The sequence below is a fragment of the Nostoc sp. CMAA1605 genome (assembly GCF_021596505.1).
Lineage (GTDB): Bacteria > Cyanobacteriota > Cyanobacteriia > Cyanobacteriales > Nostocaceae > Trichormus.
Window position 1 is genome coordinate 1 of record NZ_PJIZ01000004.1, and the last position, 57,671, is coordinate 57,671.

Below are 57,671 nucleotides of genomic sequence, written 5' to 3' on the forward strand. Positions count from 1 at the left end.
CTTGGATTATTAAAAATAAACGTTGCTGTACCAGTGTCACCACTGCGCGATCGCGTCAACCGTACCTCTGGAATTACGTCTTCGTCTAGTCCCCTGGAAAACTGGATTTTCGCCATGATGAATGAATTTAAAGTTTTGTAATCATTAGTTTAATATTCTCTCATCATTTGGTGGAAATTGGAGATTGGGGATTGGGTATTGGGGATTGGGGATTGGGGATTGGGGAAGGGGAGAAAAGGTAGACAAGGTAGACAAGGGAGGAGAAAAACTAATGACTAATGACTATTGACTATTGACTATTGACCATTGACTCTTTCTCCAATATCAAAGTTACTGGCCCATCATTTTCGATACTCACTTGCATCATTGCGCCGAATTTACCTGTTTCTACTAGCAAACCACTAGCTTTTAACTTCGCCACAAAACTGTTATATAATTCCTCGGCTTGGGAAGGGTTGGCTGAACGGTCGAAGGAGGGACGGCGACCTTTGCGACAGTCGCCGTAGAGGGTAAATTGGCTCACTACTAATAACTCACCAACAATTTCTTGTACAGATTTTTGCCACCTGTCACCGTCTTCTGTATCGGGAAATAGACGTAACTCTAGACATTTACGCGCCATCCAATCAAGTTCTACATCTGTGTCTGTGTCAGCAATACCTACGAGTAAATTCAAGCCTCGGCCAATTTTGCCAATGATTTCACCGTTAACACTAACTTGAGACGATTTCACTCGCTGGACAATTACACGCATAATAGTGATCTTTCTGAAACAGCCACTAGATGTTACTTGCTCACAAGCTTAAATCTTGACACAGCTTTAACACACCCTACTTGATATTGACTTGATAAATTAGCTTTAAGTGATAGTTTCTTGATTTTTCCAACTAAGTTGGTATTAGGTCTTTAGCTTTGTGCGTCTCAAAAATGCTTAATTTATAAACTTTTTGTCAGCCAATACAGTTCAGATGTATTACTGACTTAATCTTAAAATACCAACCAGCAGCGTAAATACAACCAACTTTTTTGGTATTGTTAGAGTTGAGTTCTCATTTACGAGAAATTACGTAACTCACACTGCTGAGTCCCATCTTGGTTTCGTCACCAATTAAATTCTTTAGGCTAATCCAACGCGAAAGTCTGGCGATCGCCAGGTAACAGTGCTTTCGATGTAGTCGAGTATACACACCAGTCATTGCAATCATGGTGTGTACATTCTCCTGTCTGCAATTGTCTTGACATTGGAAATCAGGAAATAAATCCTTATGAAATCAACAAAAATAAAGCATTTTGTAACTGGTGTAACTAGTGCTGCGATCGGTGCTGTGATAATCACTAGTATTGAAATCCCCCAAGCACAGGCGGTAAATCTTGTGTTTAATGGTGATTTTGAACTGGATTCTAGTTACAATCCCAGCTACAGTCCCGATGACACTGCTACCTGGACTAATAATCCCAACATTACAGGCTGGACTAAAACTAGTGATAACCCTACATCTCAATCGATTAGCGTCATTAAAGGAAACTACGACGCAATTGTAGGTTACTATGATACATACGGTACTGGTAAAAGCACTCTGAGGGGTGGAGGATATTTAGACTTTGGTTACTTATCACAAAATCTAGCTACAACACCTGGACAGGTATACAAATTAACATACAAACTGAAAACAGATGACTGGCCACAGTTTACAGATAACACCTTTCAAGCTTTTATCGGTGGTAGCAAGATTTATCAGCTCAATAATATTCCTTTTAAACCCTTTACTCCTGACTCATACAACCCCTATACAGAGTACACCTACAATTTTCTGGCTACAGACACAACTACAGAACTCAAATTTGGTTACAGAAATCCCAACGGTTTCTTTTTCTTAGATAACGTTAGTGTGGAAGTTGTAGAAGAAGCACCGACATCAGAGGGAACAATTACAATTACTGGTGTAAATCCTGGGGAAGTTCAACCATCAGTACCCGCAATTGGTGGAAATATCGACTATCCAGACACCGATACATACTATATTCCCGACCCTAACGACAGTCCCGACTATTTTGTAGATCCTGACAATATCGTCGTTAATAGTGGTTTTGAAGTAGACCCACTTGTCAGTCCAGTCGATCCCACATTGCCTAACCCCTATATTACGGGATGGGTAAATGATAGTGACCCTACTGGATATGGTTGGTATGGTTTTCGAGAGTCCAATTATCCCGACACAGGATATCGCAGTTTAGAATTGCGCGGAATCGGCTTCATTTCACAGGTTTTGAACACAGTAGCAGGTGAAGAGTATTTACTGAGTTACACTCTAGCATCGGCTGAAGAGTCCACACCAAACAACCCCTTACTCGGTAATATTTTGCGAACATATGTAGGTGGTAATGTCATTGATGAAAAAGTAGACACTACTTTCCAAGGCTTCACCAAATATCAATATAAATTTGTAGCTACATCATCTACTACAGAATTAAAATTCTTTGGTAGAGTTAACCATGATGGGCTAAATATAGATGATGTCAGCGTTACTTCTGTACCTGAACCATCTATCATCGGCGGAATCTTAGTTTTAGGAATGCTGGGAATCAACAGCCGCAGAAAACGGTTGCTGCAATAAGATTGAAGTCCACTTCAGACAAAATTAAAGACGCGATGAATCGCGTCTTTAATAATTATCTATTTCCCAAAACCTTTACCTCTGTTGGTAGAAGGAAGACAAAGACAGTTTTCTAATTGAGAAAGTAAGGTTTCCTTGTCTAGATTTTGACCAATCAACACTAACTGATTTTTGGGTTCGCCTTTCCAGTCATCATCATCTAAGGTGAAACGCTTACCGCACAGGTGAAAAATGTGACGTTTAGGACTCTCATCAAACCACATGATCCCTTTGGCGCGGAAGATATTTGTCGGTAACTGGTTATCTAGAAAATATTGGAATTTGCGAATAGATAAAGGCTGATCACTTTGGAAGGATATGGAAGTAAAACCATCATTTTCTAAGTGGTTGGAATGATGATGGTGGTCATGGTCGTGATGGTCGTGACCGCAGGTTGAATGGTCGTGGTCGTGATGGTCGTGACCGCAGGTTGAATGGTCGTGGTCATGGTGGTCGTGGTCGTGATGGTCGTGACCGCAGTTTGAATGGTCGTGGTCATGATCATGATGATCGTGATCATGCTCATCAACTGTGTCAAAATATTTGTCAGATTCAAACAGTCCCACGCTGAGGATTAAAGGTAAAGAAACTTGCGATCGCGTCGTTCTTAAAATCCTTGCACCTTCTTTGACTTCGTTGATTTTTCTTTCTAATTCCTCTAATGTAGCTTCATCAACTAAATCTGCTTTGTTCAAAATAATCACATCGCCGTAGGCAATTTGACTATAAGCAGCTTGAGAGTTAAATAAATCTAAACTGTAATTAGCTGCATCTACCACAGTAATAATTGAATCTAGCCGAGTTAAATCCCGTAATTCTGTACCCAAAAATGTTAAAGCTACTGGTAGAGGGTCAGCTAGTCCTGTAGTTTCGACAACTAAATAATCTAGCTTTTCTTCCCGTTCTAAAACTTTATATACGGCATCAACTAAGTCATTATTAATAGTGCAGCAAATACAACCGTTACTCAGTTCCACCATGTTCTCATCAGTGGAAACAATTAACTCGTTATCGATGCCGATTTCCCCAAATTCATTGACTAAAACGGCGGTTTTTAAACCCTGTTGATTGCTGAGGATATGGTTAAGTAAGGTGGTTTTACCACTACCAAGAAATCCAGTAATAATTGTTACTGGCATTCCTTGCTTGGGAGCGTCCATTGGTTGAGAATTGGTTGTAACTGCTGATTGCATAAGACTGTAATCAAAAAATTAGAAACTTCGAGAAAAGTTAAAAATGCTCGTAACGTCAAAAGCCTTAAGAGTTAAATTTCCGCCCTCTGCACTGTTTTTAAATGGTCGTTGTATTTCTGCCGTGATGTACTAGCATAGGGATGCTGGATAATTATTCTTGTTGTTTTATCCTATTATCGCGTATCTCTATTTCAAAGTTACTGTGTTATGACCCTAACTATTTACAATACTCTCACACGTCGTCAAGAACCGTTTGAAACCGTAGAACCAAGCAAAGTTAAGATGTATTGCTGCGGTGTCACAGTTTATGACTACTGCCATTTGGGTCATGCACGTTCTTATATTGTGTGGGATACAATTCGCCGTTATTTAATGTGGCGTGGCTTTGCAGTCACCTATATCCAAAATTTTACGGATATCGATGATAAAATTCTTAACCGAGCTAAAGAACAAGGTTCAACAATGGAGGCGGTATCTAACCGCTTTATTGATGCCTATTTTGAAGATATCCGGCGTTTAAATGTCATGGACGCGGATGCGTATCCCCGCGTGACTGAGCATATTCCCGAAATTCATCAACTGATTCAAATTCTAGAAGAAAAAGGTCTAGCCTACGCCGTTGGTGGTGATGTTTATTACCGTGTAGAAAGATTTCCTGCTTATGGCAAACTTTCCGGTAGAGAATTAGAGCAAATGCAAGCAGGTGCTAGCGGTCGGCTAGATGCAGAAGAATCAGAGGCGAAAAAGCAACACCCCTTTGATTTTGCCTTGTGGAAGGGGGCAAAACCAGGTGAACCGGCGTGGAGTTCACCGTGGGGTGAAGGTCGTCCAGGATGGCACATTGAATGCTCGGCAATGATTCGCTCTAGATTAGGAGAGACAATTGATATTCATGGCGGTGGTGGTGATTTGATTTTTCCCCACCATGAAAATGAAATTGCTCAGTCAGAAGCCGCTATTAATAAACCACTGGCGCGTTACTGGACACATAACGGGATGGTGATGGTGAATGGACAGAAAATGTCAAAGTCCTTGGGTAATTTCATCACCATTCGCGAATTATTGGATGGGACAGGAAATTGGCATGGTGAACCAGTCAACGCAATGGCGGTAAGATTATTTGTTTTACAGGCACACTACCGCAAACCCTTAGATTTTACTGAAGAAGCGATCGCCACTGCGGAAAATAGTTGGAAAACCCTCAAGGAAGGCTTACTTTTTGGTTCACAATACGGTGAGAAACTGGGATGGGGTCAAGAATCTACGATGATTCCCGAACTTGTTAGCCGTTTTCAAGAACTAGGGGATGATGACTTTAACTTCTCCGGTGGTTTAGCGGTGTTATTTGAACTAGCCAAAGAACTCCGCCGAGAAGGCAATATTTTAGTGCATGAAGGAAAAACCAAAACCCCCCCCGACGAACTTCACCGCCAATGGTATACCCTAATTACCTTGGCTAAAGTTTTGGGTTTAGAAGCCGCCCCAGATGATGAAACCATAACAAAAGATGGTTTAAGTGATGCCGACATTGAGGCTCTAATTCAGCAAAGACAAGACGCACGAAAAACCAAGAACTTTGCCGAAAGCGATCGCATCCGCAACGAATTACAAGCTCAAGGTATAACTTTAATTGATAGCCCGCAAGGTACACGTTGGCATAGAAATTAGGGAATGGGGACTGGGGACTGGGGACAAGGTAGAATTTATTTCTGCATTAGCACTCATTACTTATTACTTATTACTCATTACTCAGCACTCACTACTCAGCACTCATTACTCAGCACTCACTACTTACTCAAATCATTATGTGGTCTGAACTTACGAAAGCGATCGCTAGTTTTAAAATACCTGCTGATTGGATCGGTATCCGAGTTGTCAAGGAAACTGCTGCTAACCATTATGTCCGTGATGGTTTGCCGCAAGCTAACGGCAAAACTATGACAATGGGCGCAATGTTAGAGGTTTTAGTTAATGGCTGTCTGGGTTACGCCGCAACTAATTCTCTGGAATTACCATCTTTGCAAGCGGCGGCGGAAATAGCGTATAAACAAGCACTCGCTGCTAGTGAATGGTGGATTTATCCTTTCCGAGTTACGGAACGTCCCAAAGTTGTGGGTGAATATAACTCGCCATTTTTACAACCCCTGGATGCTTTATGTCCAGGAGAAATTAATGATTTGCTGGTGCGGATGTGTCACACTCTGAAAGTAAACGACAACATTGTCCAAACTTCAGCTAATGTCAATACCAATCAAAAAGAGAGTTGGTTTGTCAGCAGTAATGGTTCTGAAGTGTATCAGAAGTTTATCTCTTTAGGAACTAATTATGGGGCGATCGCTCAAGATGGGGCAATAGTCCAACAACGTAGCAATAACGGTTGGCAAGCACACTGTTATCAAGGTGGGATGGAACTGTTACACCGAGAGAATTTATGGCGACAGGTGCAGCAAATTGGCGAACAAGCGATAGAACTGTTAACCGCCGAAGAATGTCCCAGCACCCGCACTAATTTAGTATTAGCCCCCGACCAAATGATGTTACAAATTCATGAAAGTGTCGGACATCCCCTAGAACTCGACCGTATTTTAGGAGATGAGCGTAACTACGCCGGCGGTAGTTTTGTCAGAACCAGTGATTTCGGTACATTAGTCTACGGTTCACCCTTGATGAATATTACCTTTGATCCCACCGTCGAGGGTGAATACGCCAGCTACGGCTTTGATGATACGGGCGCAGTCGCTACACGGGAATATTTAATCAAAGATGGTGTATTACAACGGGGTTTAGGTAGTTTAGAAAGCCAAGCTAGGGCAGGTGTTCCAGGAGTAGCCTGTGCGCGCGCATCCTCCTGGAATCGCGCTCCTATCGACCGCATGGCTAACCTGAATTTAGAGCCAGGTAACGCCAGTTTTGACGAGATCATTAGTAACATCGAACACGGCGTTTACATGGAATCTAACCGTTCTTGGTCAATAGACGATCGCCGTTATAAATTTCAATTTGGCTGTGAGTATGCCAAATTAATTGAAAATGGTAAACTTACCAAAACTCTCCGTAATCCTAACTATAGAGCCACAACCCCAGAGTTTTGGCACAGCTTAATCCAAGTTGGTAATGATTCCAACTGGGAAATGTACGGTACACCTTTTTGTGGTAAAGGCGAACCCAACCAAGCAATTTGGGTAGGACACGGTTCACCAGTGTGTGTATTTGCTGATGTCGAAGTTTTTGGCGGAGGAAGTTAATAGGAGTGCTGAGTGCTGTTAGCGGAAGCGGGGCTTTTAGCCCGTGCTGAGTAATGAGTAATGAGTAATGAGTAATGAGTTTTGTTAGGGGCAGGGAGACAAGGTAGAAGTTTTTACCCCAATTGCCCATGCCCAATTCCCAATGCCCAATTCCCAATTCCCAATCCCCAATCCCCAATCCCCAGTCCCAATATGAAACAAGAAATATCCCATTTAGAAGCAAGTTTTAATCAAATATTAGAAACTCTGTTGGTAAAAAAAGCAGAAAATGAGGAATTTACGATCAAATTGAACTGTGAGCGCAGTCAATTTACTCGCTTAAATCATGCTAAAGTTCGGCAAACTGGCTATGTGGCTGATGGCTGGGTAGAATTAACTCTGATGACCAATAAACGCAGCAGTTTTCGTCAATTTCCTTTTACTGGTAACGGTGAAATTGACTGGCAAGTAGCATATCATGCGTTACTAGAACTCAGGGATGAATTACCTGTATTGCCTGTTGATCCCTACTTGGTTTTACCATCAGGAAATAATACCAGTCATGAGGTCAATATAGGTAATTTGCTGTCAGAAGATATATTAGTTTCTCATATTTTAGAAGAAGTTAAAGAATTAGATTTTACTGGTATATATTCTGGGGGAATTGTTATTAGAGCCTATGGGGATTCTAGTGGACAAAAACATTGGTTTGCTACTGACTCCTTTACATTAGACTATTCTTTATTTATTGAATCTGGACAAGCTGTTAAAGGTATATTTGCTGGTAGTAATTGGGATGCAACAGCCTATGCTGCTAAAATTAGTGAAGGTAAAAAACAACTCAAATTACTATCTAGTACACCCAAAGAATTACCAAGAGGACAATACAAAACTTACTTTGCACCTGCGGCTGTCGCTGACTTATTAAGTATGCTCTCTTGGGGTGCTGTCAGTGAAGCAGATATCCAACAAGGGAACAGTGCTTTAGCAGGTTTATCGCGTCAAGAGAAAGAATTATCTCCTTTATTTAATTTAAAAGAAAACTTTCAACGAGGATTGGTACCGCGATTTAATGAGTTGGGAGAAATTGCGGAAATTGAAACCCCAATCATTAGTAATGGTATTTTAATCAATACTTTGATTAATTCTCGCACCGCTAAGGAATATGAAAAAATTGCTAACGGTGCTAATAGTTCTGAAACTTTACGTGCGCCAGAAATTAGTCCAGGTAATTTAGAATATGAGCAAATCTTGTCTAGTTTAGATACAGGCTTGTATGTATCGAATTTACATTACTTAAACTGGAGCGATCGCCCCACAGGTAGAATTACAGGTATGACCCGTTATGCTTGTTTTTGGGTGGAAAACGGGGAAATTGTCGCGCCTATAGAAAACCTGCGCTTTGATGAAAGTCTCTATCGTTTTTGGGGAGAAAATTTAATTGACTTTACCAACTTTCAAGAACTCATTCCTGAAGTCGGTACATACGAAAGTCGTCAACTAGGCGGAAGTTTAGTCCCAGGAATGTTAGTTAATGATTTTACCTATACCTTGTAATTAAATATTGTCTTCAAAACCTATAAAATTAATGTTTAACGCCATATTAATTGTATTTCTGTCTACATTAGCAATATGGCAGAAACTAGCTAACTGTTTTAGATAAGTAGGGGCGGGTTTTGAGAAAAATTCACGCTGGCAAAGCAGACTTTTTTCAAACCCGCCTTTACTTTAGATTTCATCCAAAATCCACAATCTAAAATTCGCTGGAGTCAACAGTCCGTTTTTTAAGATGGGATACAGACAAAGCCAATAAACCCGCTAGTCCCAAAGCAATAGTTGTAGAAGGTTCTGGTACTTTTTCAACTCGAAAATCAAAGCTAAATGTCCCAGATTCTTGATAGTTATTACTTAAATCCACCAGCTTAAATGTTGCTGAATATTTACCTGGTGTTGCTGTTTTTTGTGTCCAGAATGTGGGAGTAAAGGAAAAATCATCACCACCACCAAGGGTATAAATATCACCTATCGACTGGAGAATATTTTCCCCAGATTCATTAGCAATATTCAAACCACTACTAATTTCTACCAACTGTAAACCAATTGTTGCACCAGTCAGAGGCGATCGCCAACGACCACCAGAACTATTAAACAAATATTGATCAACTGCTTCCGTCGCATCGGCTAAGGAGGTGATAGAGGCAACATTCAGATTGCTATATTCTTCATGGGTGTCAGCACTCACCAAGCGACCAGCATAAATTCCTGTCCCTGGTAATAATTGCAGTGGTAAAATTCCTGTGTAAGTTTCGGGAATTCTATTGTTCGCATTAGTTGAATTCACACTTGGGTTATCTACAGTACCCAAGTAACTATAAGCACCAATGCCATGAAAATGACTACTAGCTGCATTCTCTTCTCGGTGGGCAAATAAGAAGGTTAAGCGATTGTAGTTGGGGTTATTTAATCCTGTATACGTGCCACTTGCTAGCACTTGTAAACTATCTAAACCCACGTAAAATTCTGTGTCATCGCTATGAATACCATCAGCTTTTGCTGGTGAGATATCCATTGATAAAACTAATGGTGCAGCCAAAAATAAGCCCACAGCAAGATAAGCTTGCTTGCGCCAGCCGCTAGTGTATTTTGAAACCACTGGGTTTTTCCATTAAAGTATAATTTTTGCTAGTGATAACGATTATCATTTTATCGCCTTGCTTGTCAATGAAGAATTTGTTAAAAAGTAGAAGCCTGTACCAATTTTGGATTTTAGATTTTGGATTTTAGATTAAAAGCCTAGATTCTTAGGCTATTCCAAAACTCCGAAACAATACTACCTATCTCAATTTGGTATTATTGGCTAATTGTGAATATTTATGAATAGAGATAAATCTAGAAACAAAACATAGTAGTAATTAGCGTGAGCAATCATGGCAAATCCACGCAAAAATCTAAAAAGATTTATCATGGTGATAATGATTATCCATAAGGTGAGATAAGAGGTTTAAAAATATGGTGGCGGAAGTAATCACCAATTCAGTTCCTGTGACTGTTTTAACTGGCTATTTAGGAGCAGGAAAAACAACTTTACTTAATCACATCCTCACCTACGAACACGGTAAAAAAGTAGCTGTGATCGTCAATGAATTTGGGGAAGTAGGTATTGATAATCAATTAGTTATTAATGCCGATGAAGAAATATTTGAAATGAATAATGGCTGTATTTGTTGTACAGTCAGAGGTGATTTAATCCGCATTATTGGTAATTTAATGAAGCGGCGGGATAAATTTGACCATTTAGTGATAGAAACCACAGGACTAGCCGACCCTGCACCAGTAATTCAGACATTTTTTGTAGATGAAGATATGCAAGGTCAAATGTCATTAGATGCCGTAGTGACAGTAGTGGATGCTAAACATATTTGGCAACATTGGGATGCAGATGAAGCCCAAGAACAGATTGCATTTGCCGATGTCATTTTACTTAATAAAACAGATTTAGTTGCAGCAGCAGAATTAGATGAATTAGAAAAGCGGATTCGCGATATGAATGCGATCGCTAAAATTTATCGCACGCGCAACTCCGAATTATCAATGGATGCCTTATTAGGTGTCAAAGCCTTTGATTTAAGCCGCGCCTTAGAAATAGATCCCGATTTCTTAGGAGAAGATGCCCACGAACACGATGAGACTGTTTTTCCGTCGCCTTAGTGCAGGATGGGGAAATTGATGGGGAAAAATTAAACGCTTGGCTATCACAACTATTGCAGACCAAAGGGCCAGACATCTTCCGCATGAAAGGCATATTAAATATTGCTGGAGAAGATAATAGATTCGTTTTTCAAGGTGTACATATGCTATTTGATGGCAGACCTGATAGACCTTGGAAGTCCGACGAAAAACGCAAAAACGAACTAGTTTTCATCGGTCGCAACCTTGATGAAGCACAATTAAAACAAGATTTTCTAGCTTGCTTTATTTAATTTGGGAATAGGGAATGGGGCATGGGGCATGGGGCATTGGGCATTGGGCATTGGGCATGGGGCATTGGGCATAGAAGTAAAATCTCCCTTGTCTCCCTTGTCTTGCTTATTTCCCGATTCCCAATTCCCCATTCCCAATTCCCAATTCCCCATTCCCGATTCCCAATTCCCAATTCCCGATTCCCCAATTTATGAACACAACAACCAGCAAATCTAAAGAATTTGAAGAACATTACTCAGGGACATTAGCAGATTATGTCACTGCGATCGCTTGGTCGCCAAAGGGTGATAGTCTGGCTGCTACTTCGGCGGCTGGGGAAGTGGTAATTTGGCGAGATGGTGAATTGACAACTCTGCAACCTGGTAATGGTCAATCAGTCGATTGTGTGGCTTTCTCTAGGGATGGTCAATTTCTGGCTGTGGGTGGACAAGATGGACAGGTGAAGATTTGGCGCGGACAAGAATTAATCGCCACCCTGGAAAATGCGCCGGCTTGGGTAGATAAATTAGCTTGGAATCATGTTAATAACCAGTTGGCATTTAGTTTAGGGCGTTATGTGCAAGTTTGGGATGCTGATACTAGTGAAGTTGTCGCTACTGTAAATTTTGCTGACTCTTCGGCTTTGAGTATCGATTGGCGCGTTGATGGGGAATATCTCGCCATTGGGGGAAATCAAGGCGTTAAAATTTGGCACGCCCAAAACTGGGATGAAGAACCATATCTTCTGAGTATGCCGACTGTTAGCGTGGCGATGGGTTGGTCTACTGATGGTAAATTCGTTGCTTCCGGTAACATGGATCGCAGCGTCACTGTTTTAGAGTGGAATAACCCCGATCCTTGGGTAATGCGTGGCTTTCCTGGGAAAATTCGCCAAATTGCTTGGTCAGAAATTAAAACGAAAGTCGGCGCACCATTATTAGCGACTTCCAGCGTCGAAGGAATCGTGGTTTGGGAAAAGCTAGAGGATGAAAACTTAGGTTGGGAAGCGCGAGTGTTAACTAATCATGTGGGTGTGATTAATGCGATCGCTTTTGCACCCAATAGCTTACTGCTTGCATCTGCGGCTACAGATGGTTGGTTGTGCTTGTGGAACAAAGCCAAACAAGTCTCCCAAATTCTCACAGGCGTTACTGATGGCTTTTCCACCTTAGCTTGGCATCCCCAAGGCAAATTTTTAGCCGCAGGTGGCGACCAAGGCGACATCCTCATCTGGTCTAAAGTTATACGCGGTCAAGGGTTTGGTCGTAGTTAAGTGGTGAGTGGTGAGTGGTGAGTGCTGTTAGCGGTAGCGCGGCGTTTAGCCGGTGCTGAGTTAGTTGAAGCTAGCTAATAAAATTGGCTATGCTGTAGCAACAACCAACTGGAATATTAGTAACTATGAGACTACTGAAATTGATTTTATTAGCTTGTCCTGTATTTATCGCATCCATAATTATGGTAGCTAGTCCAGCCAATGCTAATCCAAAACCTACATTTGACCATCAAGGTATTGCGGTGGAATCTGTACAGTCTGTTGCAGATATAGTAGTTCCCCATTTAACTTCTACATCTAATCCGATTACGGAACAACTAGGTTGCAATTGTGCTAATTGCTTACAGTCTAAATTTCAACTTTTACAAGGTAAATTGCCATCTGTAGATTTTTAATTGTTAAAATCGAAAAGTAACAGATCCCTAATTTCTACAAGAAGTTGGGGATCTTATTTTTCATGAATTGAACGGGGAAACAAGAAATAGGGAATAGGTAATACCAATTCGCAATGGACTAACGTCCCGCTACGCTAACGCAATTCGCAATTCGCAATTCGCAATTCGCAATGGACTTCGTCCCGCTACGCTAACGCAATGGACTAACGTCCCGCTACGCTCTAAGCGCATCTATGCCGCAGGCTTTATGCAATTAAGAAATTCAGATACCATCTTGGGTTCAAGCTTTGCATCTGTTGCTTAATTTTGGAGAATTGGTGTAACAAACCTCTGTCAGTTCCCTTAGCCAAAGATTGGTGATAGTTTATGTTAAAAAAACTAATCAAAAATACTACTTCTCGACTGGGATTATTGTGCTTGACAATTGCCTGCTTTGGTTGCGGAAATCAAGCGGTAAATACATCCTTTACCCAAACTTCCACAACAGATAATGAAAATCTGCCTCAAGTGGTAGCGACTACTAATGTACTCTGTGATTTAGTGAGGCAAGTTGCTGAGAACACCATTAATCTCACTTGTATAATACCTCCTAATGCTAATGCTAAAAACTATCAACCAACACCAGAAGATCGGGCAGCGATCGCTCAAGCTCAATTAATTTTTTATAATGGCTACAATCTAGAACCACAATTAATTAAAACCATTAATAATAGTAATAATAAATCCCTAAAAGTTGCTGTTAGCCAAATTGCCGTTACTAAACCGCAAAGATTTATAATTAATGGTCGTTCAGTTGTCAATCCTTATATTTGGCATAATCCTAAAAATGCCGTGAGGATGGTAGATGTTATTAATAATAATTTAAAGAAAATTTCTCCTAATAACTCTGATATATATCAAGAAAATACTAAAAACCTTAAAAACCAAATTATTCAGTTAGATAAATGGGTTAAATCTAGAATTGCTAGTATTCCTAAAGATAAACTAAGAGTAATTACAACTAATAATGCTATAGATTATTACACCAAAAATTATGGTATTCCTGCTGCCAGTTTCGGGAATGAAACTCAAGCTACAGAGCAAAGAGTCAAGAATTTAGTGCGCTATATCCAAAAGTCAAAAGTACCTACTGTTTTTGTAGAAAATAATGTCCAAACTAGGCTAATAGAATCAGTAGCCGCAGCCGCAGATGTAAAACTATCAGAAAGGCAACTATATACTCAAGACTTAGGAGAAACGGGAAGTTATGCAGACACTTACCAAAATATGATCACCGCCAATACGCGCACTATTGTAGAAGGCTTAGGCGGAACATACTTAATTTTCCCCCCGAAAATACAGCAATCTCAAAAGTAGTGGTACGACTTATCATAATTTGTGTGGCGGACTACTAGCCATAAGTTAAGGTAATTTCCTAGTCTCAATACTAATCAAATACTCAACTTTCCTTATGCAAAAAACTCTGACTTCAGTATAGGGACAAAATTTTGTTGATTTTATAGAGTAAACCCATCTGGTAAGGATAATTATCACAGAGACCCCTATCTTATAACAATTTTGAATTTGGGATTAAAAGCTTAAATTCGAGGATCAGGGTTTCAGACTTCAGTGCATGAGTTCTAATTTTTACCAAACCCAGTTGGAGCGGGTGTAGGGGTGTAGGAGGGGTATATGGGTGTAGGGGAATAACTACCCAACTTAACTCTTGGGTTAAAAGCTCTACTCCTTAAACCGTGTTGAGTAGAATTTCAACCCATGCCCAACAGCTTAAACCCCTACACCCTTGTACCCTTACACCCCTATACCCCTAATGAATTGGTGTTTCGCGAATTCCAACCAACGTTAGTATCAGAGGGATGGATATGAAACTAGAAGGAAAAGTGGCGTTGGTTACAGGTAGTAGCCAAGGGATAGGACAGGCGATCGCAATTCGGTTGGCACAGGAAGGAGCAAGTATTGTAATTAATTACCGTTCTCACCCCGAAGGCGCGGAAGCAACCTTAGCACAGGTAAAAGAAGCTGGCGGTAAATGTCACATGGTGGACGGTTTGACAATTCAAGCTGATACAGGAATCGTTACCGACGTACAGCGCATGATTGCTGATAGTATTGCTCACTTTGGTAAGTTGGATATTTTAGTAAACAATGCTGGTATCGAAAAGAACGCTGATTTTTGGGATGTGACGGAAAAAGATTATGATGCCGTGATGAACGTGAATCTCAAAGGTGTATTTTTCGCGACACAAGCATTTGTGAAACATTTGCTAGACACCAAGCAACCAGGCAAAATCATTAATATCAGTTCCGTACACGAAGAATTACCCTTTCCTCACTTTGCGGCGTACTGTGTGAGTAAAGGCGGCTTAAAAATGCTCACCCGTAACCTAGCCGTTGAACTAGCTCCTCACGGGATTACCATTAACAATGTTGCACCAGGGGCAATTGAAACACCCATTAATACCAAACTTTTAAACGATCCTGAAAAGTTGGGCGCACTTTTGAAGAACATTCCCTTGGGACGATTAGGACAACCAAAGGATGTTGCATCTCTTGTGGCCTTTTTAGCTTCTGCCGATTCGGATTATGTCACAGGCACAACATTCTTCGTAGATGGTGGCTTGCTGTGGAATTATCAGGAACAGTGAGGGAGGGAAGAGGCAGGGGGCAGGGGGCAGGGGAGCAGGGGGACGAAAGAAGACAAGAGGGGGAAGTGATTCCAATGCCCAATGCCCAATTCCCTATGCCCAATGCCCAATTCCCTATGCCCATTTTGCAAGTCTATTAGCCAGTATTAATAACTGATTAATGGAGTTCTCAGACTGATCGGCGAGTATTAATCATTCTCCAAGACGAATTTTGAAGTGGTATGACTCCAGAAGAAATCAGATTACGGTTGGATCAAGAACGTGTCGCCTACTGGAAACGCTGGGGGCCTTATTTGAGCGATCGCCAGTGGGGTACGGTACGGGAAGATTATAGTGACAATGGGACGGCTTGGGATTATTTTCCCCATGATCAGGCGCGATCGCGTGTTTATCGTTGGGGTGAGGATGGAATTGCAGGCATTTCTGATAGTCGTCAGCGTTTGTGTTTTGCGATCGCCCTGTGGAACGGTAATGATGCAATTCTTAAGGAACGCCTGTTTGGACTGACGGGAACAGAAGGCAATCACGGTGAGGATGTTAAAGAATATTACTTCTATCTTGACAATACGCCTACCCATTCCTACATGAAATGCCTGTATAAATATCCCCAACAAGCATTTCCCTATACGCAATTGGTGCAGGAAAATCAACGCCGCAGCAAGTATGAGCCGGAATTTGAGTTACTAGACACGGGTATTTTTGCCGATAACCGTTATTTTGATGTGTTCGTTGAGTATGCCAAAGCCACACCGGATGATATTTTAATTCAAATAGCGATCGCTAATCGTAGTTCCCAATCTCACAACCTCCATCTTTTACCGACACTCTGGTTTCGTAATCTCTGGGCTTGGAATCCTGAAGTTGAAAAGCCTTTTATAAAGGTGGTGCAGTCAGACAGCAACTTCAGTTTAATTGAAGCCAACCATTCAACCTTGGGGACTCGCTGGTTGTATTGCCAAGGAGATGGCGAACTTTTATTTACTGATAATGAAACTAACTACGAACGCCTGTTTGGTTTTGAAAATGGTTCACCCTATGTCAAAGATGGCATAAATGAATATGTAGTTAATGGCAAAACCACAGCCGTCAATCCCAACCGCATCGGTACAAAATTTGCGGCTCATTATCAATTAGACATCGCACCAGGGGAAACTAAAATTGTACGTCTGCGCTTGAGTGATGTGCAGACATTGACTGATCCCTTCGGCGCATATTTTGACACCACTTTCCAAACACGCATTGCTGAAGCGGATGAGTTTTACCATCGCCTTTGTCCCTTCCCCATATCAGAGGATGAGCGCAACATTCAGCGACAGGCTTTTGCTGGATTACTCTGGAGTAAGCAGTATTATCACTATGTCGTCCATAATTGGTTAAATGGCGACCCTGGACAACCTCCACCACCAGCCGCACGAAAAAATGGACGTAACCATGAGTGGATTTCTTTATTTAGTGAAGATATTCTCTCTATGCCCGATAAATGGGAATATCCTTGGTTTGCTGCTTGGGATTTAGCCTTTCATCTGATTCCTTTAGCTGTCATCGATCCAGATTTTGCCAAACTGCAATTAGACCGATTGACACGGGAATGGTATATGCAGCCTAATGGACAGATGCCTGCTTATGAATGGGCTTTTAGTGATGTTAATCCACCTGTGCAAGCTTGGGCAGCCTTGCGGGTTTATGAAATTGAGCAGAAAATTTATCAAAGAAGCGATCGCGCTTTTTTACAAAAAGTCTTTCACAAGTTATTGTTGAACTTTACTTGGTGGGTAAATCGCAAAGATGTAGAGGGCAAAAACGTCTTTCAGGGCGGATTTTTGGGACTAGATAATATTGGAGTATTTGACAGGAGCAAAGAACTACCCACAGGCGGACATCTCAACCAAGCCGACGGCACAAGTTGGATGGGAATGTACTGTTTAAATATGTTAGCGATCGCCTTGGAACTTGCCAAGGAGGATGCTACCTATGAAGATATTGCCAGCAAATTCTTTGAACATTTCCTCTATATTGCCGATGCTATTGATGGTATTGGGAATGCAGATATTTCTCTATGGAATGAGGAAGACGGCTTTTATTATGATGCCTTACATTTACCCGATGGCAGACAATTACCTCTCAAAGTGCGCTCAATGGTGGGGTTAATTCCTCTCTATGCCGTTAACGTGTTGGAACTAGCCACATTAGAAAGGTTTCCCGGCTTTAAACGCCGTATGGCTTGGTTTATCCGCAACCGCCCCGACTTAAAAAATAACGTTGCCTGTATGGAAACACCAGGAGTAGGGGCAAGAAGACTATTAGCGATCGCCTATCGGAGTAAACTGCAACGTATCCTACAAAGAATGTTAGACGAGAGCGAATTCTTAAGTCCCTACGGAATTCGCGCAGTATCTAAGTATCATCTTGAACATCCATACGTCTTACACGAAGGACAGAACGATTACTGTGTCCGCTACGAACCTGCCGAATCGACTACCAGTTTATTTGGTGGCAATTCCAACTGGCGCGGGCCGATTTGGTTTCCTGTGAATTACTTAATTATAGAAGCCCTATGGAAATTTTATGACTACTTTGGGGATGAATTGCAAGTAGAATTTCCCACAGGCTCAGGGCAACAAATGACACTTAAACAAGTAGCGATCGCCCTATCTAATCGCCTCATCGCCATTTTCAAGCAGGATAAAGACGGTCGTCGTCCAGTGTATGGTGGTCAAGAAACCTTACAATCCGATCCCGATTGGCGCAACTATATCTTGTTCTACGAATACTTTCATGGCGATAACGGTGCAGGAATTGGGGCTAGTCATCAAACAGGTTGGACAGGATTAGTTGCAGCCATGATTCTCCAAAATGCTGAACACAAAGCATAGATTTAGACATCTATATTCTTACCTTACACCCCTACACCCTTACACCCCTAAACCCCTATCTTGAATCATGGAAACATTCAGAAAACACCTGCCGGAATACTTAATGGAAGCGGCAGAACTGGGGATATTTATGATTGCGGCTGGTGTGTTTACCTGCATATTTGAATATCCTGGTTCTCCCATTCATCAAGCAATTCCCAATGGTGATATGCGGCGGTTTTTAACTGGTGTAGTCATGGGTTTAACAGCAATTTCCCTGATTTATTCCCCTTGGGGTAAACAATCAGGCGCACATATGAATCCCGCCGTCACCCTCACTTTCTATCGTTTAGGGAAAGTCAAACGACAAGACGCTATTTTCTACATCCTGTTTCAATGCTTGGGTGGATTGTTGGGTATTTATCTAGTCGCAATTTTGTTCCGTCAAGTATTCACCAAACCGCCCATAAACTACATTGTCACCGTACCAGGGACACTAGGCTGGGTTGCAGCCCTATTCAGTGAAATCATCATTGCCTTTGTCATGATGATGACAGTCTTGATAGTTAGCAACAATCAAAAACTCAATCGCTTTACAGGATTATTTGCCGGGTTACTGGTGGTATTGTACGTTTTTTTTGCGGCTCCCATCTCTGGCTTTGGCATGAACCCAGCCCGCAGCCTAGCCTCAGCCTTACCCGCCCAAATTTGGACAGCATTTTGGCTATATGTCATCGTCCCACCTTTAGGGATGTTACTAGCATCAGAAGTATACAAATATCTATTTGGCAGCCGTGCCGTCAAATGTGCCAAATTACACCACGACAATCATAAACGCTGCATTTTTCGCTGTAACTACAACCGTAACGGCACAATCAACTTAAGCGACAGCCTACCCATGTCAAGAGAATAAGGGACTAGGAAATATCCTATCACTGTCTGGGCAGGGGGGCAGGCTTCCGCCGTGAGCGTCAGCCGAACGGGAGCAGGGGGCAGGGGGAAAACAAGAAAATTATTTCTTAAAACTTACCAATTTTGGATTAAAAACCCAAATTCATAGCTTATTCCAGAATCAAGAAACAACACTACCCATCCCAATAATCTTCTGCGCCTTTCTTTGCGTCTTTGCGCCTTTGCGTGAGCTTTCTCTTTCCCGCAACCCCAAAATATCCAAGAGGCCTAAACAACCATGACAACCAACACACATTATGACGTAATTATCATCGGAACTGGTGCAGGTGGCGGGACTTTAGCCTATCACCTCGCCCCCAGTGGCAAAAAGATTTTAATCCTAGAACGAGGAAAATTTCTACCCAGAGAAAAAGAAAACTGGAGTGCCTTAGAAGTTTATCAACTAGAACGATATCACACCCAAGAAAATTGGTACGATGTCAACGACAAACCCTTCCGTCCAGGAATGAATTATTGGGTGGGAGGTAACACCAAAGTTTATGGTGCAGCTTTACTGCGATTACGGGAACGCGATTTTGAGGAAGTAAAACACAAAGATGGTATTTCCCCAGCATGGCCTTTAAAATATCCAGATTTTGAAGCTTATTACACTCAAGCCGAGCAGCTTTACGATGTTCACGGTCAAGATGGTCTTGATCCTACCGAGCCACCCCGCAGCATACCTTATCCCCATCCCCCAGTAAACCATGAACCGCGAATGCAGGAATTAGTCAATAGTCTCAAGCATGAGGCGGGATTAAGTCCTTTTCATCTCCCCTTGGGCTTAAAACTCAACGAAGTAGATAAAACTTTGGGGAACTGTATTCGATGTAATACCTGCGATGGTTTCCCCTGCTTAACTCAAGGTAAAGCTGATGCTGAAGTTAATTGCATCCAAAATATCCGCTATCAGCCCAATATCACTTTACTCACCGACACTAAAGTCACGCGTTTACATACTAGCCCTTCTGGGCGAGAAGTGACCAAAGTTGAAGCTGAAGTTAATGGGGAAACCCAATTTTTTACAGGCGATATTGTCGTTGTAGCTTGTGGTGCAATTAACTCCGCAGCATTATTGCTGTATTCTGCTAATGACCAACATCCCCAAGGATTAGCCAACAGTTCTGATCAGGTGGGACGCAACTTGATGAAGCATATTTGCACCGCAATGGTGCAACTCAATACAAAACTTAACCTTTCGGTATATCAAAAAACCATCGCCATTAGTGATTTTTACTGGGGCGAACCTGATTTTCCCTACCCGATGGGTTTGGTACAGAATACCGGCAATGTGCTAGCAGATATGCTCCCGGCTGAAGTGCCTAGCCTACTAGCCCCACTATTAAGACTCAGACCAGAAGCAGAATTGAGAACCATCGCTGATCATACCGTAGGTTGGTGGTTGCAGACAGAAGATTTACCACAACCGCAAAATCGAGTGCGAGTCAAAGAGAATAAAGTTTATTTAGAGTATCAAATCAACAACCGCGAAGCAAGCGATCGCCTGACTCAACGCTGGGTAAATGTCCTCAAACAAGTTGATCGCGCAGAACATTGTATTCCCTTTAGTTTATACCCCCGCAATCTCATGCCTCTCCAGTCTGTAGGTCATCAATGCGGGACTTGTCGCTTTGGGGAAGATCCCGCAACATCGGTACTGGATTTAAATTGTCGCACCCATGATATTGATAATCTCTATGTTGTCGATAGCAGTTTCTTTCCTTCTAGTGCGGCTGTGAATCCCACACTGACTATTATTGCTAATTCATTGCGGGTAGGTGATCACTTGTTAGCTAGATTATAGGGGAGTGGTGAGTGGTGAGTGCTGAGTAATGAGTAATGAGTGAAGTTTTCTCCCCCTGCACCCCTGCACCCCTGCCTCCCCTACTCCCCTAACTCTGAGGCTCAAATTCTTGGACAAACTCTGTTAAGAATCTAAAGGCCTTGAGAATATAGGTAGTACAATCTCTGGGGGAAGTGTTGTAAAAATGTCGCCACGCACTGGCTTTATCTTCATCATAGCGATCGCCGCGTTCGGGATGTCCATCTAGCCAAGCTAAACGCACGGCATGACCAATTAATACATCCAATACAATATATTCTTCAATTTGCAGGGTGGGGTTTTTAGCGGCGATCGCAGCTAGTTCCATGAGTGCTTCAATGTTAACGTGGCGATATTCTGGGGCTTCAATTTTATTTAATAGATGTTCTACTAATAAAGCAAAATTCTTCTCCCCGGCTGTCATCTCAGATAACATGACATCGCTTTCTAAACGATTGCGACGCTCTAATTTATCGCCAACCACTAAACCTTTACAATGGTGCATTAATAGCCAAACTTGCTGAAAGAAGTTTTTGGGGACGCGACTGAGTGCGCCTTCAGCTTGGCGGAAGCGTCGCCAACCACCCACAGGAATTTCCTGTACTTCTGTTTCTTCGGTAATCACAGGTAACACTACCCAATCAATGTCACTTTCCTTTTGCTTAACGTGGAGTGATTCCTGCTGACGTAACAAACTACTCATCCCTGTGTATGCAGTCAATACTTGACGCAGACGGTTTTTCACTTCAAAGGGTGCAAGTTCCATTAACTTTTCATAGGCTTCATCTTGAGTGACGCGCAACTCTCGCGCTAGTTCGCTGGTAATTAATAAGATGAGATAACCCACTCTCAGGGTAAGTAATCCTTGAAATAATTCTGGCTCTGTTTTGATTAAGATGCCCAAGTAAATTAAAATTTCTTGAGTTAAGACGCGATCGCGGATATCCTCACGACAGAAGTTATTAATCTTATCGAAAATTTCATTATGAGGCATGGGAACTGTAATTAGTGAGGCTTCACTATAAGCCCTACCCACAGCAATTTGTTTACCCCTAACCAAAATACTTGTCACCGCATCCGATAAGCCAATATCCACCATTTGCAATAAACCAGCCGCCCGACGAACTACCGCCCAATGACCGTAATCCCCAGCTTTGGTGTACACTTCATTGAGTAAATAAGCCACCGTTACAGGGTGATCATTCCCCCCAAAGCCTGTATCAAATTCTAATCCTTGCAAACGAGTCAAAGTCTGCAATAATTCAATTTGCTCATAGAGGTTTTCTGATGAACGCACAGATGACAATAAGAAACTCAAGTTAGTTTCACATTCCATCTGGAATTCTTGAGTATGCCCTAAACGCCAGTTTTTACCAGGATGATATGCCAAATAATAGCAATGTGGTACAGCATTTTGCATAGCTAACTGCGTAAAATCACCTGCGGGGAGAAAGTCTATCCTTTGAATTCCCGCCGTTAGCATCAGTTGATTTAGCTTTCCTAGTTTAACTTTTACACCATTACAAACACCTTCTTTTAACTCCTGCATCAGTTCTAATAAAGCTTGAGAACCAGTTTCTAAAATGGTGTGTGTCAACATTAAAGTTAAAGTTGGACGACCTAAATCACTCCAATATTTTTGAATATATGCCAATTCGCTTCTAATTTGATCTACCAAAAAATGATAATCCAGCGTTAAATAAAACTGCTGTGAGTCTAGAAAGGATGGCAAAAATACCACTGTCTCGCCTTGAATCCGAAAAATTCGAGATGTAGTTAAACTCCGTAATCTTCTCGCTGGTCTCCCAGTTAACCCCAGTTTATCATTGCGCCCAATTTGAGTGTAAATATGGGAAAGTTCCCCTGCTTTTCTGACTTGAATTGGTTCTACTTGTTTGGGTGTTTGAGTTTCAATCCCATGTACTTCTAACTCTAATTGTAAATCTTCGTCTTCGGCTAATAGAGCAATCTGCACTAAAGCTTCCCGATTTTTCCCGACACACAAATGTCTTCCCAACGGGTCAATATCACCGATGGCTAATAACCCTTCACTCAACATTTGACCGAGAAAATATAGACTTTGCGCCCACACCAAGGGGATATTTTCATTCGGTAAGCGTGGCTGACTTTGAGGGACTAATTTTTCAGCCTCGACATTTTCCGCAGGCACATAATATAATTCTGGTAATAGCTGTAATCCGTCCCGTTCAACTAATAAATTGGCTAGACTTTCTTGGTAAAACTTCACGCGTTTTTTATCGCCACAAAATAACCCATCAAGGGCTAAATATGTGAAAAATAACGGCCATTCACATTCAATATGCTCAAATTGTTTCAATTCCCACGGTTCATAATGCAACCGTTGAGTATCTTCTAAAACCGTTTGATGTCCATCCCGCAAAAAGCGTTTGCAACCGTATTTTCCTTGGAGTTTATTAATAATATCGTTGAGTGTGCGTTCTCTTAACTGCACATCTTCGACAGCAAAAGCCGGATAGCTAATAATACTTAATAAAGCCGCATCAATTTCTTTTGATGCCGATTCTCTCGGTAATAATGATTCTAAAGTAATCCGAGCGCGAGCAATTTCATCTGGTAATACGTGAATTACAGAAGCTTGACTTCCCCTGACTCCAAATAAATCTAGTCCGTTGATAGCTTCTAGTGCGGCTTTCGCCATCCCCATCGAACTAGCGTTTAATTCTGCGTTCCCATGATTGATTTTATTTCCCCGTTCCCAAATGCCATAATCGGGGGTGCGATAGGCGCGTCCAATGTAGTAAACCAGGTTTTGAACAAAATTAACTTCATCAATTGTATAAACTATCTGCAACCCAGAGGCAGTCATTTGTGCCAGCATCAATAAAAATATTGATGTCGCATCTAATTGCAGATGTCCCCATTCATCATCACCAACGACAATATCGCCAGTTGCTGTATTGTATTTGGCGTGTAAGCCATCTAGAAGTGATTGTGTGTGTTTAAATTGTTCGACTTTGTGGGCTTGTCGCATCATCGCAAACAATAATCCACGCATCAACTTAATCACACTGTGTTCCAATTCATAGGTGCGCCCTTTATCTTCATCTACCTTACGATATGCCAGGGCTAAACCCCAAACCGCCAAGATACTATAAACATTATCTCTCACCCAAGCATCTGTATAATCACCGTGGGCTGTTATAGCGGTGCTGGCTGGTAACAAACCGGTAATAGGATTTTGACGCATCAAAATGATGCTTTTGATTTGCTGGTAGTAATACTCCAGACGGGCTTGTGATGTGTTGGCTGTTGTCATAATTTTATTAATAGCACCTTGCGGAATAGCACCCTGTAGCCGTGAAGTCAATTATGTCAGCCAAGCCAAAACAAGTTCTGTCATGGTCAATGCTACAGCTAGCTGAGGGTGTGGAGAATTTATTATTATCTCGCGTTAATGAGCATTTAATTGCAAAATTGTGAAGTAATTATAACTGAAATCTAAAAAATTTGTGAAATCTTTACCAATGATAATAAACATTGATACCAGATTTTTACATCTCTTTAGTTATATATAAGACAATACAGTTCAGTTAAGAAAACAGTTTGTAGTGTACCCCTCCGGGGAAGCAAGCTACGCGCAAGCGTGTCGTAGAGAGGACTTTAGTCCTCGTCTAAGGACTGAAGTCCTTACTACGAACTTTTTCTTACTTCACAAACCCCAAATGTTAGGTTTAGCTGAACCGTATTGATACATAAGACACCAAACAGATGTTTCCTAGTATCCGCAAGCACAAAGTCTATCAACGAGATTGTGAATTGGGTGAGCTGTGTGTAAGTGAATTAATATAAGTATGAGGATATGAGTTATGTCTCTACGCTATAACCAAAATCAAGCTCCGCTACTCAAGGTAGTTTATTCCCAGGTGAAAGTCAACGGCAAGCTGGAGTTAGTACCTTTAGAACTGTATGCAGATGGTTCACTCAAGCGGTCTGTTGTGTGAGTTTAAGGTAATGTGGTACTGTTCCCTATTCCCTAGCATCACTAAAGGACTTTTTCAGCCAGTCCTAATACCAATTCTCTATGAAGTTGCGCCAAATAAATCATGTAGAGACGTTGTATGCAACGTCTCTACAGTGCATCTTCATCAAGAAACGGTATAACTAAGTTAAACTTCTATAAAATCAGCAGCAGTGACATTACTGGCATCTTCACCTAGTAAAACTGCTAACAACTTGTTGTTATTTCCATCATTCCAACTAATGAATGTCGTCTTGAGGAGACTATTGATAGTTAGTTGTCCGAAGGATATACCAGATAAGCCAATCAAGTCTTGACCATCATTAAAATCAATGATGGTATCTTTACCAGTCAGAGGTGACAGGACAAAGATATCACTTCCCTGACCGCCAGTGAGGATATTTATCCCTGCGCCACCATTGAGAATATCATCCCCATTACCGCCTACCAATAGATCATTGCCATTGCTTCCCAGTAAGGTATCATTGCCATTACCGCCAGAGACGCTATCTGAACCGATACCACCATTAAAGATATCGTTACCGCCTCCTAAATCAACGACGGAATTGGCGTAATTACCTAGCAGAGTGACAATATCATTACCATCACTTGAATTGTTGCTAACAGGTTCGTCACCCTTCAAGTTCAGGAAGAAACGTGAGTTATTCATGGTGATGGTGATGATATCATCGCCGTAACCGCCAGTGATTTTACCGTCGGAACGGGGTGCGTCTTGAGAATTGCTGTTGTTGTCCCAACTGGGGGCAAAATTTACGGTAATAGTGTCGTTACCGAGTCCACCATGCGCCCCAAAAACGCCATCAGGGTCGATAATTGTATCATTGCCATCGCCACCAAATAGGTGATCGCCATTTCCTAAACCACCATTAATACTGTCGTTACCGCCTTGTCCAGCAATGAAGTCATTACCTGCTAAACCGTTCATTACTTCATTGCGGTCAGTCCCGATTAAATTATCGGCGTTGGTTGTACCATTGATGATGATGGGTAAGTAAAAACGCGCCACTAAGGGGTCATGGTCGCTAACTTGGTCAGCAAATTCCGAGTTGACATGGACAATATCGAATTCCGCAGAGGTGCTGAGGTTATTACTAACTAAAATGTGATCTAGTGTTTGGGCGTTACCATCAAAGTTGTAGCTGTAACGTTCATTAACTGGGAGACTATTCACCAAGTTAGTTAAACCTGCACTTTCTAGCACCGCTAAGGGTGCAGAGAATTGAAAATCATTTAAATCTCCGGCAACAACTATATTGGCATTGGGATCTACAGCCAGAATATCTGCAACAAAATTTTTTAATTCTTGTGCTTGTTGCAATCGTTGTACTTCTGAAGTTAGCGTTGGTGCTTGGAAACGACCAAATAAGGGTTGATCCCCACCTTTGGAATTGAAATGATTGGCGATGACAAAGACTTTATTCCCGTTAAATAAAAACTCGCCCACCAGAGGTTTACGACTATTGGCAAAGGCATTACCATCTGATAAATCAGTGTCGAGAATTCTTCCTGGACTGCTAGAAAGTTCGGGAGTTCCACCCACATTATTCACTGTGGTATCTGTAGTTGCACTACCACCAGGAATATCCACAAAATCAACGCGATTAGGGTTAAATAAGAAGCCAACGCGGATATTTCCCCCAGGTTCGCCGCCATCTTGGTTATTTTCTGGGTTAACCTGGCGAAATTCGTAAGTGGGGCCACCAGCAGATGCGATCGCATTAATTAATGTCTGCAATGTGACATCAGCATCAACTACACCGTTATTAGTCGCCCCATTATTGTCTTGAATTTCAACTAAGTTGATAATGTCGGGGGATTTGAGATTATTGACGATAATCTCTGCAATTGCGTCAAATCTTGCGCCGTCGCTGAGGTCGAGGTTTTCCACGTTGAAACTAGCAACGGTAAGTTGGTCGGGATTGGTGCTAGTTAAATTAGTAACATCCCGTTGTAAGCTGCTGGGGTTAGCGATGGCGATGGGTGATGTGGGGAGGACTTCATAGTTATTAAAATCATAGCTAACTACCCCAGTGATGTTGCTGAATTGCGTACCTGTGTCAACTGAGGGTGACGTAAATATCGCTGGGATGTCATCGATTTGGATGCGTTCTGGATTAAAGTCACCTTCACTAATGGTAATACCGCCTCTGGAATTTAATCCTGTAGCTTCTGCACCATTATTTGCCAAAACCCAGATTTCCCCAAAGTTATTGGTAGGACTAACTGCTACAGGGTTGGGAATCTCTACTAACATTCCTTCTAAACTTTCGTAGAAGTCGATTCCTTCAACTGTGGGGTCGAAATCACCACCTGTTTCTACATTCCCTGGGGTGGTGAAGTCGTTGTTAATGACTGTCGTGGGTGGAGTGCGATCGCTGCCAATAACGGTAGGATTAATGGTAGTTGTAGGTGCAGTAGTCCAAGGTGTGATGTTTAAGGACTGTACCGCCGAATCATTGAGAATTTGCGTAACCGTTAAGTTTACCTGGTTATTTCCAGGCCGAAACTCACTCACTGTTCCAGAAACTAAAATTGCTTCTCCGATAGTTCTGGCTGTACGCAGGGGGGAATTAGCACCAGTGAAAACGAAAATCCCTTCGGAGGTACTGACATCATTATCAGGAGAAGGGTCTTGGAGATAGAAACCGTTACTCGTGATGGCTGTGACAATTCCTGGTACGTTAATTACTGCGACTCTATCAGTTGCAGAGGTTAACAAAGGAGAAATGTGGGTTGCGCCTTGAATGTCATGGATACGAATATTTCCAGGGGTAACGTCATTGTCTGTAATGTTGACACTAACATTAGGAATATTCAGATTAGAGTAATTTAGATCACTGCTATTGATAGTGTGGGTGATGACACCTGTATGGGGTGAAGCTTCGCTATTAGCATCATCAATCGCTCTGACAGTAATTGTGGCAGGATTTGTATTATTGAGGGAAATAGAGACAGAGTTAAAAAAGTCTGTGCCATTAACGCTAACTTCTGTTTGTCCATCAGCCGTAATTGTAATATTTACCGGACTAGTTGGCGCAGTCTTTAAGGCAATAGTGTAGCTATCAGTCGTTTGTCCAGCCTCATTTACATCAGTGCTATTTCCTGACTGAGTGATTGTCACCCCAGGCGCAATCACCACAGAAGAACGTAGACTGTTAATGAAAGTTGTGTTATTGCCACCATTCGGTTGACCGGGTGTAGTGGCAGCAATGGGAATTCCTGTTGTCCAGTTAGCGGTATTAGTTACGCCTGTTGCATCTGAATTGAGGGCATAACCTGTATTGTTAGTGCTAGAACCAAAATTCACGTTAACTGCGCTGGTAAATGTCCCGTTACCAGTACCGATATCCACTGCAAAACCATCGGCGGAAATCGTCGCGCCAGTATTGTTAGTATCCACCCAGACAATATCATCAGCCGCGATATCTCCGTTATTACCACTGTTAGCATTGGGGAGAAACACACCACCAGCATTCAGCCGGATATTCCAATCACCACCAGTGGGATTGTAGGATGTATCTTGAGTAAAAGCAGTTGTCCCGCCTATGGTAATAATCGTACCAGCTTGGAAAACTGGGGCAATAGAACCCATGTTAGTGAAATCATAAGCAGAAAACTTAGCAGTTTTGGCGGCGGTAGAATCACCCACAAAAAAAGACTCAAGCTGTGCAGCAGTTAAGTCTTCTAGTAACAAAAGTTCAATAAATTCATCCCCAGTGGTGAGAGTGCTGCCACGGTAAAATTCATTAATGATAATTTTTGCCATACTTTTACCTTTAATTGTTAACTCATCCCCGTATTTTTAAGGAATTTTGCTTAACTCAAGGTAAAGATGAAGTAGGCATCTGTTTAAGCAACAAAAATAACAAAACCCCAACTTTCTTCACAAGTTGAGGATTCGGTTTTTCTCAAGAGTTGAGACTTAATTAGCTAGCAAATTACACAAAAACACCAGGTGATTTAATTTGAGCCTCCCATCAGCACTGTTTCATCATCGTCATCATCATCTAAATATTCTTCCTCATCTGGTTCTTGGAAAGCGGCAATTACTTCTTCAATAATTTCCTGTGCTTCTTCTTCCTCCAGTTTTAAAGCTTCCTGGAGTTTTTTCAGGTAAGGCTGTTTGGCGGCGGGGACTACTAGTTCCTCTTCATCTATGAGTATAACTACAGCTGCTGCAAAACCATCCCAAACCATTTCTTCGGGTAAAGATTGAGTGGCTGTCTTTAACAAAGTACCAACTCCTTGTTCTGTGGCAATTGCTAGGAGTCCATCCACAGTTTCAATGATTTCATCTTCAGAATATTCTGCAAATACCTCAAACTCCCAAAGAAGACCTGCTAAACCGTCAGCATCCACCTCTTCAATTGTAGAATCAGCGATCGCGGTTGCAACTGCGATCGCCGCTACAGCTTCCTCTGCATTCAATGGTTCTGCTGTGGCGTTTTTCGCCTCAAAAATCTGATCATAATTGCTCATAATTACTCCCTTTCACTCACAGAATTATACAAACATTTAACAGGCGATCGTACATAAAACCTGGGGTTATACAAAATTGGTATTTGTACGGTCATAGCAAATTATTACTACCATACCGCTTTGGCTTTATTCTCTAGCAGGTGAAATATTTCTTTGAGAATATTTAATCTCTTTAGTCATGAGTTTTTTCCCTCCACTCAATCCCTTTTGAGTATATTTACTAAATAAATTTTTAAATTATATTTTTTGTTAAGTTTCCCTAGATTGGTCTAATATAGAGAAACGGTAGTTCACAACATAGCAATAGCTCTCATCCAAGAGGCTCAGGAACGCTAACTGCCAAGTTAACGTTGCTCATGAAGTAGAAACCAAAATTAAACGTCAGCGTATATTTAAGTGGCTCGTCCACTGTCAATCTTAGCTCAGAGCGATCAACGCTTAATCTGGTTCAACTACTGACAAAACGGCAATTTTAGGCTAGTAGCGTTACTCTGGCTGTGGTTAATAGCTAGTCATCTATAAGACTGGTAGAAACCCACATAGCTAGCCGTTCTCCTCAACAGAGTTGAGGAATATTAATCAATAAAGAAGTCAGAAGGAACAGCTTCCTGATTTTGCTCATCAAAACCAGAATTTTTCTTGAATTTTCTGGGGCTGGCGAATATTCATAGGAATATGTTCTTAGCGCATCTTGAGATTGATGATTTAGCAGGAGGGAATTACTTCCCGAAATCCATGCTATAGCTACATTTATTTATCAGATCAATTAATGATCAGCTGTCACGCATCTAACTTACACAGCTTTTATTTTGATTATGAGCTGTTGACTGTTGAATGTTAATGGTTAATAGTCAACAAATTTCATGAGTAGTTGTGTAATTTAAAACGTTATAGCCGAAATATCCTCTGGAGTTAATGTCACTGCTATTAACTCTCAAAAACGCTAATGAGAAAGAGTTTGACTTATTTCTTTCCCATTGTGCTAGCGCATCACTGCACTAGTTCAAGGCGTAAATGAGGAACTAATTGAATTTATTGATCTTACAGCAGATTCGATGTTTATGAGGTACAGCAACCGATGGAACGTCAAGTTTTAAAACTACCTTCTATAATTGGTGTACCTCAATTACTTCAAAAGTGCTGTATTCTCTGAATTTCATCCCTAACTAGAGATGAAGGTTCATTTTTGCGACATTTCTGTAGAGAAATGTCCTAAATTCACGCATCACTGTTTAAATTGTTGACTCCTCACACCCTCACCAAAATGCTATGAATGATTTTGAATTTATCTTGACTGTCTGCATTTCGGCCGTAGCTTACCTGGCTAGCGTTTACCTATTGATTTCATTGTCACAAAACTCAAATGAGTACACTGACTGAGTGGATTATTAATATATAAATTAAGGTAATCATTGCTTTAATTTATAAACATCATGTTGAATTTATGAGTAACATAGTGATTTAAACCCGGTTTTTCAGCCGGGTTTATAGTAGGTAAGGGTAAAATTTCTGGATTCAAATTATACCATTTCACGAAAAATCTGATATGGATTTAAACCTTGAAAATCTTGCTCCATATAGGTTTTTTAATTGCGAATTGCGAATTGCGTTAGCGTAGCGGGACGTTAGTCCATTGCGAATTGGTATTAGATATGATTATCTGTTGTCTTTAACTTCAGATTGCGCCGCCGCCGGAGGACGTTTACCAGAGTTGCGGACATTAATAAATCTACCAATTAACTCAAACCAAAAAGGCGCACCCATTGATATAGCAATTCCACTAATTAACCAACCAAAACCCATCGTCAAATAGCTATTAATTAAGGCGGGATTTTTCTGGTCTTGTTTAGAGCCTAATTGTTGTTCTAAGTTAACCCTATTCCAGCCAATTGGTAAGGTAATCTCCTCTATAATATTATTAGTTTGTGCTTGCAACTTCTTAATTTCTGCTGGTGAATTCACACTATTAGACTGTACTACCTGTTCAGCATTATTCGCGATCGCTGTACGAATAGCCGCATCTTGAGATAAAATGCTGACAATGTGAAATGTATCGACATTGGCAATAACAGCGATACCAGAAATGTTGAATGTTTCCAATTATTCTTGATTCGCACTATAAAATACTTGTTTTTTTGCACTAACTCTTGCATGAAATCGAGTCCTATAAATCCTCTGTTCATTACCCCAACTGCATTTAGCGGTAAATTAGACATCATCGACGAACCGAATTTATAATCATGAGCATATCCAAAATTTATCAAATTATCTTCTGGACTGCCTGTTGACATCTTGAGAGAACTAAACAGTTTTACTTGATGCGATCCTAGAACCCATAGCAACTTGCTTGTTCATGTAATTACTGTTGAATCAATTCGACAAATTGCATATTTGTCATTTAATTTCTTCTGGGCTTTTTTCTGCACCAATTGATTCAATTGATGATAAATATTTTGGAATATTTCTTGGCTTCTATGTGTGTTAGCCTTGGAAAATGTTGAAATCCTTACGTCAATTCCCGTATTGTTTAATCTTTTAAATAAGTCCCGCATACTTGTTAAGCTATTATCCAAGGCATAAGCCAACCAACACTCAACATAAAGACGGCTATTCAAAACTGGATAATCATTTTTTGGCAACGGTTTGAAAATATCTTTGACAATCTTGGGGAATGAATTTATAATCATTATCAATCGATTTGTTTTAATAAATAGCCCAAAATATGGTAAATCTTGGGCTATTTTTATCACAGATTTCTTAACATTCAACACTTTTGATTTTTTATAACTATCTATTTTTTCTAAACTACACCTTCATTTTTAACTTTCCATCTCTTATGACTTTGGTTTTCAATCCAAAACTAGCGGACATATTCCCTATCATTTCTTTTGTGCCAGTTTCAGGTGCGGAATGTAGGATTTATCAAAAAACTTTTTCTTCCCCTACACCCCCACACCCCTAATTCTTCCATGTTCACTCACCTACCATCTTTAGGCGTTGGGTTGGGATTTCGCCAACCGTTCAAAAGTGATTTGTTTCTCAACCGCCAACAGGTAGACTTTCTAGAAATTGTGGCGGAACATTACTTACAACCATCTTGGCAACAACAGCAAGAGTTAGAGTTATTAGCTAGTCATTTCCCCCTGATTCCCCACGCGATTAATTTATCTCTAGGGAGTGCGGAAGGTGTAGACACAGATTATCTTCGTCAACTAGCAGCCTTAATTAAACAACTTAACCCGCCTTGGTGGAGTGAGCATATCTGCTTTACTAAAGCAGGTGGGGTTGATATTGGGCATTTATCACCCCTACCTTACACCAAAGAAGCCGTAAAAGTTCTGTGTCGCAATATTGCAGAAGTGCGACGCTGGGTTGATGTGCCGTTAATTTTGGAAAATATTACTTACATGGTGACTCTTCCTGGTGCGGAAATGACCGAAGCCCAATTTTTGGCGGAAGTGGTCGAAAATGCTGATTGTGGGTTGTTATTGGATGTGACAAACCTGTACATTAATGCGGTGAATCATAGCTATGATGTGCAGCAATTTATGCAAGATTTACCTTGGGAACGTGTCGTGCAGTTGCATTTTGTGGGTGGACATTGGCATGATGGCATATTGATTGATAGTCATTCCCAAGCTACACCCCCTCAAGTATGGGAACTTATTGATGAAGTGGTGGCGCGTGTGGCGATAAAAGGAATCGTTTTAGAAAGGGATGAAAATATACCAGAATTTGCACAGTTGACAGCAGAACTGCAACAAGCAAGAGAAATTGGGAGGAGACACGGAAGATGGGGTTAAAGCAAACCCAGCAACTTTTAGCCCAACTTTACACTAATACAGAATTGCGATCGCGTTTCTTTGCCAATCCCCAAGCCGTTGGTTTAGAAATGGGACTCAGTGACGATGAGGCGCAACAATTCGCGGAACTTTCAGCCGCACAGGTGAATGTGTTTGCTAACTCCTTGAAGTGGAAGCGGTTAGGAGAAGTGCGGGAAATGCTACCGCGTACAGCTAAAGCATTGGGGAAAAATTTCCCGACACTGTTTTGGCGATATGCAGAAACTACTATTCCCCAAGGTGTGAAAAAACATCGCGAAGATGCGATCGCTTTTGCTGACTTTATCATCAATGTCGCCCAAACCGAAGGCATTGACCCAGTTTGGATAGAAGATTTAGTCCGCTATGAACAAACTTGGCTATTGACTTACGCACAAGATAGATGTTACAAAATGCTGCGCTTGCGTTACGCTGTGCATCAAGACTTTAGTCAGAAAAATGTGCTGGCTATTTGGTGGCGTTTAGGGAGTCGTTCACCACTGCGTCATTTTGTCCTCTAGTCGGAAATTACCTGAGCTAGTCGCCTAACTCCCTCTTGAATTTGCTGTTCACTTAATTCCGCATATCCAAAGATAAATTCACTACCAGGACTAGCTTTTAAATATTGTGGATAGGCTGCGCCGATACCGACGTTAGCTAATGCAGCCCGTTTGACAATTTCATCATCAGGAATTTCGGTGTTGATTTTTACCATCAGGTGCATCCCGGCGTTTTCTCCCATAATTTCCACACTGTCGCCAAAATGCTCCAACAAAGACTGTACTAAAATTTGTCGGCGTTGGTTGTAGAGCGATCGCATCCGTCTAATGTGCCGTTCTAAATGTCCTTCTGTAATAAAATCAGTCAGGGCGTATTGTTCCAATAGACTACATTGTCTGTCTGCTAGCCATTTCGCCCGCGCAAACACATGAACTAAATTTTCTGGTAAAACTAAATAACCCAAGCGCAAAGCCGGAAATAGAACTTTAGAAAACGTCCCGACATACATAATAGAGTTACCTTGATCTAATCCTTGTAACGCTGGAATAGGACGTTCACCATAGCGAAATTCGCTATCATAGTCATCTTCAATCATCATCACCCCAGACTTTTGCGCCCAAGCTAATAACTCTAGTCTGCGGGGGAGTGATAAAACCGCCCCTGTAGGAAATTGATGCGATGGCGTGATATACAGAAGTTTAATGTTAGGAATTACACTTAATTTTAGTTCATCCACTATTAATCCTGATTGATCGACAGCTACGGGAAATAACTTAGCTCCTTGTGCTAAAAAAGCCCGCCTCGCACCGAGATAGCCTGGCTCTTCTACAGCAACCCAATCACCCCGATCAATGAGCAAACGTGTAATTAAGTCAATTCCTTGCTGTGAACCACCGACAATCACGATTTGTTCAGCACTACAATTTACCGCCCTAGAACGCGAAATATAGGAAGCGATCGCCTCTCGTAATGCTTTATAGCCCAAAGAATATGAGGTATAATCTAGCACTTCTGGATGAGAGCGACAATAGCGAGAAATTAACTTGCGCCATAAATCTATCGGGAAATGCTCAAAAGCAGGTCTACCATAGCTAAAGCTGATTTCTAGTTTTGCTTCTGGGATGTGTAAAAATGTCTTGTCGTTGAGACTTTCACCATAAGCTGATAACCGTATTGGAGAATTTGCTGGTGATGATTTTGACGGTGTTGGTGTAGCGTTGAGTAAATCGTCAGGAAGTTGACGACAAACAAAAGTTCCCGAACCCACAATGGTTTCTAGATAACCTTCACTCAGAAGTAGTTCATAACCTTGAGTGATGGTAGCACGGGAAACACCAAGTAATTGAGCAAGCGATCGCGTCGAAGGTAACTTTTGTCCAGATATTAATCTCCCCGTAAGAATAGCTTGGCGTAGTTCCTCGTAAACTTGGCGATGCAGAGGTAAAGGCGCGTGTGGATCGATATTAATTGTAAAGTCCATGATGGGGGAGGAGGTGGAGGGCAGGGGGCAGGGGGCAGGGGGAGAAAAACTAATGACTAATGACTAATGACTATTGACTACTTTTCACAAGTGGACTGGTTATTTAATGAGAAATTGGCTATTGTGTCATTCCATTTTCCTCAATACTCTAACGATATAGAGTAGAAATTGACAGTTATGTCTCAAAAACAAGCACCTAGCCCCAGAACAACCGTTAAACGCGTACCTCAAAGAGCTGAATACGAATCTGACGTTATTTATCAAATTCTGGATGAAGGATTAGTCTGTCATGTCGGTTTTGTCGCCCAAGGACAACCTGTGGTAATTCCGACAGCCTACGGAAGAGTGGAAGACACACTATATATTCACGGCTCACCTGCTAGCCGGATGTTAAAAACACTCCAACAAGGTCTTGATGTTTGCGTCACAGTGACTTTAATTGATGGACTAATTTTGGCAAGATCGGCGTTTCATCACTCGATGAATTATCGCTCAGTCGTTGTCTTTGGTAAAGCCACACTAGTAGAAGACGCAGAGCAAAAACTAGCCGCCCTCAAAGCATTTACAGAACACGTTATTTTAGGAAGATGGGAAGAAGTGCGATCGCCCAATCGTCAAGAATTAGCGGGAACTGTAGTTTTATCTTTACCTTTAGCCGAAGCCTCAGCCAAGGTTCGCACTGGTGGGCCTCTGGATGACGAAGCTGATTATCAAATTCCCGTATGGGCTGGGGAAATTCCTTTAAAACTGACTGCGGCTACACCCATCAGTGATTCTCGATTGGACTCAAGTATTGAAATACCCGCCTATGTTAGCCAATACACTAGACCGCAAGTAGAGGGTGTAGGGGTATGAGGGTGTAGGGGTGTAGGGGAAATACATGACTTAATTTTTGGTAAAACTAGTGGTCTGTCCCATGAGTTTTATTTGGGCTAACATTAATTGCTGATCGGTATAGGTTTTTAGACCCCTACACCCTTACACCCCCACACCCTTACACCCCTAGTTAAATAAAATCAAAATTATCTGTAAAATATTCATACAAACAGAGATAATATCTGGAGTAAAAAACCTCAGACATCAAAAAAGCACACTACAGACAAACCTTGTTTAACTGTGCGAATTCTTGGTTTTAGGTTGCATCCCAATCCAAAATCTGTCTTGAAAAGTTTCCTACGGCGGGAAACCCGCCTACAGAACTTTCCGCAAAATCCAAAATTGACTGGCTGAGTAATTGCCACGATCATCCATAATATAATTTTGAATTAATTTTTAAGCCCGTGACTGTAAGCTTGTCTATTGCTCAAACTCATCGCCAACCCTGGCCCGGACTCATAGAAGCCTATCGTGAGTATCTACCCGTCAGCGACACTACGCCGATTGTCACCTTATTAGAAGGTAATACTCCCTTGATTCCCGTGCCAGCGATCGCAGAACGTATCGGTAGACAAGTGCGGGTATTTGTGAAATACGACGGTCTGAACCCCACCGGTAGTTTTAAAGACCGAGGGATGACAATGGCGATTACTAAAGCCAAAGAAGCAGGCGCGAAAGCTGTAATTTGCGCTAGTACCGGTAATACTTCCGCCGCCGCCGCCGCCTATGCGCGCCGTGGGGGAATGAAGGCTTTTGTGTTAATTCCCGATGGTTATGTCGCTTTGGGTAAGTTGGCGCAAGCTTTACTCTACGGTGCTGAAGTTTTAGCCATCAAGGGTAACTTTGACCGCGCTTTAGAAATTGTCCGGGATATGGCGGAAAATTATCCCATTACCTTGGTGAATTCCGTCAACCCCTACCGTCTGGAAGGTCAAAAAACCGGAGCATTTGAAATTGTCGATGCTTTAGGTGACGCACCAGACTGGTTATGTATCCCCGTGGGTAATGCCGGTAATATAACAGCATACTGGATGGGTTTTTGTCAATATCATCAAGCCGGAAAATGCGATCGCCTACCCCGGATGATGGGATTTCAAGCCGCAGGAGCAGCACCGTTAGTAAATGGTCAGCCTGTCAGCCATCCCGAAACCATCGCCACAGCTATACGTATCGGTAATCCTGCAAGTTGGGATAAAGCGATCGCAGCGCAATCAGCTAGTCAAGGTCAATTTAAAGCCGTTACCGACGAAGAAATTCTCGACGCATACAGACTTTTAGCCTCATCAGAAGGTATTTTCTGTGAACCTGCTAGTGCGGCTTCCGTCGCTGGGTTATTACAGGTGAAAGACCAAGTACCGACAGGTGCAACTGTTGTGTGTATCCTGACTGGTAACGGTTTGAAAGACCCTGATACAGCAATTAAACACAGTCACGCCCAATTTAAACAGGGAATTGAGGCAGAATTAAGTGATGTCGCTCAGGCGATGGGATTTTAGATTAGGGACTGGAGATTAGGGACTGGGAAGATTCTGGGTAGTAGCACGGCAAGTCTAAAATGTTGGGTTTCCTTTCGTCAACCCAACATTAATTTCTATTTGGAGAGAAGAGAAGCAATCCTAGAGAGTTTGGGATTGCTTCTCTTCTCTTGCAATGACATTAAATATTTTTGTCTATCTACTTAACGATATGCTTCTCTTAAAAACTTTGCATAATTTCCCAGCACTCTCATCGTATCAGAATGTCCTACACCCAAAGTGCGCTCACAAATTGCCGCAGCTTGCTGATAAAGAGACATAAAAATTTTAGTTTAGTCTCATCATAATTTGAACTATTAATTACAAGTCAATTCCTCATCATTACAATGTGGAATATGGTGTTAGCGATCAGCTATTCCATATTTTGAAATTTTCAGAATTGCCAATCGAGAGGAAATTGCAAATGGCAAAGTATAGCAGTCAAATTCAGATTGATGACCTAATTGATGATGCCATAAATAACGCTATTGCCCGTCGTCAAGAAGGTTTAGGTTTATCAGATTTATCTAATGAACAAGCAAGAAATATTGCAGGTGGTTTCAGTGATTACAGTTCAAAAGATGTTTTCTCAGGAATAAATGGTGGCTCAACTGTTGGAATTATTGCCGTACCAGATACAACAATGCCTACAGGATATAATCCCATACCCATAAGAAATAAGATAGTTTAAGGCCATTTTGATCGAAGATAATTCGACAGAAACAAATCTGAATAATTGTTTTGATCAACCCGATATTTTTTTGGGTTGATTTTTGTCGTGTTGATTTTTCAGGTTTGTTACCAAATAGAAAATCAGGACATAAATATTTTATTTTTGAAAAATTTTGAGTGTATTTTTTCTGATACTAGGGAATAAATATCATATTTTCAAAAAAATATAGACAGAAATAAACCTGAAAATCTAATCGGAATTGATATAGAAAATACGAGTGCTATGATATTTGATTTTCTCGGAATTGAGCATCATTATACGTGATTAAAAATAACTCTCTTATGTCACTTTATCATTCTAATAATGCTTGAAATTCATCTCAAAAATAGACAACATAAAAGTGTAGTGAGTGATTTATAAATCACTATCTAAAACGCAAATATGGCTAATAAAGGAGTATGTTACATCATGATTAACTTCGCAATTGATGAACTGAACCTTGTAAATTCACAAGACGAATTGATAGAAATTTCTGAACAAGAACAAAAACAAATCCTCGGCGGAGATTGTTATTATGCAGGTCAAAGATATACAACAGGTGCTACAATCCCGCAGGGTAGTCAAGGATACGATAAAACTTGTATGTCAGATGGGACATGGAAGTGGCAGACATATCCAAAGTAAATAGACAAAGCAGTTTTAACTCTTATGTGGTTTGCTAGTCTACTACTTTCGGAACTTCTAAAACACAATCATGACTGATACAGGAGTACATTTCAAATGATTAACTTCACAAATTTACAAGACGAATTGATTGAAATTTCTGAACATGAGCAAAAACAAATTCTCGGTGGAGATTGCTATTACGCAGATCAAAAATATACATCAGGTGCTATACTTCCAATGGGTAAAGACCAGAAAGACTTCCAATGTCAAGGTGACACTTGGGTAGCATATGATCCGGCTAATACTAATAGGTGATAGCTTTTAGTTGGAAGTTAACATCCACCTTTGGTTTTTTTGACGATATTGAGTATTTTGCCTCTGTTCTTCTGGGCTTGCCATACTCAATCGTCAACAGGACTTAAGTAGAACAAGGTAAATAATTAAAGGTTTGTAGTGAGAACTTTAGTTTTCCGAAAAGGACTAAAGTCCTTACTACGAACTGAATCTTATTATTTTTACATTGCTTAATATAGTTTAGTTTTTTCCAGTAGTTCTACTTAATGTAAGTATCACAATCAGTAGACCGAAATATTCTGCGATCGCTTTTCACTAAACAGACTCCTTAACTACTCCGCCCCCTGTACCGGCGCGTTCTTTAGCTAGACTATCAATGGCATCACCTAAAGCAGTAGTCAGACTCTTACGAGTTTGTTCGTGGTTTTCTTGTTCTGTCTTCAAAGCCTGCTGCAAGCGATCGCGTTCTTGAATTACCGAGACTAGTTTGGTTTTCAAATCTTCTACAGTCCTGATAGCAGCAAGTTCTTGCTGAATTGCTGCCACGTTGATAGCTTTGGGTAAGGTGGTTGTGTCAATTCCTTTGAGTTTTTGAATTTCTGCTTTTAGGGATGCGCTATTTTGACGAAACAAATCCGCATCGGTGCGACGTTGTTCGGCTTCGGTGTTATAGAGTTTACGCCACTTCTCCGCACTTTCCCAAGCTGCATCGCGATCGCGCTGTTGTTCTACTAGCTGCTGTTTGAGTGACTCAATTTCAGCTAACCATTGTTGTGTTAAATCTGGATTCATAGCTGGTTATTTCGTATTTAAGTGCAGTTATAAGCTATTCCAGGCAAAATAAAAAATTTTCTCCTGTGGATCTCAAGAAATACACAGGTGTAGGGGTATAGGAGAAGAAAAAGTGTTTCTTTTATAATCATGCAGGCACATAGTCGTGCTAGTCAAAGGCTCTCAAGAAACACAATATTGGTTTTCCCTATTCCCTACTGCTATGCCACAACCTCGTTTTGTCAGATTTTTCCGCCATCTCACCTGGCGGACACTGAAGAAAACCGTTGCTAGAACCATTACTAGAAGACTCTTAGGATTGGCTTCAGAAATTGCCTTTAATGCCATGTTATCTTTGTTTCCGGGAATTCTGGCCATCCTCACTGCCATTGGATTACTCGAAGAATCTTTGCAGGACACTTTTAGACAAATAGCGCAACAACTCAGTCAAGTTGCACCAGATGAAGCTATCACACTAATTCGAGAATTCGCTAACCAAGAAATAGCACACCCTAAAAATAGAGGATTATTTTCCTTGAGTTTTATCATTGCCCTGTGGACTGCTTCTGGTGCTGTGAGTACCGCTATGACAGCCTTTGATCAAATCCATCAAATACCACCAGAAAAAACTCGTCCCTTTTGGAAAGGGAGAATTATTTCTTTGGGCTTGACGGTAGGCACAATTTTATTGTTAATGTTAGCTTCTTTTTTAGTCTTTCTCAGTGACTTAATTTTGGGCTTTGTTGTCAGTGGTAATTCATCTTTAATTTTCTTATTAAATCTTTGGCAATTATTACGCTGGCCTTTGGCTTTAGGGATTGTGGCTACAGCATTTAGTTTTATCTATCGCTATGGCCCCAGCGTTTGGAATTCAGGTACGCCAATTATGCCAGGGGCGATGCTTGCGTCTATATTTTGGGCAATGTTATCGGCTTTATTTCGGCTGTATGTAGCTAATTTCGGCAACTATAACAAAGTCTATGGTGCGGTAGGAACAGTGATTGTCTTAATGCTATGGCTGTGGATGAGTGCAGCCGTTTTATTAATCGGCGATCAATTAAATGTGATTGTCGGTGAAGATATGCGTGCCAAAGTGTATCAAACTTCCCTCAAAGATCAACAGTAAGTTAACTTGACTAATAACTATGTCAAAATATTGAACGATTTTATTACCAATGAGCGATCGCCTACTATGCCCCATGCTTCTTCTGTTGACTATCATACCCAAGCCGCAACTTTAAAGCGTCTCCGGTTTTTGAGTCGGATTTTAGATAGAGTTATTGGTATTCCTGGTACACCCATCGCTGTTGGTTTAGATCCCATGATCGGATTTATCCCCATCGGGGGTGATGTTTTAGGTTTGCTACTGTCTCTTTATATTGTGATTGAAGCGTCAAAATTGGGTATACCTAAAGCAATTCTCAGGAAAATGATCGTAAATATTATTATTGATAGTTTAGTAGGTATGATTCCCTTGCTGGGTGATTTGTTTGACTTTGCTTGGACAGCTAATGAATATAATATCCGGCTAATAGAAGAACACTTAAAATTTCCACGTTAGAAATGTAAGTAAATAATTTATGCTTACTATTGTCTGATTAGTCTACAACATGGTAGTAATTATAATTCTATCAACTGCCTGAAAATTTTTTGAGATTAATCATTGATGAAAGATTGGTGGCAAGCGACTTTTCCCCAAGGACGGCAAAGTCTAATTATTAGCGATGTTGACGGGTATCCTGTACAGATTGCCTATGGTGAAAAAGGCACAGGAAAACCGCTTTTTCTCTTACATGGTATGGGAAGCTGGAGCTATAATTGGCGTTATAGTGTAGCTGCTTTATCTAAGCATTTTCGAGTCATTTGTTTTGATGCTAAAGGCTTTGGATTTTCAGATAAGCCTTGGTTACGTCGAGAGAAAAATGGGCATCAAGTTATTGAACTAGCAAGAGTTATTCAAGGATTATGTGATGAACCAGCTATTATTGTGGGAGAATCCATCGGGGCGTTAATTTCCTTAGCTTTAGCACAAAGAAATCCCCAACTAATCGGCAGGTTAATTGTGATGAATGCGCCGGTTTTTGCGGAACGCCTACCACATTGGGCAATGGAAATCCTCGCCAAAACTCCTTTAGAAGTCTTACAGGCAATTGACCATTTACGTTTAGCTTATTGGTTCGCGCCACTGGTACGCGAAGTCATGGCCACAGAAAGGCGCAAAGTGCTATTTGATCCCTCAATTCTGACCCCAGAAGATGTTTATTGGATTACTTATCCATTTATTGAACTCCCTGGTACGTTGGTAAAAGTTGCCGAAGAATTACAAATAGCAGCAAAAGAAATTGAAGATTGGCAAGCTAATAAACCCAATCTGCTCACTCAAATTCAAACTGATTTAGACAAGATAGATTGTCCCACATTAGTTTTATGGGGCGATCGCGATAGTTGGTTTCCCTCCACTCATGGCGAAAGATTACACCAACGCCTACCTAATTCCCAATTGCAAATCATCGATAACTGTTGTCACGATGCCTCAACTGGTGCAGCAAAAGAAGTGAATCAAGCCATTTTGAAATTTCTACAAGACACGGATTTTTTGTAATCTGTATCAATATGTTGAGCTAACAAAAAAATTAACAACTTATGCAAAGAAATATTAACCTCTAAAACCCTTTTGTTACCTAGATTTTCACCTCTTACCCCCTACTTCCTACCTCCTGTCTCCTCAAAACCGCTAGCTGACGGCAAACATGGTATGAGATCATAAAAAAACTAAGATTAATGCAAGTTAGAGAAGTCCCAAGAGAATGGAAGCACGCAAAACAGTTATTATTACAGGCACATCTTCGGGGGTTGGGTTGTACGCCGCTAAAGCCATGGCCAAAAGAAATTGGCACATAGTCATGGCTTGCCGAGATATTGAAAAAACTCAAAAAGCTGCCCAGTCCGCAGGAATTCCCCAAGATAGCTACACTATCATTCCCGTTGACTTAGCATCTTTAGGCAGTGTGCGTTACTTTGTGCAGAACTTCCGCGCCACCGGCAGAACCCTAGATGCTTTAGTGTGCAACGCAGCAATTTATATGCCTCTCATCAAAGAACCACTCCGCAGTCCAGAGGGATATGAATTAACCATGGCCACCAATCATCTAGGCCATTTTCTGCTGTGTAACCTGATGTTGGAAGATTTAAAAAAATCATCTTCCCAGCCCAGACTCGTAATTTTAGGAACAGTCACCCATAACCCCAACGAACTCGGCGGTAAAATTCCCCCCCGTCCAGACTTGGGCGATTTAAAAGGTTTTGCTGAAGGTTTCAAAGACCCCATTACAATGGCTGATGGCAAGAAATTTGAACCCGTCAAAGCTTATAAAGATAGTAAAGTCTGCAATATTCTCACAATGCGGGAATTGCATCGGCGATATCATGAATCTACGGGTATTATCTTTAATTCTCTCTATCCTGGATGTGTTGCCACAACAGCACTATTCCGTAACCACTATCCCCTATTCCAAAAACTGTTCCCTATCTTCCAACAACGCATTACAGGCGGTTTCGTCTCCGAAGAACTAGCGGGCGAACGGGTAGCAATGGTGACTGCTGATGCTGAATATGCCCAATCTGGTGCGTATTGGAGTTGGGGAAATCGGCAAAAGAAAGACCGCCAATCCTTTGTGCAGCAAGTTTCACCCCAAGCCAGTGATGATGCGATCGCTAGAAGGATGTGGGATCTAAGTGAAAACTTAGTAGGACTAGCCCCTGTAACTTCTCCAGCCGTTGCTAGATAGGGGTTTCCAACTCAAAAAATATCTCATCATTTTGATGAGCAAGGCGAATAACTAAAGATTTGTAGTAAGAACTTTAGTTTTCGGCGTTGCATAAATGCGGGATGAATTAAGCTTTTCTAGCAAAGTCAACCACCGATTTTTGCGCCTTTGCGCCTTTGCGCGAAACATAAATCATCACATTAATCAGCAACGCCTAGTTTTCAAATCAGGACTAAAGTCCTTACTACAAACTCAGTATCTCAAAATATTTAGCTATATTTTTAGTAGCTACAACAGTACCATTTGCGGAAATCAGCGCATAGGATAGATGTCACAAACTATTTCTAGAATATGCGGGCATATGGGAGAAAACTTTATTGCGGCGGTATTTGATGGTAGAGGATTTTATCCCCAAGAGGCGATCGCTTTACCTGTAAATACCCGTGTACGCTTAAGAATAGAAATACTGCCGAATAACGCACAAGCAACTGTATCTTTTTTAGCGACGGCGCGATCGCTACAATTGCATAGTCCGCCGGATTTGTCTGCTAACATTGACAAGTATTTATACGTTCAGGAAATTCCCTATGAAACCTGAAGTATTTCTTGATACATCTTTTGCCATTGCCTTAGCTGCACCCCAGGATAATTTACATCAACGAGCTTTACATTTAGCCAGCTTGATAGAAGCAGCAGGTACACGTTTAATTACTACCCAAACAGTCATGCTAGAAATTGGCAATATCTTATGCCAACAACCCTATCGTCATGAAGCGATTATGCTGTTAACTTCTCTAGCCTCTGATCCACAAGTAGAAATTGTGCCTTTATCTCAGGAACTCTATGAAAGAGCTTTCCAACTGTACTGCGAAAGCTCTGAAAAAGAATGGGGATTTGTTGATTGTGTATCTTTTATTGTTATGCAATTCTGTGGAATTACTGAAGCATTAACTGCAAACGAGCATTTTCAACAGCTAGGCTTTCGTGCCTTGTTACGAGAAACATCACTTTAAAAGGGGAAATAGAGAAAGTAGGGGTGTAGGGGTATGAGGGTGTAGGGGTGTGGGGGAAGAAGAAGATATTTCTGCTGTATTTTGCTGGCTTGTAGTTGCAGTAGTTTCAGATTTTTAAGTCCCATTCCCTATTCCCCATTCCCCATTCCCCATTCTTAATTATGTAAATTTCACGCCAACGTGCAAATTAACAGCAGGCGATAATGCCTATTGTGATGATAACAGCATGAAAGCGTGAATATAAATCTCCTCATTTCTCCTCAAGAACTCACGTCTTTGTTAGCAGCAAAATCCCCAAGGACTGTCATTATTGATACGCGCTCACCAGAAGAATATGCTATTGGCCATATTCCTCAAGCTATCAATATTAGAGATTTCTTTACTTATCTTTTAGATAATTCCTACCCTGCTGGATTCAAACAATTGCAAGAATATTTTGCCAAAATTATGAGCGAGGTAGGAATATCCGGCACAGAACATTTAATTGTGTATGAAGATGCCTTCAATAGAGGTTATGGTCAATCTTGTAGAGCCGCTTTCTTATTAAAATATTTGGGTTGTCCCCATGTATCTGTTTTGCATGGAGGATATAGAGCTTGGTTAGCGGCGGAATTACCCACTACTGATGAAGTACCGGAAGTTGAAAGCAGCATATTTAGATTGCATCCCCAAGCTGAGATGATGGTGACAACAATCGAAATGTTGCAGGCTATCAACAACCCCGCAATTATTAAATTAGACGTGCGCGATCGCGATGAATGGCAAGGTATCAGTTCTTCACCCTATGGTGTGGATTTCTGTCCCCGCAAAGGCAGAATCCCGAACGCCGTTTGGTTAGAATGGCATCGTCTGATGACTTCTGAATCAGGAATACCGATGTTTCGCCCCACAGCAGAGATTTTAGAAATTTGCCAATCTCTCAGTATTAATTCTGAGTCTGTTGTGTATATCTATTGTTTTAAAGGTTCTAGGGCGGCTAATGTGCTGTTTGCTTTGCAACAAGCTGGAATTCACGCCAAAAATTATTTCGGTTCTTGGAATGAATGGTCTCGCGATTTCTCGTTACCTATTGACAACAAAATAATCGCGTAAAATTATCCAAATTGGAATTTTGACTTGCCTAATAATATGGAAGATAGCCGTATTATGAATTAGTGCTTGTAGGCTAAGTCAATAAAACAGCTTGCTTACAAGCAAAAATTGAGCATGAAGCTCAGGAATTTATACTTGTTAAACTGGCTGAAAAATTCTATGAATTCTCAGGAAAATAATCCGAAAGAAACTACTGCGCCGTCTAAAACATGGCGAAATTGGCAGGAAAATTTTACCCTCATCGCGATCGCTTTAGTTTTAGCACTATTGATTCGGACTTTTGTGGCTGAACCTCGTTACATACCTTCCGAGTCAATGTTTCCTACTCTATACGAAGGCGATCGCCTAGTGGTGGAAAAAGTCTCTTATCGGTTTCATCCGCCTACATCTGGGGATATTGTGGTTTTTCAGCCACCAGAAGAACTACAAAAGCGGGGATACCCCAAAGACCAAGCTTTTATTAAACGGGTAATTGGTTTACCTGGGGAAGTCATCAGCGTTGCTAACGGTAAAGTTTACCTCAATGGACAAGCATTAGCTGAAGACTACATCGCTGAACCGCCTAATCAGCCATTTCCACCAGTAAAAGTCCCCCAAGACCAATTTTTCGTCATGGGAGACAACCGCAACAACAGTAATGATTCTCGTTACTGGGGCTTCTTACCCCAAGAAAATATCATTGGTAGAGCCGTTTTCCGTTTCTGGCCACCGGAACGCGTAGGGGTCATTTAAGTAGGGTGGGTTGAGAAAGTTCTTTGCTGGGAGTAGGGCATGGGGCATGGGGAATGGGGAATGGTGATAAATTCTGCCCGAATATTAGTTTTCAATACTCTAATACCAATTATTTAAAACTTTTGTCTGTTCCCCGTTCCCTGTTAAAGTCTAAAACCTTAAAAAATACATTAATTGTGCGATCGCTTCCCCAGGTATTGTCAATCTACGTTGAAAATCAGCTAAATCGCGGTACCCTCCAGACTGGAGGCGGTTCTGCACAACTGCTTCAGCTAAAGATATATCTATAAACGGCAGTTGGGCTAACTCTTCCACTGATGCAGTATTGACATTCACTACAGCAGTAGAACTAACTAGAGACTCATGGTCATAATAACTAAAATTTAATATAGGTTTCAATGGTTCTAGGCGTGGAGCAGGCATTCCCAAAGCTGCTGCTACATCTTCAATGCAGTAAAATTTTACACCAGAACGAGACAATTCCACAAGCGATCGCGCCTGATGAATTGATAAACCAGGTAAGCGTAACCAATCGTCTACAGTTGCTTGATTAGCATCAATACGGATACCCAATTGAGCCGCTATCTGGATTTCTTCCCCAGATTGTAATCGGTAATACGGGTCATTGAGCAATTTAGCCTTTAACTTGTTTAATCTAGGATTCCAAGGTAGCCATTGGTTCATATTGGTCAATAGTCAATAGTCATTAGTCAATAGTCAATAGTCATTAGTTATTAATACTTCTTCTCCCTTGTCTCCCTTGTCTCCCGATGCCCAATGCCCAATGCCCAATGCCCAATGCCCCATCTAATCCACCGATGCTTGGGCTTCACAGTGTAATCTTGTGGCAATGCGAAACAGTTCTTGCCCGGTGTGCAGATAACGATCATCATAGTTGAGGGGAAAATAAGATAACTCTTCTAAGCCATCTCCTACTTGACTGAGGCTGTAGTATATGTGGGCGGCGGCTCTGGCTAAACTAGGGGGATTTGGTAAGGAACGAAAAGTAGTTTGGGCTTGTTTCAGGTCGGTTTTACAGTTTTTTAAATATTCTTGAAATTCATCTAGTAATTCATCATCAAAGGGATCAGCCGCTAGTTCTTCAATTTGCTCTTCTAGGGAGTTGAGAATGCTGCACAGTAAGCGATTTACTGGGTGATATACTACGCGCAGCCATTCTTCTACCTGCTCGTCAACATCTTTGCCTGATTTACGTCTGGCTTGATAATGTTTTTGCGCTGATGCGGTGCGCTGTTGACGATTACCATTGAAATTTTGAGATTGATCCCGCAGTTGTTGGTCATAGTTGATACGACTTTGACTATCACCTAAGACTTCATAGGCTGCATTAATGCGAATAATCTGCTCGTTATCTGCGGTTTCCTGATTACTATCAGGATGAAATAACTTCACCAAGCGGCGGTAGGCTTGTTTAATCTCCGCTTGGCTGGCGTTAGAACTCACTTTGAGAGTTTCGTAGTGGTTGGAATCTTGTTTAAACTCGGCCATTCATCCCATTGATTATTAGCTGATGCTAGTGGCTACTTTTGCCTCTAAGTCTTGGAATAACGGTGTACTCAAGTATCTTTCGCCGAAACTGGGCTGAATCATCACGATTAAGCGTCCCTCGTTTTCTGGGCGTTGGGCTACACGAATAGCAGCATACAAAGCTGCACCACTGGAAATTCCAGATAATAACCCTTCTTCTCTGGCTAAACGCCGACTGTAAGCGATCGCTTCTTCATCGGTGACTGTAATCACTTCATCAATTAAGTCTAACTTGAGTACCTGGGGAATAAAACCAGCACCAATCCCTTGAATTTTATGGGGGCCTGGTTTACCTCCTGATAACACTGGGCTATTGGCTGGTTCGACAGCGATCGCTTGCAGGCTGGGTTTACGACTTTTCAGCACTTCCGCTACACCTGTAATCGTACCACCTGTTCCCACTCCTGCCACAATCATGTCTACCTGTCCATCGGTATCTTGCCAAATTTCTTCGGCGGTAGTTTCTCGATGGATTTTGACGTTAGCGGGATTGCGAAACTGCTGCAACATATAAGCATGAGGCGTAGTATTGACTATCTCCTGCGCCCGTCGAATCGCCCCACTCATTCCTTCCATTCCAGGAGTGAGTTCCAATTCTGCACCATAAGCTCGTAACATGGCTCGCCGTTCGCCACTCATGGTTTCTGGCATAGTTAAAATTAAGCGATAACCCTTAGCAGCCGCCCCCATTGCTAAAGCAATACCTGTATTTCCCGATGTCGGTTCTACTAATACCGTTTTTCCAGGCGCAATTAACCCCTCTTCTTCCGCCGCATTAATCATACTTACGCCAATTCTGTCCTTCACAGACGAAGAGGGATTCATACTTTCCAATTTGACTACAATTTGTGCCACACATCCCTCAGCCTGGGGGACGCGATTTAACTGTACTAAGGGTGTCCGCCCAATCAGTTCCGTAATATTACCAGCAATCCGCATAATTATTCCTTATTCGTTATTTATTAATCTAACTATTTCTCGTCCTTTTAGGACGACTTCATAATACAATACTAGTAGGTTGATGACCGTGAGAACGATGTTCGCGTAGCGTCTCGGAGAGAGGAAACAGGTAAAACGTCCTACTCCGTGATCTCAAAATTCCTATCCGTCAATGGTGTAAAAGTAAGTCCACACGGTAAGGACACAAAGCAATTAAATACCGTAGGACATACGGAAATTTACGCTTGGGGAATAGTCCATAAGTGGGGCATATCGGGAGATATGTTTCGGACTAGACATGAGACTGTAAGACCGAAATCAACATCGTTGGTGGAGGCATGATTCAGCCCAAGAATCCCCACGCCTTTAGGCTGGGGAGTTGTCAAAGTCTCAGCATTCATAGTCAATAGTCCACAGTCTTAAATTATGACTAGTGTACGGGCGGGTTTAACCAAAATATCTGTTTTCTAACGTGAATATCTCACAGAACCCGCCCCTATTGACTAGATGTAGTACATAATATCCAACTGCCGCCGAGAATCTCTCTTCTCGCATAAATCCTGAAGAGTGTAGTTCTTCAACACGGAATTAGCCGCTTGACAAGCTTCTTGCCAAATCTCTTCTATGACTGCGCCATCTAGTGTTTTGGTGCTGATATTATCTTCTCCAGTCTTAACATCTAACCCTTCTAAACATTCCAGTATTTCAAATAGGGTAATTTTCCGAGGTTCTCGCGCTAAAAGATAGCCACCTTTAGAACCGCGTTGACTTTTGAGGATACCTCCCCGTCTTAAGGTCGCTAGTAACTGTTCTAAATAACGATCGGGGATGTTTTGTTGGGCGGCGATTTGTCGAATTTGCATTGGTTCGCCGTTTTCGTAATGAGTTGCCATTTCTAGTAAGGCAAGAATTGCGTATTCTGATTTACACGATAGTTCCACAAGCAAAATAATTAAGTGATAAATGAATTTAGAAGCGAGTTAAGAAATCAACTCTATCTTCTTCTAGTATACTCCGGTTCATCACTAGGGTTTCTGCCTTATGACCTAGCCAAATAAAAAAACCCCGCTTGGTAGCGGGGTTAAATTCAGTTTAAAGTTTTGAGTTTCTGGTTTTGCCAACCAAGAACAACTCTAGAAGGTGAAAGTAGTTCTCAAGGTACCGATAATCGCATCATCACTGTTACCTTGGTTAACATTGGTCAACCAGATGACACCAGGAGTGACAGAAATGTTGTCAGAAACGCGATACTTGTAGAAACCTTCGATTTGGTAAGGAACTTCGTTTTGTCCAGGGTTGAGTCGGCCGAGTGAGTAGGGTTGCGCGCCTGCGAAGATACCGAGAACGTTACCTTGCTTACCAAAGTCAGGTAAAGCTACGCCAACACCGTAACTCCAAACTTCTTTATCGTTGTTTGCGCCTGTAACTGTTACATCGGTGTAAGAAACGAAGCCGCTAACGGATAATTTGTCGCTAGGTCTGAAGGCTGCGGATAAACCGAAGGAGTTGCTGGACGCTGAGTTGTTGAGAGTGTTGGCTTGGGAGGTACCTACGAGGATGTTACCGTCTTCATCTCCGAACAGACTGCTACCTGCACCGGTGTAACCATGAACGTAGGTTGCAGCTAATGCCAAGCGATCGCCTACACTGAAGTTCAATTGACCTAATGCAGCATAGTTGCCGTTAAATAAGCCTGCACTGTCGTTGGGGTTGTTAGCTTCTGATGCCAAGTAACCTACAGTCAAGGAACTTGGTCTGAAGATACCGCCACCTTTACCAAAGGGGAGAGTGAAAGCTACACCAGCACCACTACCAATCCGGTAGATGGGGCTTTCGGAGGATAGGGTGGATAAAGAACCGTTACCACCATCTGTTTTGTCGAAGAAGTAGGGGTTGTTAACAGCTGCATAGTGGCTGTGTCGTCCACCTGTGGCTGCTAAGTAAGCTCTAGCTGGCCCAAAGTCTGTTTCGTAGGTCAGTTTGTCGATTTCTACACCATTGTTACCGGTGCTACCAACTTGGAAGGTTTGTAAACCCTCACCACTACCATCAGCAGTACCTACAAAGGCTTGAGCGTTACCAGAAGATAAGCGGGTGGTTAATAGGTCTTTCCCTGTGAAACTGGTATTTAAGGTGAGACGGACTCTGTTTTGGAATACAGTATTATTTCTATCACCCAAATCATCACCAAATACATCGGTGACAGCAAAGATTGCTTCTCCGGCTAGTTTGGTGGTGGTGGAGAATTGGTTAGCTTCCAATTCCGCAGTCCGAGCTTCTAGAGCATCTACACGACCACGCAAGGTTGCTAATTCAGCAGAGAATTCTTCTTGCAGGCGTTGTAAGGTTGCTAAGTCTTGTTTTGTTACTAAATCAGCTGTAGCTGTGGCAATCAGTTCGTTGACCCGATCCAAACAAGCATTTAAACCAGCTGCGAATTCATAACGGGTTAAAGCTCTGCTACCACGAAATGTGCCGTTGGGATAACCCGCGATACAACCGTAACGCTCAACCAAGGATTGTAATGCTTGGAATGCCCAGTCGGTGGGTTGTACGTCAGAGAACTGAGAAACAGAGGTAACTTGACCTTGGTTGTTGTTAGTTCTACCTTCGTTGCTGTAGCGGTTAACTTGGTCGATTACTTTTGTATCTTCAGTGGTTGGGGCTGCTTGTGCCACAATCGCTGGTTGTTGAGCAACTGCCGGTAATACGGTTTCTGTAGTTGCTACTTCAGTTGTAGGAACTTCGGTTGTTGCTACTTCTGGGGTTGTGCTGGGTGCGGCGATCGCTGTTGCTGAAACTAACAGCGTTGCTCCTAATACCGCAGGACTAACCACTAGGGATTTCCACAATATGTTAGACATTTCTACTTTTCTCCTCACACCTTGTTATAGGTAATTGTTTTCGCTGCACCTAATTTTCAAAATGCGCCATCTTCACTAAAAGCTGTTGATGAGGCCTAGTTGCCACTACTACAATTTTAGTTTTCGCCAAGCTAACGACTGATTAACGCAATGTTAAAAATTGATGTAATTAACTTATGCAAAAACATAGCTATATAGCTTGTTATTATAGAATATTTCAGCTATATGGCAAGTAATGGGCGTTCGCCTCATTAACTGTCACAATTGCTCATCCATATATAAAAAGAAAGAGTAGGGTTTTAAAAGTTCCCCACTCTATAGATGATGTTCACAAGTAATACAGGCCTGCGAGTGGCTGTATACCAAGTATTTAACTAATTTGAGAAATGATTGCAGCTAAATCAAAATCTTTTTGAGTTAAGCCGCCCGCATCATGTGTTGTTAATGTAATTTGGACTTTGTTATAAGAAATCTCTATATCTGGATGATGTCCAGCTGATTCAGCTGGTTCCACTAGCTGGTTGACAAAGGCGATCGCTGTCACAAAATCTGGAAATATACGGGTAGTCTGTAGTTTAGAGTCTGTTACTGTCCACCCTGAAAGACTGTTGGCTTGTGCTTGAATCTCTGCATCCGTTAGTAGTTGCGCCATATTAATTCAAAATTCAAAATTCAAAATTCAAAATTCACAAACCTCTTCGGAGTGGATAACTAGGAAACAAAGAATTATTTTTCAGTGTTACCATAACCCCTCTACACGAAAGGTTTGAGTCCCTCACCTATAGGTGGTAAGTCTGGATACTTGTTTAAATCTGCCGTTCAGACATTACCTGTTATCTGTTAACGGCCACTCTCTATAAATTTCATAATACCTATAAAAAACTATCCGCTCTGATTTTAGGTCAGATGAACTAAATCAGAGCGGTCTAGCGGGTCTTCAGGTTGCAACCAGACTGCCGGAAGGAACTCCGTGCTTTAGCCTAGCTACTTGTAGCTAACTTAATCTGACTAGCAGATTAAGGCTAACTTTTAGAGAACAGCCCCGGCGCGCAGCCGGCTAACTGCAACCTGATGACCCATGCGTTTACTACTTTCTATCATGGGCATCACCTCCTTGTTGCCTAATCGGTCTTATTCTCAAAAAGGCAGAGCGTTTAGCTCTGGGTGTTAACCTTCGACTAATATAGCATATCAATTCCGAGATGCTAACCATTCCTCAAGAAAAAACCCCGCAAAAATGCGGGGGCTTTGACAATTCAGACAAAAGATGAATGTTAAATCATCAACCTTAGAGAGCGTTACCGCGAGGTAATACTTCTTCGGGGAATACAAATTTTTCGTGAGGCTGGTCTTGAGGAGCCATCCAAGCGCGGATACCCTCGTTCAGCAAAATGTTCTTGGTATAGAAAGTTTCAAATTCTGGGTCTTCAGCCGCCCGCAACTCTTGGGATACGAAGTCATACGCCCGCAAGTTGAGTGCTAAACCGACAATACCCACAGCCGCCATCCACAATCCTGTGACGGGTACGAACAGCATGAAGAAGTGTAACCAACGTTTGTTGGAGAAGGCAATCCCGAATATCTGTGACCAGAATCGGTTGGCTGTCACCATTGAGTAGGTTTCTTCTGATTGGGTGGGGTTGAAGGCGCGGAAGGTGTTGGCTCCTTCGCCGTCTTCAAATAGGGTGTTTTCTACTGTGGCTCCATGAATCGCACACAATAGCGCACCACCTAATACACCCGCTACTCCCATCATGTGGAAGGGGTTGAGGGTGAAGTTGTGGAACCCTTGTACGAATAGGATGAACCGGAAGATTCCTGCTACTCCGAAGCTGGGTGCAAAGAACCAGCTAGATTGTCCCAAGGGGTACATCAAGAAGACGCTGACGAATACCGCGATGGGGGCTGAGAATGCTAGGGCGTTGTATGGTCTAATTCCTACTAACCGCGCAATCTCGAATTGACGTAGCATGAAGCCGATTAAGCCGAAGGCTCCGTGTAATGCTACGAATGGCCATAATCCACCTAGTTGACACCAACGGGTGAAGTCGCCTTGGGCTTCTGGCCCCCACAACAGCAATAGGGAGTGTCCTAAGCTGTCTGCTGGTGTGGATACTGCTACTGTTAGGAAGTTACATCCTTCTAGGTAGGATGATGCTAGTCCGTGGGTGTACCAGGATGTGACGAAGGTTGTACCGGTTAGCCAACCGCCTAATGCTAGGAAGGCACAGGGGAATAGTAATATCCCTGACCAGCCTACGAATACGAAGCGATCGCGCTTTAACCAGTCGTCTAGTACGTCAAACCACCCTCTACTGGGGGCGCGTCCTACTGCGATGGTCATGAAAGGAAAACTCCAAATATTATAATTACGGGTTTACCTGTAGGCTGGCACTGATTTAGCTGCCTACAAGAGTATTACCAGGTTGTCAACCTAGTTTACAATTTTTTACTGACTCTAATAATTCTAGGCGCAAATCGTTAATTTTTCCAGGTATGTTTGTGAGAAATTTATTTTTGATACAGAAATTTATTTATGGGACATGAGGAATGGGGAATAGGGCATTGGGTATTGGGAGATAAGAGAGACAAGGGAGAAAGAGTCTTAATGACTATTCCCCTATACCCGATTCCCCATACCCTATGCCCCATTCCCGATGCCCCATTCCCCATTCCCGATTCCCTAACGCTAAAATGAGTCCTACAGTTATATGTAGTTACTTGCTAAATGTTTACCATTGACTTAAGCATCAGAAATACTGCTTTCCCTGTATCAGTGCAACGGAAGACAGCAGAGGACGCAGAGGCGGTTTATCAGCTGATTTTGGCAGCTATGCGTTCTGGTAATCCTGACATTGTAGAACTCAAGTGTGAAGGGAAAACAGAGAAGAAAATAGCTGTGCGTGCTAGTGAAATTTCTGGAGTCCAGATTACAGAAAAAGATGGCGCGACTACCAGTAGCGGTAAACCACCAGGCTTTTTTGCCTTAGCTGCTGAGTAAGCCAAACAGGGGTATTCATGGCAGAAGCGGGCATTATTGTTAAAGATTTAAAGTTCAATTGGCCTAATGGTGACACAGCAATTGCATCTTGCTCTTTGGAAGTTCCCAGGGGTGAGTTTTGGATGCTGTTGGGTACAAATGGTAGTGGTAAATCTACGCTACTTCGTTTGTTGGCGGGGCTTCTCGCTCCCACTTCTGGAGAAATTCAGGTTTTGCATCCTGTTGGCTTTGTTTTTCAAAATCCTGATCATCAATTAGTGATGCCAACGGTTGGTGCAGATGTGGCTTTTGGTTTGGTGGAGGAAAAACTGCCAATTGCAACGGTGAAAGCTAGAGTTAAAGAGGCATTGGGGGCAGTAAATTTAGGTGCTTTCCAGTTACGCCCGATTTACGCCCTCAGTGGCGGACAAAAACAACGGGTAGCAATAGCGGGTGCGATCGCTCGTCACTGTGAAGTCCTATTATTAGATGAACCCACAGCTTTACTCGATCCAGATAGCCAATTGGACTTAGTCGCTAGTGTCCGCACCCTGGTTAAAAGTAGGGGAATCACTGCTTTATGGGTGACACACCGACTAGACGAATTGAATTACTGCGATGGTGCTTTTTTACTAGAAAAGGGTCAACTCGTAGATAGTGGTGAACCTCAGCGACTTAAACAACGCTTGATGGAACATCGGTAGTAGGGACAATTCAAAATTCAAAATTCAAAATTCAAAATAAAAGAATTTTAGTCTTTTGAATTTTGAGTTTTTTCTGTTCATTACCTAAATAGAACGTTAATGATTATCCTGTTGTTGGTCTTTAAGTAAAAAATAGAGGATAAATTTTGTGGAATCTCGTCTAGAAGTTGAACAAGTAATTAAAATTCTGCAACAGGATCTACCAACTCTGTTTGAGAAAGATATCTCTTACGATATCTACACACAAGATATTTACTTTCAAGATCCTGTCAATAAATTTAAATATAAGTTTAATTATCGGATTATATTTTGGACTTTACGATTTCATGCACGTTTATTTTTTACGGAAATATATTTCGATGTACATGAGGTCTATCAATCAGCTACAGATATCATTACGGCGAAATGGACAGTCCGTGGTGTTTTGCGTGTTCCCTGGAAAGCGCGAATGTTTTTCAATGGTTATTCAACCTACAAACTCAATGCCAATAATTTAATTTACGAGCATCTTGACACTTGGGACAGGAAACCTAGTGAAATTCTCCAGCAGTTTTGGCAAAAAGGAGAAAAATCAACGTGGAAGTCTGAAGCGTAAGAATGTGTGGGAAAATTCTTAGTCAATTAACGTTGAGAAGTCAAGTAGTTTTGTAAAATTTAATACTTTTTTAAGCAAAGTCAAAAATACTAGAACTTAGCTATTTTCAGGATATAGGCAAATGTAACGGTTAATTTAGGAATTAACTATGTATAATTTATGCCGTTATAATAACAACTGAATACTAGTCAAAAATACGAGCAAAGTCAGAAAATTGGTTAAAAACCTTAGATTTTAGAACTCTTTGTAATAAAGTTACCTCAAAATCTAGAAAAATAGTAAAGAAAACAGCGAGAGAAATACTGTTTTTTACTTTATTTTTTGCTCGTTTCTAGGCTATAAAATCCCTAAAAAATTAAATCAATAACCAAAAGAAAAGGAGACGCATCTATGCCAGATACTGCCGTAGAATTTCCTAATTTAGAAAAATTTCAATCTGCTAATACCACAGTCAAATTTGCCGAAGCTGATCCTGAAGTTATTAAAGAAATTCAAACTTTACTCACTACCAAAGGATTATATACAGGGAAAGTTGATGGTATTGTTGGCGAACTAAGTCAAAAAGCTTTTGGGGAATTTAAAGAAAGTGTTTGGCTAGATTCTCCTGATATGTTGGGGCCAACTACTGCATCGGCTCTATTAGAAATAGCAGAAAATCATCAGACTATTGAAGAACAAACCCAACAATTAAAACCTTTACCAGCATCAACTGTAGGTACTAAAACCGGACGTTCTTTAAAGTTAGTTACAGGTGAATTAGTTTACGAAAACGAATTGATAGTTGCTGGTATTCCTTTAACTTGGGGGGAAGTGACAAAAGGATGTGACCCAGAACGTAACCCAGAATCAAAAACAATTATTAACAACATTATCAAGGCAGCCAAAGGCTTTGGCAAAATCCGCGATAAATATGACAGTCCTATTGCTATCAATTCTGCTTATCGCACGGCATCTGTAAATCGTCGCATAGGAGGTGCGCGTTATTCTCAACATATTAATGGTTTAGCTTTGGATATTTGTCCTGTAGATGGTAACTTTAAAAGGCTATTAGAAATTTGCCGCGCATCTGATTGTACGGGATTAGGTAGAGGAATGCACAGGGGCTTTATTCATTGCGATTGGCGGCCGGGTGGTCGTGTAGTTTTTGACTATCCTTAATTAATGTGAGTCTGGAGGTGTAGGTTTTTAAAACACTTACACCTCTATTTATTGAGCAAAGAACTGATAAATATACAATATCTGAGTGCGATCGCCTGCGGTGGAGTATCGTCCATTGCACTTGTTGGTATTTTACAGGCGTTGTCTAATTTAAGCTACACATCAGTAAAATTTGGGTAGGTAAAATCCTATCCGCTATATTTAAGGTATACTC

Annotated in this window: 54 protein-coding genes and 2 pseudogenes; 34 read left to right on the plus strand and 22 right to left on the minus strand. The window is 41.5% G+C overall.

Annotated elements, in window-relative coordinates:
- From psb28 to CV014_RS02365, 3 genes are all read right to left on the minus strand, one after another.
- Nucleotides 1–116, minus strand: a 116-nt coding sequence (gene psb28 / locus CV014_RS02355) for a photosystem II reaction center protein Psb28 (protein WP_329608319.1), incomplete at its 3' end; no start/stop codon positions are given.
- A 173-nt stretch (nt 117–289) separates the two neighbouring features.
- The gene (gene dtd, locus CV014_RS02360; protein ID WP_236140556.1) at nt 290–754 is read right to left on the minus strand and encodes a D-aminoacyl-tRNA deacylase; all 465 of its coding nucleotides are present in this window, start codon (nt 752–754) and stop codon (nt 290–292) included.
- Nucleotides 755–1,049: 295 nt separating this feature from the next.
- Entirely contained in the window at nt 1,050–1,205 is a 156-nt protein-coding gene (locus tag CV014_RS02365; RefSeq protein ID WP_236140557.1) for a hypothetical protein, read from the minus strand.
- 60 nt (nt 1,206–1,265) lie between these two features.
- On the opposite strand from CV014_RS02365, the gene CV014_RS02370 reads away from it, so the two are divergent.
- The gene (locus CV014_RS02370) at nt 1,266–2,615 is read left to right on the plus strand and encodes a DUF642 domain-containing protein (protein ID WP_236140558.1); all 1,350 of its coding nucleotides are present in this window, start codon (nt 1,266–1,268) and stop codon (nt 2,613–2,615) included.
- A 59-nt stretch (nt 2,616–2,674) separates the two neighbouring features.
- On the opposite strand, the gene CV014_RS02375 is transcribed toward CV014_RS02370, so the two are convergent.
- Nucleotides 2,675–3,847 (minus strand): CobW family GTP-binding protein, encoded by a 1,173-nt coding sequence (locus CV014_RS02375; RefSeq protein WP_236140559.1) that lies wholly within the window; start codon nt 3,845–3,847, stop codon nt 2,675–2,677.
- A 207-nt stretch (nt 3,848–4,054) separates the two neighbouring features.
- Between CV014_RS02375 and cysS the strand changes: the two genes are divergently transcribed.
- From cysS to CV014_RS02395, 4 genes are all read left to right on the plus strand, one after another.
- Entirely contained in the window at nt 4,055–5,515 is a 1,461-nt protein-coding gene (gene cysS / locus CV014_RS02380; RefSeq protein ID WP_236140560.1) for a cysteine--tRNA ligase, read from the plus strand.
- Nucleotides 5,478–5,663 carry a hypothetical protein gene (locus tag CV014_RS02385; protein WP_236140561.1) on the plus strand — a complete coding sequence of 62 codons (186 nt, stop codon included), beginning with the start codon at nt 5,478–5,480 and terminating at the stop codon, nt 5,661–5,663. Before cysS ends, CV014_RS02385 begins: the two co-directional genes overlap by 38 nt.
- Nucleotides 5,653–7,092 (plus strand): TldD/PmbA family protein, encoded by a 1,440-nt coding sequence (locus tag CV014_RS02390; protein ID WP_236140562.1) that lies wholly within the window; start codon nt 5,653–5,655, stop codon nt 7,090–7,092. The genes CV014_RS02385 and CV014_RS02390 overlap by 11 nt, the downstream gene beginning before the upstream one ends.
- 192 nt (nt 7,093–7,284) lie before the next feature.
- Nucleotides 7,285–8,628 (plus strand): TldD/PmbA family protein, encoded by a 1,344-nt coding sequence (locus tag CV014_RS02395; RefSeq protein ID WP_236140661.1) that lies wholly within the window; start codon nt 7,285–7,287, stop codon nt 8,626–8,628.
- A 196-nt stretch (nt 8,629–8,824) separates the two neighbouring features.
- On the opposite strand, the gene CV014_RS02400 is transcribed toward CV014_RS02395, so the two are convergent.
- Nucleotides 8,825–9,724, minus strand: coding sequence for an all3515 family Zur-repressed PEP-CTERM protein (locus CV014_RS02400; RefSeq protein WP_236140563.1), 900 nt, complete (start codon nt 9,722–9,724; stop codon nt 8,825–8,827).
- A 356-nt stretch (nt 9,725–10,080) separates the two neighbouring features.
- Here CV014_RS02400 and CV014_RS02405 point away from each other — a divergent pair.
- Nucleotides 10,081–11,051 (plus strand): annotated as a pseudogene (locus tag CV014_RS02405) (CobW family GTP-binding protein).
- On the opposite strand, the gene CV014_RS02410 reads toward CV014_RS02405, so the two are convergent.
- Nucleotides 11,034–11,204 carry a hypothetical protein gene (locus tag CV014_RS02410; protein WP_236140564.1) on the minus strand — a complete coding sequence of 57 codons (171 nt, stop codon included), beginning with the start codon at nt 11,202–11,204 and terminating at the stop codon, nt 11,034–11,036. The pseudogene CV014_RS02405 and the gene CV014_RS02410 overlap by 18 nt on opposite strands.
- Before the next feature lie 38 nt (nt 11,205–11,242).
- Here CV014_RS02410 and CV014_RS02415 point away from each other — a divergent pair, with 38 nt between their 5' ends.
- The 7 genes from CV014_RS02415 (at nt 11,243) to CV014_RS02445 (ending at nt 20,951) form a co-directional block, all read left to right on the plus strand.
- Entirely contained in the window at nt 11,243–12,304 is a 1,062-nt protein-coding gene (locus CV014_RS02415; RefSeq protein WP_236140565.1) for a WD40 repeat domain-containing protein, read from the plus strand.
- A 125-nt stretch (nt 12,305–12,429) separates the two neighbouring features.
- Nucleotides 12,430–12,699, plus strand: coding sequence for a hypothetical protein (locus CV014_RS02420; RefSeq protein ID WP_236140566.1), 270 nt, complete (start codon nt 12,430–12,432; stop codon nt 12,697–12,699).
- Nucleotides 12,700–13,065: 366 nt separating this feature from the next.
- On the plus strand, nt 13,066–14,055 hold the full coding sequence (locus tag CV014_RS02425; RefSeq protein ID WP_236140567.1) for a metal ABC transporter solute-binding protein, Zn/Mn family: 990 nt from the start codon (nt 13,066–13,068) through the stop codon (nt 14,053–14,055).
- A gap of 506 nt (nt 14,056–14,561) precedes the next feature.
- On the plus strand, nt 14,562–15,344 hold the full coding sequence (locus CV014_RS02430) for a glucose 1-dehydrogenase (protein ID WP_236140568.1): 783 nt from the start codon (nt 14,562–14,564) through the stop codon (nt 15,342–15,344).
- Between the two features lie 221 nt (nt 15,345–15,565).
- A complete protein-coding gene (locus CV014_RS02435; protein ID WP_236140569.1) occupies nt 15,566–18,217 on the plus strand; it encodes an MGH1-like glycoside hydrolase domain-containing protein in 2,652 nt (883 codons plus the stop codon).
- A 67-nt stretch (nt 18,218–18,284) separates the two neighbouring features.
- Nucleotides 18,285–19,109: an MIP/aquaporin family protein gene (locus tag CV014_RS02440; RefSeq protein ID WP_236140570.1), complete on the plus strand. Its 825-nt coding sequence runs from the start codon at nt 18,285–18,287 to the stop codon at nt 19,107–19,109.
- A 276-nt stretch (nt 19,110–19,385) separates the two neighbouring features.
- The gene (locus CV014_RS02445) at nt 19,386–20,951 is read left to right on the plus strand and encodes a GMC oxidoreductase (RefSeq protein WP_236140571.1); all 1,566 of its coding nucleotides are present in this window, start codon (nt 19,386–19,388) and stop codon (nt 20,949–20,951) included.
- 88 nt (nt 20,952–21,039) lie between these two features.
- On the opposite strand, the gene CV014_RS02450 is transcribed toward CV014_RS02445, so the two are convergent.
- The gene (locus CV014_RS02450) at nt 21,040–24,267 is read right to left on the minus strand and encodes a glycoside hydrolase family 15 protein (protein ID WP_236140662.1); all 3,228 of its coding nucleotides are present in this window, start codon (nt 24,265–24,267) and stop codon (nt 21,040–21,042) included.
- A 550-nt stretch (nt 24,268–24,817) separates the two neighbouring features.
- Between CV014_RS02450 and CV014_RS29815 the strand changes: the two genes are divergently transcribed.
- Nucleotides 24,818–24,952 carry a hypothetical protein gene (locus CV014_RS29815; RefSeq protein ID WP_264082456.1) on the plus strand — a complete coding sequence of 45 codons (135 nt, stop codon included), beginning with the start codon at nt 24,818–24,820 and terminating at the stop codon, nt 24,950–24,952.
- A 165-nt stretch (nt 24,953–25,117) separates the two neighbouring features.
- Here CV014_RS29815 and CV014_RS02455 read toward each other — a convergent pair whose 3' ends face one another.
- From CV014_RS02455 to CV014_RS02470, 4 genes and pseudogenes are all read right to left on the minus strand, one after another.
- Nucleotides 25,118–28,756 carry an endonuclease/exonuclease/phosphatase family protein gene (locus tag CV014_RS02455; RefSeq protein WP_236140572.1) on the minus strand — a complete coding sequence of 1,213 codons (3,639 nt, stop codon included), beginning with the start codon at nt 28,754–28,756 and terminating at the stop codon, nt 25,118–25,120.
- Nucleotides 28,757–28,950: 194 nt separating this feature from the next.
- Nucleotides 28,951–29,469: a hypothetical protein gene (locus CV014_RS02460; RefSeq protein WP_236140573.1), complete on the minus strand. Its 519-nt coding sequence runs from the start codon at nt 29,467–29,469 to the stop codon at nt 28,951–28,953.
- Nucleotides 29,470–31,125: 1,656 nt separating this feature from the next.
- On the minus strand, nt 31,126–31,569 hold the full coding sequence (locus tag CV014_RS02465; RefSeq protein ID WP_236140671.1) for a hypothetical protein: 444 nt from the start codon (nt 31,567–31,569) through the stop codon (nt 31,126–31,128).
- A pseudogene (locus CV014_RS02470) lies at nt 31,563–32,156 on the minus strand (IS4 family transposase); the annotation flags it as partial. The pseudogene CV014_RS02470 and the gene CV014_RS02465, both read right to left, overlap by 7 nt.
- 216 nt (nt 32,157–32,372) lie before the next feature.
- On the opposite strand from CV014_RS02470, the gene CV014_RS02475 reads away from it, so the two are divergent.
- Both CV014_RS02475 and CV014_RS02480 read left to right on the plus strand, forming a co-directional pair.
- Nucleotides 32,373–33,272 (plus strand): DUF692 domain-containing protein, encoded by a 900-nt coding sequence (locus CV014_RS02475; protein ID WP_236140574.1) that lies wholly within the window; start codon nt 32,373–32,375, stop codon nt 33,270–33,272.
- Entirely contained in the window at nt 33,263–33,811 is a 549-nt protein-coding gene (locus tag CV014_RS02480) for a hypothetical protein (protein WP_236140575.1), read from the plus strand. Before CV014_RS02475 ends, CV014_RS02480 begins: the two co-directional genes overlap by 10 nt.
- Here CV014_RS02480 and pdxR read toward each other — a convergent pair.
- Nucleotides 33,808–35,271: a MocR-like pyridoxine biosynthesis transcription factor PdxR gene (gene pdxR / locus CV014_RS02485; RefSeq protein ID WP_236140576.1), complete on the minus strand. Its 1,464-nt coding sequence runs from the start codon at nt 35,269–35,271 to the stop codon at nt 33,808–33,810. The two genes, CV014_RS02480 and pdxR, sit on opposite strands and share 4 nt — an antisense overlap.
- Nucleotides 35,272–35,448: 177 nt before the next feature.
- Here pdxR and CV014_RS02490 point away from each other — a divergent pair, with 177 nt between their 5' ends.
- The 5 genes from CV014_RS02490 (at nt 35,449) to CV014_RS02510 (ending at nt 39,315) form a co-directional block, all read left to right on the plus strand.
- Nucleotides 35,449–36,126 carry a pyridoxamine 5'-phosphate oxidase family protein gene (locus CV014_RS02490; RefSeq protein ID WP_236140577.1) on the plus strand — a complete coding sequence of 226 codons (678 nt, stop codon included), beginning with the start codon at nt 35,449–35,451 and terminating at the stop codon, nt 36,124–36,126.
- A 425-nt stretch (nt 36,127–36,551) separates the two neighbouring features.
- Nucleotides 36,552–37,643: a threonine synthase gene (thrC, locus tag CV014_RS02495; protein WP_236140578.1), complete on the plus strand. Its 1,092-nt coding sequence runs from the start codon at nt 36,552–36,554 to the stop codon at nt 37,641–37,643.
- A 367-nt stretch (nt 37,644–38,010) separates the two neighbouring features.
- Complete coding sequence (locus tag CV014_RS02500; RefSeq protein ID WP_236140579.1) at nt 38,011–38,352, plus strand: hypothetical protein; 342 nt, start codon at nt 38,011–38,013, stop codon at nt 38,350–38,352.
- Nucleotides 38,353–38,802: 450 nt separating this feature from the next.
- Nucleotides 38,803–39,018 (plus strand): hypothetical protein, encoded by a 216-nt coding sequence (locus tag CV014_RS02505; RefSeq protein WP_236140580.1) that lies wholly within the window; start codon nt 38,803–38,805, stop codon nt 39,016–39,018.
- A gap of 96 nt (nt 39,019–39,114) precedes the next feature.
- Complete coding sequence (locus CV014_RS02510; protein WP_236140581.1) at nt 39,115–39,315, plus strand: hypothetical protein; 201 nt, start codon at nt 39,115–39,117, stop codon at nt 39,313–39,315.
- A gap of 294 nt (nt 39,316–39,609) precedes the next feature.
- Here CV014_RS02510 and CV014_RS02515 read toward each other — a convergent pair whose 3' ends face one another.
- Complete coding sequence (locus tag CV014_RS02515) at nt 39,610–40,086, minus strand: hypothetical protein (protein WP_236140582.1); 477 nt, start codon at nt 40,084–40,086, stop codon at nt 39,610–39,612.
- A gap of 202 nt (nt 40,087–40,288) precedes the next feature.
- Between CV014_RS02515 and CV014_RS02520 the strand changes: the two genes are divergently transcribed.
- The 6 genes from CV014_RS02520 (at nt 40,289) to CV014_RS02545 (ending at nt 44,845) form a co-directional block, all read left to right on the plus strand.
- Nucleotides 40,289–41,191 carry a YihY/virulence factor BrkB family protein gene (locus CV014_RS02520; protein WP_236140663.1) on the plus strand — a complete coding sequence of 301 codons (903 nt, stop codon included), beginning with the start codon at nt 40,289–40,291 and terminating at the stop codon, nt 41,189–41,191.
- A gap of 6 nt (nt 41,192–41,197) precedes the next feature.
- Complete coding sequence (locus tag CV014_RS02525; RefSeq protein ID WP_236140583.1) at nt 41,198–41,626, plus strand: DUF4112 domain-containing protein; 429 nt, start codon at nt 41,198–41,200, stop codon at nt 41,624–41,626.
- Nucleotides 41,627–41,731: 105 nt separating this feature from the next.
- Nucleotides 41,732–42,667 carry an alpha/beta fold hydrolase gene (locus CV014_RS02530; RefSeq protein ID WP_236140664.1) on the plus strand — a complete coding sequence of 312 codons (936 nt, stop codon included), beginning with the start codon at nt 41,732–41,734 and terminating at the stop codon, nt 42,665–42,667.
- Between the two features lie 205 nt (nt 42,668–42,872).
- Nucleotides 42,873–43,853, plus strand: a complete 981-nt coding sequence (locus CV014_RS02535) for a protochlorophyllide reductase (protein WP_236140584.1) — start codon at nt 42,873–42,875, stop codon at nt 43,851–43,853.
- A 340-nt stretch (nt 43,854–44,193) separates the two neighbouring features.
- On the plus strand, nt 44,194–44,430 hold the full coding sequence (locus CV014_RS02540; RefSeq protein WP_236140585.1) for a hypothetical protein: 237 nt from the start codon (nt 44,194–44,196) through the stop codon (nt 44,428–44,430).
- On the plus strand, nt 44,420–44,845 hold the full coding sequence (locus tag CV014_RS02545) for a type II toxin-antitoxin system VapC family toxin (RefSeq protein ID WP_236140586.1): 426 nt from the start codon (nt 44,420–44,422) through the stop codon (nt 44,843–44,845). Before CV014_RS02540 ends, CV014_RS02545 begins: the two co-directional genes overlap by 11 nt.
- On the opposite strand, the gene CV014_RS29820 is transcribed toward CV014_RS02545, so the two are convergent.
- Entirely contained in the window at nt 44,842–44,970 is a 129-nt protein-coding gene (locus CV014_RS29820) for a hypothetical protein (protein ID WP_268964453.1), read from the minus strand. The genes CV014_RS02545 and CV014_RS29820 overlap by 4 nt on opposite strands.
- Nucleotides 44,971–45,079: 109 nt before the next feature.
- Between CV014_RS29820 and CV014_RS02550 the strand changes: the two genes are divergently transcribed.
- Nucleotides 45,080–45,937, plus strand: coding sequence for a sulfurtransferase (locus CV014_RS02550; RefSeq protein WP_236140587.1), 858 nt, complete (start codon nt 45,080–45,082; stop codon nt 45,935–45,937).
- Between the two features lie 159 nt (nt 45,938–46,096).
- Nucleotides 46,097–46,669, plus strand: a complete 573-nt coding sequence (lepB, locus tag CV014_RS02555) for a signal peptidase I (protein WP_236140588.1) — start codon at nt 46,097–46,099, stop codon at nt 46,667–46,669.
- A 150-nt stretch (nt 46,670–46,819) separates the two neighbouring features.
- On the opposite strand, the gene CV014_RS02560 is transcribed toward lepB, so the two are convergent.
- The 8 genes from CV014_RS02560 to psbD all read right to left on the minus strand — a co-directional run bounded on the left by CV014_RS02560 (nt 46,820) and on the right by psbD (nt 54,364).
- Nucleotides 46,820–47,353, minus strand: coding sequence for a ComEA family DNA-binding protein (locus CV014_RS02560; protein WP_236140665.1), 534 nt, complete (start codon nt 47,351–47,353; stop codon nt 46,820–46,822).
- A 123-nt stretch (nt 47,354–47,476) separates the two neighbouring features.
- Nucleotides 47,477–48,178 carry a DnaJ domain-containing protein gene (locus tag CV014_RS02565; RefSeq protein ID WP_236140589.1) on the minus strand — a complete coding sequence of 234 codons (702 nt, stop codon included), beginning with the start codon at nt 48,176–48,178 and terminating at the stop codon, nt 47,477–47,479.
- Between the two features lie 15 nt (nt 48,179–48,193).
- Nucleotides 48,194–49,156 carry a cysteine synthase A gene (gene cysK, locus CV014_RS02570; protein ID WP_236140590.1) on the minus strand — a complete coding sequence of 321 codons (963 nt, stop codon included), beginning with the start codon at nt 49,154–49,156 and terminating at the stop codon, nt 48,194–48,196.
- Between the two features lie 239 nt (nt 49,157–49,395).
- Nucleotides 49,396–49,557 carry a hypothetical protein gene (locus CV014_RS02575; protein WP_236140591.1) on the minus strand — a complete coding sequence of 54 codons (162 nt, stop codon included), beginning with the start codon at nt 49,555–49,557 and terminating at the stop codon, nt 49,396–49,398.
- Between the two features lie 102 nt (nt 49,558–49,659).
- Nucleotides 49,660–50,097 carry an RrF2 family transcriptional regulator gene (locus CV014_RS02580; RefSeq protein ID WP_236140592.1) on the minus strand — a complete coding sequence of 146 codons (438 nt, stop codon included), beginning with the start codon at nt 50,095–50,097 and terminating at the stop codon, nt 49,660–49,662.
- A 192-nt stretch (nt 50,098–50,289) separates the two neighbouring features.
- The gene (locus CV014_RS02585; RefSeq protein ID WP_236140593.1) at nt 50,290–52,020 is read right to left on the minus strand and encodes an iron uptake porin; all 1,731 of its coding nucleotides are present in this window, start codon (nt 52,018–52,020) and stop codon (nt 50,290–50,292) included.
- A gap of 370 nt (nt 52,021–52,390) precedes the next feature.
- Nucleotides 52,391–52,672, minus strand: coding sequence for a 4a-hydroxytetrahydrobiopterin dehydratase (locus CV014_RS02590; RefSeq protein ID WP_236140594.1), 282 nt, complete (start codon nt 52,670–52,672; stop codon nt 52,391–52,393).
- A 636-nt stretch (nt 52,673–53,308) separates the two neighbouring features.
- Nucleotides 53,309–54,364 (minus strand): photosystem II D2 protein (photosystem q(a) protein), encoded by a 1,056-nt coding sequence (gene psbD / locus CV014_RS02595; RefSeq protein ID WP_236140595.1) that lies wholly within the window; start codon nt 54,362–54,364, stop codon nt 53,309–53,311.
- Between the two features lie 192 nt (nt 54,365–54,556).
- Between psbD and CV014_RS02600 the strand changes: the two genes are divergently transcribed.
- From CV014_RS02600 to CV014_RS02620, 5 genes are all read left to right on the plus strand, one after another.
- Nucleotides 54,557–54,718, plus strand: a complete 162-nt coding sequence (locus CV014_RS02600; RefSeq protein ID WP_236140596.1) for a hypothetical protein — start codon at nt 54,557–54,559, stop codon at nt 54,716–54,718.
- A 30-nt stretch (nt 54,719–54,748) separates the two neighbouring features.
- Entirely contained in the window at nt 54,749–55,021 is a 273-nt protein-coding gene (locus CV014_RS02605) for a hypothetical protein (protein ID WP_103138645.1), read from the plus strand.
- A gap of 17 nt (nt 55,022–55,038) precedes the next feature.
- On the plus strand, nt 55,039–55,704 hold the full coding sequence (locus CV014_RS02610; RefSeq protein ID WP_236140597.1) for an ABC transporter ATP-binding protein: 666 nt from the start codon (nt 55,039–55,041) through the stop codon (nt 55,702–55,704).
- Between the two features lie 148 nt (nt 55,705–55,852).
- Nucleotides 55,853–56,299, plus strand: a complete 447-nt coding sequence (locus CV014_RS02615; RefSeq protein ID WP_236140598.1) for a DUF2358 domain-containing protein — start codon at nt 55,853–55,855, stop codon at nt 56,297–56,299.
- A gap of 390 nt (nt 56,300–56,689) precedes the next feature.
- Complete coding sequence (locus CV014_RS02620; protein WP_236140599.1) at nt 56,690–57,457, plus strand: D-Ala-D-Ala carboxypeptidase family metallohydrolase; 768 nt, start codon at nt 56,690–56,692, stop codon at nt 57,455–57,457.
- Nucleotides 57,458–57,671: the final 214 nt, after the last annotated feature.

What these genes read in the sequence shown, in the direction of transcription:
- CV014_RS02600 (WP_236140596.1), top strand. Translation starts at nt 54,557, where the DNA reads ATGGGACATGAGGAATGGGGAATAGGGCATTGGGTATTGGGAGATAAG.
- CV014_RS02590 (WP_236140594.1), bottom strand. Translation starts at nt 52,672, where the DNA reads ATGGCGCAACTACTAACGGATGCAGAGATTCAAGCACAAGCCAACAGT.
- psbD (WP_236140595.1), bottom strand. Translation starts at nt 54,364, where the DNA reads ATGACCATCGCAGTAGGACGCGCCCCCAGTAGAGGGTGGTTTGACGTA.
- CV014_RS02415 (WP_236140565.1), top strand. Translation starts at nt 11,243, where the DNA reads ATGAACACAACAACCAGCAAATCTAAAGAATTTGAAGAACATTACTCA.
- CV014_RS02545 (WP_236140586.1), top strand. Translation starts at nt 44,420, where the DNA reads ATGAAACCTGAAGTATTTCTTGATACATCTTTTGCCATTGCCTTAGCT.
- CV014_RS02370 (WP_236140558.1), top strand. Translation starts at nt 1,266, where the DNA reads ATGAAATCAACAAAAATAAAGCATTTTGTAACTGGTGTAACTAGTGCT.
- dtd (WP_236140556.1), bottom strand. Translation starts at nt 754, where the DNA reads ATGCGTGTAATTGTCCAGCGAGTGAAATCGTCTCAAGTTAGTGTTAAC.
- CV014_RS02530 (WP_236140664.1), top strand. Translation starts at nt 41,732, where the DNA reads ATGAAAGATTGGTGGCAAGCGACTTTTCCCCAAGGACGGCAAAGTCTA.
- CV014_RS02585 (WP_236140593.1), bottom strand. Translation starts at nt 52,020, where the DNA reads ATGTCTAACATATTGTGGAAATCCCTAGTGGTTAGTCCTGCGGTATTA.
- CV014_RS02610 (WP_236140597.1), top strand. Translation starts at nt 55,039, where the DNA reads ATGGCAGAAGCGGGCATTATTGTTAAAGATTTAAAGTTCAATTGGCCT.
- CV014_RS02365 (WP_236140557.1), bottom strand. Translation starts at nt 1,205, where the DNA reads ATGATTGCAATGACTGGTGTGTATACTCGACTACATCGAAAGCACTGT.
- CV014_RS02575 (WP_236140591.1), bottom strand. Translation starts at nt 49,557, where the DNA reads ATGAATGCTGAGACTTTGACAACTCCCCAGCCTAAAGGCGTGGGGATT.
- CV014_RS02520 (WP_236140663.1), top strand. Translation starts at nt 40,289, where the DNA reads ATGCCACAACCTCGTTTTGTCAGATTTTTCCGCCATCTCACCTGGCGG.
- CV014_RS02505 (WP_236140580.1), top strand. Translation starts at nt 38,803, where the DNA reads ATGATTAACTTCGCAATTGATGAACTGAACCTTGTAAATTCACAAGAC.
- CV014_RS02480 (WP_236140575.1), top strand. Translation starts at nt 33,263, where the DNA reads ATGGGGTTAAAGCAAACCCAGCAACTTTTAGCCCAACTTTACACTAAT.
- CV014_RS02510 (WP_236140581.1), top strand. Translation starts at nt 39,115, where the DNA reads ATGATTAACTTCACAAATTTACAAGACGAATTGATTGAAATTTCTGAA.
- CV014_RS02455 (WP_236140572.1), bottom strand. Translation starts at nt 28,756, where the DNA reads ATGGCAAAAATTATCATTAATGAATTTTACCGTGGCAGCACTCTCACC.
- CV014_RS02540 (WP_236140585.1), top strand. Translation starts at nt 44,194, where the DNA reads ATGGGAGAAAACTTTATTGCGGCGGTATTTGATGGTAGAGGATTTTAT.
- cysK (WP_236140590.1), bottom strand. Translation starts at nt 49,156, where the DNA reads ATGCGGATTGCTGGTAATATTACGGAACTGATTGGGCGGACACCCTTA.
- CV014_RS02430 (WP_236140568.1), top strand. Translation starts at nt 14,562, where the DNA reads ATGAAACTAGAAGGAAAAGTGGCGTTGGTTACAGGTAGTAGCCAAGGG.
- CV014_RS29815 (WP_264082456.1), top strand. Translation starts at nt 24,818, where the DNA reads ATGTCTCTACGCTATAACCAAAATCAAGCTCCGCTACTCAAGGTAGTT.
- CV014_RS02560 (WP_236140665.1), bottom strand. Translation starts at nt 47,353, where the DNA reads ATGAACCAATGGCTACCTTGGAATCCTAGATTAAACAAGTTAAAGGCT.
- pdxR (WP_236140576.1), bottom strand. Translation starts at nt 35,271, where the DNA reads ATGGACTTTACAATTAATATCGATCCACACGCGCCTTTACCTCTGCAT.
- CV014_RS02445 (WP_236140571.1), top strand. Translation starts at nt 19,386, where the DNA reads ATGACAACCAACACACATTATGACGTAATTATCATCGGAACTGGTGCA.
- CV014_RS02620 (WP_236140599.1), top strand. Translation starts at nt 56,690, where the DNA reads ATGCCAGATACTGCCGTAGAATTTCCTAATTTAGAAAAATTTCAATCT.
- CV014_RS02395 (WP_236140661.1), top strand. Translation starts at nt 7,285, where the DNA reads ATGAAACAAGAAATATCCCATTTAGAAGCAAGTTTTAATCAAATATTA.
- CV014_RS02450 (WP_236140662.1), bottom strand. Translation starts at nt 24,267, where the DNA reads ATGACAACAGCCAACACATCACAAGCCCGTCTGGAGTATTACTACCAG.
- CV014_RS02410 (WP_236140564.1), bottom strand. Translation starts at nt 11,204, where the DNA reads ATGGGGAATTGGGAATTGGGAATGGGGAATTGGGAATCGGGAAATAAG.
- lepB (WP_236140588.1), top strand. Translation starts at nt 46,097, where the DNA reads ATGAATTCTCAGGAAAATAATCCGAAAGAAACTACTGCGCCGTCTAAA.
- cysS (WP_236140560.1), top strand. Translation starts at nt 4,055, where the DNA reads ATGACCCTAACTATTTACAATACTCTCACACGTCGTCAAGAACCGTTT.
- CV014_RS02605 (WP_103138645.1), top strand. Translation starts at nt 54,749, where the DNA reads ATGTTTACCATTGACTTAAGCATCAGAAATACTGCTTTCCCTGTATCA.
- CV014_RS29820 (WP_268964453.1), bottom strand. Translation starts at nt 44,970, where the DNA reads ATGGGACTTAAAAATCTGAAACTACTGCAACTACAAGCCAGCAAAATA.
- CV014_RS02490 (WP_236140577.1), top strand. Translation starts at nt 35,449, where the DNA reads ATGTCTCAAAAACAAGCACCTAGCCCCAGAACAACCGTTAAACGCGTA.
- CV014_RS02440 (WP_236140570.1), top strand. Translation starts at nt 18,285, where the DNA reads ATGGAAACATTCAGAAAACACCTGCCGGAATACTTAATGGAAGCGGCA.
- CV014_RS02435 (WP_236140569.1), top strand. Translation starts at nt 15,566, where the DNA reads ATGACTCCAGAAGAAATCAGATTACGGTTGGATCAAGAACGTGTCGCC.
- CV014_RS02565 (WP_236140589.1), bottom strand. Translation starts at nt 48,178, where the DNA reads ATGGCCGAGTTTAAACAAGATTCCAACCACTACGAAACTCTCAAAGTG.
- CV014_RS02515 (WP_236140582.1), bottom strand. Translation starts at nt 40,086, where the DNA reads ATGAATCCAGATTTAACACAACAATGGTTAGCTGAAATTGAGTCACTC.
- CV014_RS02425 (WP_236140567.1), top strand. Translation starts at nt 13,066, where the DNA reads ATGTTAAAAAAACTAATCAAAAATACTACTTCTCGACTGGGATTATTG.
- CV014_RS02460 (WP_236140573.1), bottom strand. Translation starts at nt 29,469, where the DNA reads ATGAGCAATTATGATCAGATTTTTGAGGCGAAAAACGCCACAGCAGAA.
- CV014_RS02420 (WP_236140566.1), top strand. Translation starts at nt 12,430, where the DNA reads ATGAGACTACTGAAATTGATTTTATTAGCTTGTCCTGTATTTATCGCA.
- CV014_RS02535 (WP_236140584.1), top strand. Translation starts at nt 42,873, where the DNA reads ATGGAAGCACGCAAAACAGTTATTATTACAGGCACATCTTCGGGGGTT.
- CV014_RS02390 (WP_236140562.1), top strand. Translation starts at nt 5,653, where the DNA reads ATGTGGTCTGAACTTACGAAAGCGATCGCTAGTTTTAAAATACCTGCT.
- CV014_RS02375 (WP_236140559.1), bottom strand. Translation starts at nt 3,847, where the DNA reads ATGCAATCAGCAGTTACAACCAATTCTCAACCAATGGACGCTCCCAAG.